The organism is Streptomyces sp. NPDC051211 (assembly GCF_040689505.1).
Lineage (GTDB): Bacteria > Actinomycetota > Actinomycetes > Streptomycetales > Streptomycetaceae > Streptomyces.
Genome location: NZ_JBFBAV010000051.1, coordinates 1 through 48420, shown reverse-complemented (window position 1 = coordinate 48420; position 48420 = coordinate 1). Strand labels below are relative to the sequence as shown.

Here is a 48420-nt window from a genome sequence, read left to right as displayed (position 1 = left end):
GCCGGTGCCCTCCTGGTCGTCGACGACCGATTCGAGCATCCGGGTCCAGCCCCGCCGGCGTTTGAGGCGCGGGGGTCCGGGGGCTGGCCCCCGGCAGCGGTGCCGCACCGCACCACCGGCAGAGGAGCTAACCGCGGGTCAGGGAGAGGAGGTCGCGGGCCGGGCCCGCGGGCCGGGAGCCGGCCGGCCAGACGGCCCGCAGCGCCCGCTCCAGCCGCGCATCCGCCACCCCCACCTCCACCAGCCGCCGCGACGCCAACTCCTCCCCCAGCGCCAGCTCCGACAGCACGCACGCCCCCGCCCCACTCACCGCCGCCGCCTTCACCGCCGTCGTCGACGCCAGTTCCAGCAGCGGCACCGCCAGTCCCCCCACCGGCGCCAGCGCCGCGTCCAGGACCTGCCGGGTGCCGGAGCCGTATTCGCGGAGGATCAGCGGGGTGCCGGCCAGCTCGGCCGCCGGGACCGGCGCGGTCCGCCGGGCCCACGGGTGCGCGGGGGCGACCGCGACGACGAGGCGGTCCCGCGCGATGACCGCCGAGTCCAGCCCCTCCGGCACCGTCAGCCCCTCCACGAAGCCCAGGTCCGCCTCGTGCAGCAGCACCCGTTCCGCCACCGTCGCCGAGTTGCCGGCCTGGAGCGACACCGCCGTGTCCGGCCGCTCCGCCCGCAGGGCGATCAGCCAGCCCGGCAGCAGGTACTCCGCGATGGTCATGCTGGCGGCCACCCGCAGCCGCGAGTCCCGCCGCCCCCGCAGCGCCTGCGCCCCCGCGTCGAACGCCTCCGCCGCCTCCACGATCCGCCGCGCCCAGTCCGTGACGAGTGCACCCTGCGCCGTCAGCGTGGAGCCGCGCGGCGAGCGGTCCACCAGGGCCACGCCCAGCCGGGCTTCCATGGCCCGGATGCGGCTGCTGGCGGCCGGCTGGGTGATGCCCAGCTCGCGGGCCGCCCCGCCCAGGCTGCCCACCCGGGCCACGGCCAGCAGCAGCTCGAGCGCGCCCAGATCCGGCACCCGGTGCGACAAGGGAACCTGCGGCCCCAGACCCTGACCTGCACCCGGACCCCGGCCCGGACCACGCCCCGGCCCCGGACTCCCACTCATCCGTTCAGACATAAATCCAGCTTATGACCTCATAGGAAATGGACCTCTGCCGCCCCACCCCACCGGCCCCGACCCTGGATCCATGGCCACCATCGCGCAGCCGCACCACCCCCAGCGGCACCTCGCATTCCCCGCCCTCCGCCACCTCGGACCCAACTGGTACGCCTCGGTGATGGGCACGGCGATCATCGCCAACGCGGGAGCGACCCTCCCGTACCAGCTGCCGGGCCAGCGCGTCGCCTGCCAGCTCGTGTGGGCGCTGTCCGCCCTCGCGCTCGTCGTGGTGCTGCTGGCCCGGTCCGGGCACTGGCTGCACCACCGCGACCAGGCCCGCGCCCACCTCCTCGACCCGGCCGTCGCCCCGTTCTACGGCTGTCTGGCGATGGCCCTGCTGGCCGTCGGCGCCGGCACCCTGATCGTCGGTAAGGATCTGATCGGGGAGCCCACGGCGATCGCCGTGGACGCCGTGCTGTTCTCCGCCGGCACCGCGATCGGCCTGGTGATGGCCGTGGTGGTGCCCTACCTGATGGTGGTCCGGCACAAGGTGGACGCCTCCCAGGCCACCCCGGTGTGGCTGCTGCCCCTGGTCGCCCCCATGGTGTCCGCCGCCGTCGGGCCGCTGCTGATACCCCACCTCCCGGCCGGGCAGGCCCAGGAGTCGCTGCTGCTCGCCTGCTACGCGATGTTCGGGATCAGCCTGCTGGCGACCCTGCTGATGCTGCCCCTGGTGTTCGGCCGGCTGATCGTCGGCGGCCCGCTGCCGCTGGCCCTGACCCCCACCCTGTTCCTGGTGCTCGGCCCGCTCGGCCAGTCCACCACCGCGGTGAACCAGCTGGCCGATGTGGCTCCCCGTGCCATCGGCGCCCCCTACGCCGGCGCGCTGGGCGCCTTCGCCGTGGTCTACGGGGTCCCGGTGATGGGCTTCGCCCTCCTCTGGCTCGCCCTGGCCACCGCGATGCTGGTGCGGGCCGCCCGGAACGGCATGGGTTTCGCGATGACCTGGTGGGCCCTGACCTTCCCCGTGGGGACCTGCGTCACCGGCGCTGCCGGCCTGGCCCGGCACACCGGCCTGACCGCCTTCGCCTGGCTGGCGGCCGCACTGTTCGCCGTCCTGGTCGCGGCCTGGCTGACCGCCGCCACCCACACCCTGCGCGGCCTGGCCGCCGGCCGGCTCCTCGCGGCCCCGCGGTGACGGTGACCTCCATCTGAGATCACCGCGGCACTGCTCGGGAGCGGACCCGCACCGCGCCCGGGCAACGGGGCCCGTTCCGGGAGCCGGTCAAGATCGGGCCGGCGCGGCCTAGGACCCGTGTACGGCCCTTCGCAGCGCGGCCCCCAGCACCTGCGGGGCTTCCGCCAGCGAGGGCCCGTACCAGGTGAGGTGACGGCCGCTGACCAGGGCGGCCGGCAGGCCGGGGAAGGCCTCCGGCCCGTCCTGGGCGGTGAACCGGTAGGGCTCGTCGGGCAGGACGACGAGATCGCAGCCGGCCGCCGCCAGCTCCTCGGCCGGCACCCGCGGGTAGCGCTCCGCGTGCCCGGCGTACGCATTGCGCACCCCCAGCCGGGTGAGCAGGTCCCCGGCGAAGGTGTCCCTCCCCAGCACCATCCAGGGCCGCCGCCACACCGGCACGAAGGCCCGCCACTCCCCCGCCGGCGCGAGTCCCGCCCAGGCCTCCTCGGCCGCGTCCAGCCAGCCGGGCCGGGGCAGCCCCAGGGCACGTACCAGCAGCCGATCCAGCTCGCGCAGCGCCTGCGGCAGGTCGCGGATCTCGGTGACCAGGACCTCCAGCCCGGCCGCGCGCAGGGCCGCGAGGTCCGGGGCCCGGTTCTCCTCCTCGTTGGCGATGACCAGGTCGGGACGGAGGGCGGTGATCGCGGCCACGTCCGGGTTCTTGGTGCCGCCCACCCGTACGACGTCCAACCCGGCCGGGTGGCTGCACCAGTCGGTGGCCGCGACCAGCAGCCCGGGACGGGTCTCCGCGACCGCCTCGGTCAGCGAGGGCACCAGCGACACCACCCGCAGGCCCGCCCTCGGGCCCGCCCGCCGGCCCGCCCCGACGCCCATCGGCTAGTGCTCCGGCGAGGGCGGTTCGGCGGTGGCGTGGATGTGGTCGCCGACCGCGACCACCAGGATCCGGGTGTCCTCGGTGGTGGCGCGCCAGCGGTGCCGGACCCCGCCCGACAGGAACAGCGCATCGCCGCTCTCCAGCCGGTAGGCCCGCCCCTCCGCCTCCACCTGGCAGGCGCCGTCCACCACGTACATCAGCTCGTCGTTGCGGTGCTGGTACTCCCGGCCGGCGTCCTGGTCGCCCGTGAACTCCAGCGCGTGCAGCTGGTGGTGCCCGCGGACCAGCGGCCGTACCCCGGCGACCGGTTCCAGGCCGCCCGCGTCGGCCGCCCGTACGAGGTCCACCGTGCGCGCGGTGTCGGAGGCCGCCAGCAGTTCCACGGCCGTGGTCTCCAACGCGTCCGCGACCCGCTCCAGGGACCGCATGCTGGGCCGGGCCCGCTCGTTCTCTATCTGGCTGAGGAAGGGCACCGAGAGTCCGCTGCGCCCCGAAACGGCGGCGAGGGTGAGCTTGAGCGCGCGTCGCCGCTTGCGCACGGCCACACCCACCCGAAGCGCTTCCTTGGCGTCCTTTTCCTTTTCCCTGTCGTCCATCGCGGGGCTGCCCTCCCCTTGTCCATCGCACATCGGTGTGCTGTAAGCACCTTACGCAGCAACCGCCTCCGGTTTCTCGCGCTCGTCCGGACCGCACCCCTTCCGCCGACACGTTCCGGTGGAGGCCCGGTGACCGTCCGTCGCGCAACGGCGGCGCCCCGGCCGGACCGCGGGGTACGGCATCATCTGCCCCATGAACCGAGTGACCACGCGCCGCCTGATGCTCCTCGACACCGCTTCCCTGTACTTCCGCGCCTACTTCGGCGTCCCGGACTCCGTGAAGGCACCGGACGGCACCCCGGTGAACGCGGTGCGCGGGCTGCTGGACATGATCGGCCGCCTGGTCCACGACCACCGGCCGGACGACCTGGTGGCCTGTATGGACGCGGACTGGCGGCCGCACTGGCGGGTGGAGCTGATCCCCTCCTACAAGGCGCACCGGGTGGCGGTGGAGACGGAGACCGGGCCGGACGTGGAGGAGACCCCGGACACCCTGGTCCCGCAGGTGCCGATCATCGAGGCGGCGCTGGACGCGTTCGGGATCGCCCGGGTGGGGGTCGCCGGGTACGAGGCGGACGACGTGATCGGCACGCTGACCGCGCGCGCGACCGGGCCGGTGGACATCGTCACCGGCGACCGGGACCTGTACCAGCTGGTGGACGACGCCCGGCAGCGGCGCGTGCTTTACCCGGTCAAGGGCGTGGGTACCCTCCAGGTGACGGACGAGGCCGTGCTGCGCGAGAAGTACGGGGTCGACGGTCGCGGGTACGCCGATCTTGCGCTGCTCCGCGGGGACCCGAGCGACGGCCTGCCGGGCGTTCCGGGCATCGGCGAGAAGACCGCCGCGAAGCTGCTCGCGACGTACGGGAACCTGGCCGGGATCATCGACGCGGTCGACGACCCGAAGTCGAAGCTGACGCCCGTGCAGCGCAAGCGGCTGGACGAGGCGCGGCCGTATCTGGCGGTGGCGCCGAAGGTGGTCAAGGTGGCCACGGACGTGCCGCTGCCCTCCTTCGACCCGGCGCTGCCGGCCGGGCCGGCCCACCCGGACGTGGTGGACGCATTGGTCCACCGGTGGGGTCTTGGGGGTGCAGTTTCCCGCCTGAGCACCTCCCTGCGCGGATGAGGTGCTAACTTAACTTAGGCAATCCTAAGTATCTGGGGAGTCAGGGGAGACAGCCGTGGCATCAGGACCCGGCCGCACAGTCGGCACCGCAGTCGTCGTACGCACCGAGCGGCTGACCCCGCACATGGTGCGGGTCGTCCTGGGTGGCGACGGGCTGGCCGGATTCGGCGCGGGCGAGTTCACCGACCACTACGTCAAGCTCCTCTTCGCCCCCGAGGGCGTCACCTACGCCGAGCCGTGGGACCTGGAGCAGATCCGGGCCGTGCACCCCCGCGCCGAGTGGCCGCGGCAGCGCGCGTACACGGTGCGCGCCTGGGACCCGGTCGTCCGGGAACTGACCATCGACTTCGTGGTGCACGGCGACGAGGGCCTGGCCGGCCCGTGGGCGGCCCGGGCCGTGCCCGGCGAGTCCGTGTACTTCGTCGGCCCGGGCGGCGCGTACGCCCCGGCGCCGGCGGCCGGCTGGCACCTGCTGGCCGGCGACGAGAGCGCCCTGCCGGCCATCGCGGCCTCGCTGGAGCGGCTCCCGCGCGGCGCCCGGGTGCACGCGTTCGTCGAGGTCGACGGCCCGGCCGACGAGCAGCGGATCGCCACCCCGGACGGGGTGACCCCGGTCTGGCTGCACCGCGGCGGCCGCCCGGTCGGCGAGGCCCTGCTGGAAGCGGTGACCTCCCTCGACTTCCCGTCCACCGACGTCCAGGCCTTCGTGCACGGCGAGGCGGGCGTGGTGAAGGAGCTCCGCCGCCACCTGCGCGCGGACCGCGGCATCGCCCGCGAGCGCATGTCGATCTCGGGCTACTGGCGCCTGGGCGAGACGGACGAGAGCTGGCGCGCGATCAAGCGCGACTGGAACGCCCAGGTGGAAGCGGAACAGGAATCCCTGGCCCACGCCTGAGCCCGGCCGGACCGCGCCTGCCCCTGCCTTCTGCCACTCCCGCTCCCCGGGCGGAATGTCCCGCCCGGCGGGACGATGGTGGCATGCGCCGACTGCACACAATCGGAGCCGCCGGGGCCGCGTTCCTCCTGGCCGCGGCCGCGCTGGCGGCAGCTCCCAGCCCGCCTCCCCCGCCCGAGCCGCAGCTGAGCGATGCCCAGGTGAACACCGCCGTCGGCAAGCTGGACGCCACCATCGCCGACCTCATGCGCAGGACCGGGGTGCCCGGCGCGGCAGTGGCCGTGGTCCACCAGGACAAGGTGGTCTACCTCAAGGGCTTCGGCCTCCGGACGGTGGGCCGGGCCGACCGCGTCGATGCGGACACCGTCTTCCAGGTCGCCTCGGTCTCCAAGCCCATCTCCTCCACCGTGGTCGCCGGCGCCCTGAAGAACCCCTCCGACTGGGACCGGCACGTCTCCCTGCCCGGCTTCGCCCTCAAGGACCCGTGGGTCACCGGCCACGTCACCACCGCCGACCTGTTCTCCCACCGCAGCGGCCTCCCCGACCACGCCGGCGACCTCCTCGAAGACCTCGGCTACGACCAGTCGTACATCCTCGGCCACCTCCGCGAGGAGCCCCTCACCCCGTTCCGGGCGAGCTACGCCTACACCAACTTCGGTCTCACGGCCGCCGCCGAGGCCGTCGCCCGCGCCAAGGGCGTCAGCTGGGAGAAGCTCAGCCAGGACACCCTGTTCAAGCCGGCCGGCATGACCCGCACCGGCACCACCTTCGCCGGTCTCGAGGCCGCCACCGACCGGGCCTCCACCCACGTCAGGAACGCCGACGGCACCTGGAGCGCCCGCTATGTCCGCGACCCCGACGCCCAGGCCCCGGCCGGCGGCGTCAGCTCCACCGCCCGCGACATGGCCCGCTGGGTGCGCCTCCAGCTGGGCAACGGCACCCTCGACGGCAAGCGGATCATCAACGGCGACACCCTGGCCCGCACCCACCTCCCGGAGATCGTGTCCCAGCCGCCCACCGCACCCGACGGCCGGACCGGCTTCTACGGGCTGGGCTGGAACGTCTCCTACGACGACGCGGGCCGGCTGCGCCTGAGCCACTCCGGGGGCTTCGAGCTCGGCGCCAACTCCAACGTCACCCTGCTGCCCCTGGAACAGCTGGGCATCGTCGTCCTCACCAACGGCGCGCCCGTCGGCATGGCCGACGCCCTCGCCCTCGACTTCTTCGACACCGCCCAGTACGGCAAGCCAACCACCGACTGGCTGCCCCTGGTCGCCGCCCTGTACGAGCAAGTGCTGAACACCGGCCGCTCCCCCACCGACTACGCCAAACCCCCGGCCGGCGCCCGGCCCGCGCAGGACGACGCCGCGTACACCGGCACGTACGACAACCCCTACTACGGCAAGGCCACCGTCAGCACCGGCCCGCAGGGCAAGGGCCTGGTCCTCGCCCTCGGTCCCGAACCGAAGCGCTTCCCCCTCACCCACTACGACGGGGACACCTTCAGCTTCGAGACGGCCGGCGAGAACGCCATCGGCCGCACGGGCGTCACTTTCACCGACACCACCCTCCGCATCGAGTACCTCGACACCAACGGCCTGGGCACCTTCCGCCGCGGCTAGGGACGTCCGACGAGGGCCGGGCCCGGCCCTGATCCGCCGGCCCCCCTAGGCTGTAGGGCGACATGAGACGCCGTACGCCCATCCCGCCCTCGCCCCTGCCCCAGCGCGCCGGAATCGACCCGGTCCGGCTGCGGATGCCCGCCGACGGCACCTGGAGCGATGTCGGCGGATTCCTCGAAGCCCACTACGCGGGCGGCGCCGGTGCCGACGCGGTCGGCGAGCTGCTGCGGACCGGCCGGGTGGTCGGGCCGGACGGCCGGAGCCTGCGCGCGGAGGACCCGTACACGCCCGGCGGCTACCTCTGGTTCCACCGCGACCTGCCCCCGGAGACCCCGGTGCCGTTCGCGCCGCGCGTCGTGTACCGCGACGGGCACCTGCTGGTCGTCGACAAGCCGCACTTCCTGGCCACCACCCCGCGCGGCAGCCACATCACCCAGACCGCGCTCGCCCGCCTGCGCCACGAGCTGGACCTGCCCGCCCTCAGCCCCGCGCACCGGCTGGACCGGCTCACCGCGGGGCTCGTCATGTTCAGCATCCGCCCCGAGGACCGGGGCGCCTACCAGCTGCTGTTCCAGCGGAAGGCGGTCCGCAAGGAGTACGAGGCCATTGCCGCGCACGATCCGGCGGCCGCCTTCCCGCGCACCGTGCGCAGCCGGATCGAGAAGACCCGCGGGGTCATCGCGGCCGCCGAGGTCCCCGGCGAGCCCAACGCGGAGACCCTCGTGGAGCTGCTCGCGCACCGGGCGGGCCTGGGCCGCTACCGGCTGACCCCGCACACCGGCCGCACCCACCAGCTGCGGGTGCACATGAACAGCCTCGGCCTGCCGATCCTGGGCGACCCGGTCTACCCGCAGGTCACCGACCCGGCGCCGGACGACTACCGCCGGCCGCTGCAACTACTGGCCCGGCGCCTGGAGTTCACCGATCCGGTGACGGGCATCGCGCACCGCTTCGAGAGCGGGCTCACCCTGCAGGCGTGGACGGACTACCAGGCCTGGGCGGAAGGCCCGGAAGAAGGCCCGGAAGAAGGCCCGGAAGAAGGCCGTGGGGTGGAAACGGCCTGAGGGCGGCCCACTCCGGCGATCCGCAGCGCCGCGTCCGCCGTCGCCTCCGCGAACGCCTCCACCGGGCGGTGCGGGGCGGACCGGCGGATCAGGATGACCCCTTCGATCAGCCCGAAGACCAGGTCGCTGCGGAGCGCGAGTCCGGCCGCGTCCCACCGGTGCCGCTCGGCGGCCGCCGCTTCCGCCAGCAACCTGCGGTAGACGGCCTTGAGTTCGGTGCGCATCCGGTGGAACGCGGTGAAGCGTTCGCCGCTCACCTCGGGCAACAGGTAGAGGGCGCCGAGATTGTGCGGACCGCCGCACAGCAGCAGGACGTCGGAACGGCACAGCTCCCAGAGCCGGAGCGCGGCCGGCCGGCCGGTGTCGGCGAGCAGCCGTCCGGCCAGTTCCAGCGAGGGCGAGACGGTGGACTCCAGGAGTTCGGCGAGGAGTTCCTCCTTGCCGCCGAAGTAGTGGTACATCGTGGCCTGGCGCATCCCGGCCTGCCGGGCCACCGCCCGGGTGGTGGTGGCCGCGTACCCGTTGTGGGTGAACAACTCGGCCGCCGCTTCGAGGAGTTCCTCGCGCGGCGGCCGGCCGCTCGCCGGTCTTCGCCGGTCGGCGCGCGGACGCCCGACCCGTCTCTCCGCGTCAATCATGGCCAGATCGTCGCACAGCGCACGCCGAAATGATCATGGCAAGAGATCAGATCAGGCCATCCCCGAATTCGGAGGAAGGCCCAAAAGCGCCTATCCGACCGAGCTGTAGGCCACTACGCCCCGCAACAGGGCGTCCACGGCCTTGCGCGCATTCCGCGCGACCGTACTGCCCCCGTCGGCCCCCGCCGCGGGAGCCGCCGCCGCGATCTGCCCGAGTACGTCGATGACCTGCTTGCACCAGCGGACGAAGTCGCCGGCCGGCATCTCCGCCTCCCGCAGCACCTCGTCCAGGCTCTTGTCCGAGGCCCACTGGTACACCGGCCACGCGAAGCCGAGGTCCGGCTCCCGCTGGCCCACGCCCTCCGCCTGGTTGATCCGGTGCTCCTCCTCCAGGGCGTCCAGCCGGCCCCAGATGCGGACCATCTCACCGAGCGCCGCCTTGGCCGCGCCGCCCGGCACCTTCGGCGCCACCGCGTCGTCGGACTGCCGCGCCTCGAACACCAGCGCCGAGACGCAGGCGGCCAGTTCGGCCGGGGTCAGCCCCTCCCAGATGCCTGCCCGCAGGCACTCCGAGGCCAGCAGGTCCAGCTCCCCGTACAGCCGGGCCAGCCGGCGGCCGTGCTCGGTGACCTCGTCCTCGCGCAGGTAGTCCAGCTCGGTCAGCAGCGCATGGATGCGGTCGAAGGTGCGGGCGATCGTGTTCGTCCGGCCCTCGATCCGCCGCTCCAGCTGCTTGGTGTCCCGCTGCAGCCGGTGGTAGCGCTCCGCCCAGCGGGCGTGGTCCTCCCGCTCGTCACAGCCGTGGCAGGGGTGCGCCCGCAGCGCCGACCGCAGCCGCGCGATCTCGCGGTCGTCGGCCGCCTCGGCCCGGCCGCGCCGGTGCCGGTCGGGCGCGATGTGCCCGGCCTTGGTGCGCAGCGCGGACGCCAGGTCCCGCCGGGACTGCGGCGAACGCGGGTTGAAGGTCTTCGGGATCCGCATCCGCTCGATCGGCTCCACCGGAACCGGGAAGTCGATCCCGGCCAGCCGCTTGACCTGCCGCTCGGCGGTCAGCACCAGCGGCCGCGGACCCTCGTGGTACTCCTGCCCGCGGTACCCGTTGGACCGCCCGGCCGGCACACCCGGGTCCAGCACCAGCGCCAGCCCGGCGAACTTGCCGGTGGGCACGTGGATGACGTCGCCCGGCTTGAGCCGCTCCAGCGAGGCGGCCGCCTGGGCCCGGCGCTGCGTCGCGCCCTGCTTGGCGAGTTCCGTCTCCCGGTCCTTGAGGTCCCGGCGCAGCTGCGCGTACTCCTCGAAGTTCCCGAGGTGGCAGGTCATGCCCTCGCGGTAGCCCTCCAGCCCCTCCTCGTTGCGCTGCACCTGCCGGGAGATCCCGACCACCGAGCGGTCCGCCTGGAACTGCGCGAAGGAGGTCTCCAGCAGCTCGCGCGAGCGGTGCCGGCCGAACTGCTGGACCAGGTTGACGGCCATGTTGTACGAGGGCTTGAAGCTGGACCGCAGCGGATACGTACGGGTGCCCGCGAGGCCGGCCAGGGCGCCCGGGTCCATCCCGCGCTGCCACAGCACCACCGCATGGCCCTCGACGTCGATGCCGCGTCGGCCGGCCCGGCCGGTCAGCTGGGTGTACTCGCCGGGGGTGATGTCGGCGTGCTGCTCGCCGTTCCACTTGACCAGCTTCTCCAGGATGACCGTGCGCGCGGGCATGTTGATGCCCAGCGCCAGCGTCTCGGTGGCGAAGACGGCCTTGACCAGACCGCGGACGAACAGCTCCTCCACGACCTCCTTGAAGGTCGGCAGCATCCCGGCGTGGTGGGCGGCGATGCCCCGCTCCAGGCCCTCCAGCCACTCGTAGTAGCCGAGCACGTGCAGGTCCTCGGCGGGGATGGCTGCGGTCCGCTCCTCGACGATCTCGCGCACCCGCAGCCGTGCCGCGTCGTCGTTGAGCCGCAGGCCCGCGTACAGGCACTGCTGGACGGCCGCCTCGCAGCCGGCCCGGCTGAAGATGAAGGTGATGGCGGGCAGCAGGCCCTCGCGGTCGAGCCGCTCGATGACCTCGGGGCGGCCCGGGGTCCAGATCCGGTTGCGGGAGCGGCGTTCCCGCTCCCGGTCGGCCTCGCGGACCATCTTGCCGCGGCGCCGGTCGCGCGGGTTGTACGTGCGGCTGTTCTCCTCCCGCGCCATGCGCAGCAGGTCGGGGTTGACCTCGCGGCGGGCGGAGCCGCGGCCGCCGTGGTCGGACTCCTCCTCGAAGAGGTCGTAGATCCGTCGGCCGGCCATGACGTGCTGCCACAGCGGGACGGGCCGCTCCTCGGCGACGATCACCTCGGTGTCGCCGCGCACGGTGTCCAGCCAGTCGCCGAACTCCTCGGCGTTGGAGACGGTGGCCGACAGGGACACCAGGGTCACCGACTCGGGGAGGTGGATGATCACCTCTTCCCAGACGGCCCCGCGGAACCGGTCGGAGAGGTAGTGCACCTCGTCCATCACCACGTAGCCGAGGCCGCGCAGCGACTGCGATCCCGCGTACAGCATGTTGCGGAGGACCTCGGTGGTCATGACCACGATCGGTGCCTCGGAATTGACGCTGTTGTCACCGGTGAGCAGGCCGACCTTCTCGGCGCCGTAGCGCTTGACGAGGTCGGCGTACTTCTGGTTGGACAGGGCCTTGATGGGGGTGGTGTAGAAGCACTTGCGGCCCTGGGTCAGGGCGAGGTGGACGGCGAATTCGCCGACGATGGTCTTGCCCGAACCGGTGGGGGCGGCGACGAGCACGCCCTTTCCGGCCTCCAGTGCCTTGCAGGCGTCGATCTGGAAGGGGTCCAGTCCGAATGCGTACATCTCGCGGAAGGGGGCCAGCGCAGTGGCCTCCTCTGCGGCGCGGATCCGGGCAGCGGCGTACCGCTCGGCGGGTGAGAGGTCCTCGGTCATCTTGTGGTCGAGCCTACCCGCCACCTCTGACAACAGTCGCGATCATTTACATGACCAGTCGCACCGCAGCCCGCACGCATTTCGCGGTCACCGGCAGCGGCCCCTGCGGCTCGCCGTCCGCGTAGGCGGTGATCCCCGGCGCCTCCAGGGTGATCTTCGCGGCCCGGTGCACGGTCACCTTGGGGTGGCTCAGGTGCGTGCCCTTGTACACCTTGGGGAACACGGTCAGCAGGGTGCTGCGGGAGCAGTCCCCGACCACGGTGATGTCGAAGAGCCCGTCGTCGGGCACCGCGTCCGCGCAGATCTGCATGCCCCCGCCGTAGGAGGAGCCGTTGCCGACCGCGACGAGGGTGGCCTCGGTCTCGATCACCGGGCCGTCGTCCAGGGTGATGCGGTACGGGAAGGGCCGGAAGGCGGCCAGTTCGGCGAGCATCGCGAGGTCGTACTTGAACCGGCCGGAGGGCCACCGCATCCGGTTGCCCCGGTCGTTGACCCGCGAGTCGAAGCCGGAGCACAGCACGGTCCCGTACCAGCGGTCGCCGATCCGGCCCAGGTCGATCTCCCGGATCCGGCCCTCCTTGAGCCCCTCGGCGGCCAGCCGGCCGGCCCCGGCAGGGTCGCGTACGGGCAGCCCGAGGGCCCGGGCGAAGTCGTTGCCGGTGCCGACGGCGACCACGCCGAGCGGGGTGAGGGTCCCGGCGAGCGCCTGGAGGGCCAGGTGCACCACGCCGTCGCCGCCGACGGCGATCACCGCCCCGGTGCCCTCGCGTACGGCGGCCCGCAGCCGGGCCAGCGCGTCATCGGCATCGGTGCCGACGACCGTCCGTACGCAGTAGCCGGCGGCGCGAAGCGCGGACGCGGCCGGTTGCGCGGCGTGCGCCCCCCGGCCGCGTCCGGCGGTGGGATTGACGAAGAGGGTGATCTCGGCACTCACCCCCGGCAATGTACCGGAGGGTGATCTCGGCGCCCACCACCCTTGGGGGCACCTCCCAGCGGTAGCCGGGGGCGTACCTGTCAGGTGGCGTCGTCGTAACCGTTGATCCGCTGGCGCCCGCCGTCGGCCTGCTCGGGGAGGGCCGCCGGGCTGGCCACCGGTTCGATCTCGCCGAGGGCGGCCGGGGTGAGATCCAGCTCCGCGGCCTCGTCGTCGTCGAGCGCGGCGTCCGGGTCGTTGCGCTGCCGCCGCTTGTCGTTGACCAGGCAGATGCCCAGCGCGATGAAGTAGAGGGCGACGATCGGGGCGGCCAGCGACAGCATGGTGAGCGGGTCACCGGTGGGGGTCGCGAAGGCCGCGAAGACCGTGATGCCGAGGATGAACGCGCGCCACCAGCCGGCCAGCCGCTTTCCTGTCAGGACTCCGGTGAAGTTCAGCAGGACCAGGAGCAGCGGCAGCTCGAAGGCCAGCCCGAAGACGATCACCATGCGGGTGACCAGGTCGAGGTAGTCGTCGACCGGCAGCAGGTTCCGCGCGTGCTCGGGGGTGAAGTCGAGCAGGATCGTGGCGGTCTGCGGAAGGATCGTGTACGCGAGGACCGCGCCGCCCGCGAACAGGGGCGCGCCGATCGCGACGAAGCTCATCGCGTACTTCTTCTCGTGGCTGTGCAGGCCGGGGGCGGCGAACGCCCACAGCTGGTAGAGCCACACCGGCGCGGACAGCACCACACCGGCCATCAAGGAGACCTTGAGGGCGATCGAGAACGGCGCGATGAGACCGTTCACGGTCATATCGGCACAGGACCGGCCGTTGCGCTGGGTCACCACGCCGTCGGTGCAGCCGACGGAGTCCAGCATCGGCCTCAGCAGGAAGTCGATGAGGTCCTTGTAGAAGAAGGCCGCCACGATGGTGATCACGAGGATCGCCAGGACCGACTTCAGCAGCCGGTTTCTCAGCTCACGCAGGTGCTCGACAAGCGGCATCCGCCCTTCGGCGTCCCTCTCCGGCTTGTCCGGTTTCCCCTGCTTGCGGGCAGACTTGAGCAACCCACGTCCCTTGTCTCGTTGCGCTGGCTGACGGTGCGTCCGGAATGTCCGGCGGTGCTCAGCCCTGCGCGGTGCGGTTGGGCTCGTTGACCGGGCGCGAGCTGGTGACGTCACCGGGCGCGGCCTGGATGGTGCGCGGGGCGGCCTGCTGCGGTGCGTCGGCGGTGGGCGCGGCGGGGGCGGCGTCGGCCTGCGGGTCCTCGCCGTCCTTCTTCATGGCCTTGGCCTCGCTCTTGAGGATGCGGGCCGACTTGCCGAGGGAACGGGCCATCTCCGGGAGCTTCTTGGCGCCGAACAGCAGCAGGATGACGGCGATGATCAGAATGATCTCGAGAGGCTTCAGGTTGCCGATCATGTGTGACTTCCTTCTCACCGAAGCGGCTGGAGGTGGTGGCTGCGGCCGGATCGGACGGAAGTCCGAAGGACGCACTGGCAAGGATCGTAACCCGCAGGGGTAAACGCCCGGCAATCCCCCGGGGCACCCCTGATTGCGCCGGGCCGGCTTTGTGAACAGCGCACGAACGGGGTGCTACGGGCGTACCGCGTGGCCGGCACGGGCCAGGTCCTCGGCGGCCCGGCCGAGGTCGCCCGAGGCGTCGGAGATCCTCCGGGCGGACTCCTCGACCTGCCCGGACAGCCGTCTGACCTCGATGCCGACCTTCACGGCCAGCACGGCGAGGACGGCGAGCCCGAGGAAACCCAGGGCGATTGCGAGCATCGGCCACAGCATGCTCCGAGCCTAGGGCACCGGAGGGATCAGACGCTGCGCAGGGTGCTCACCCCGCCACCGGTGAGGAGCTCGACGATCCGCTCCCCGGCGGGTTTGCGGACCGCGGCCCCGCACTCGGGACAGGTGAAGGAGTAGAAGGTGGTCCGGCGGCTGCCGCCGATGGCCAGGCGCAGCGCACCCGCGGCCAGTTCGAGCCGTGCCCGGCAGTCCGGGCAGGCCGCCTTGAAGGTGACCGGCCCCACGGTGAAGGCCGCTCCCGGCGCACCGGAGAACCCGGCTCCGCCGAACCGACCGGAAGTCCCTGACATCCTCGTCCCCCTCGGTCCTGCCGTACGACCGCCGGCTAGGCGGTCTCGCCGTACCCCGCCAGTGCTTCCCGCGCCGCCTGCCGCGCGCTCTCCGCCAGCCCGGCCGGATCCACGATCCGCCCGTCCCGGCCCAGCCGCAGCGCCAGTCGCCGCAGGCTCGCCGGATCAGGGGTCCGCAGGGTGATCCGCAGGCCCCCGTCCGGCAGCTCGCGCGCGCTGTCGTGCGGGTAGTACTCGGCGACCCAGCGGCCGCCCGGCCCCACGTCGACCACGACCTCCGGGTCCTCGGCGGCCGGCTGTACGAGCCCCTCGGACAGGTCGCGCGGCTCGATCGCCGGCGGCTCCGAGCGCTCGTCCAGCAGTCGGATCTCGGCCACCCGGTCCAGTCGGAAGGTCCGCCGGGCCTCCGAGAGGTGGCACCAGCCCTCCAGGTAGGTGTGCCCCACCGCGAACAGCCGGATCGGGTCCACCGTGCGCTCGGTCAGCTCGTCCCGGGCCGGCGAGTAGTAGCGCAGCCACAGCCGCCGGCCCTCGGTGATGGCCCGGTCGACGTCCGCGAAGACCCCGCCCTCCGACTCGAAGGTCACCGACAGCCGGGCACTGGCCCCGGCCGCCTCGCCCGCCGCCGCCTCCAGCTTGGCGGTGGCCCGCAGCAGCGCGTCCCGGTCGCTCTCCCGCAGCCCCGGCAGGGTCGCCACCGCCCGGGCGGCCACCAGCAGCGCGGTCGCCTCGTCGGCGGCCAGCCGCAGCGGCTCCGCCGTGGACTCCCCGGACGCGTCGGGATTGCGCCACCAGATGCGCTCCCCGTCGGTGTCGATGTCCAGCAGGTCCCCGCCCCGGAAACTCGTCCCGCACATGGGCAGCACGTCCAGGTCCGAGATCAGCTCGTCCTCGGTGATCCCGAAGGCCCGCGCCACATCGGCGATGTGCGCCCCGGGGCGCTCGCGCAGGTACGTCACCAGCGACAGCATCCGCCGGGTCTGGTCAATCGCGTTCGCAGCCATAGCTGTTACGAATCCCCCTCAGCCCTTGGCCACGGCACGCAGCCGGTCCACCACGTCGGCCCGCAGATCCGCGGGTTCCACCACCACCACGTCCGGCCCGAACTCCACCAGCCAGGCGTCCAGTCCGTGCCCGTACGGGATTTCCAGCTCGTCCCAGCCGTCGGCGCCCTCGCGCACCACGGTCGCCCGGGCCCGCAGCGGATAGCCGGCTCCGGCCCGCAGCCGGATCAGCGCCGTCCGGTCCGTGATGTCCCCGGCCCACTCGGCCACCGTCTCCCGCACGGTCACCACGTCCGGCACCTCGGCCGTGTACGCGCCCGCCCGGGAGCGGACCTTCCCGGTGATCCGGGACAGCCGGAACACCCGCTCCGCGCCGCGGTCGCGGTCAAAGCCCGCCAGGTACCAGTGGCCGCGCCAGCACTCCAGCGCCCACGGCTCCACCTGGCGCGTCTCGGGCCGCGCCGCATTGGACTTGCGGTAGTCGAAGACCACCGGACGCCGGTCCCGGCAGGCGAGCATCAGCGGCTCGAACGCCGCCTCGTGCACCGGGATCCGCGGCTCGATCGCGCTGTGCCGGCCCTCGTACGGGTCCTCGGCCTCCGGCATCCCCCCGGCCCGCAGCTTCTGCAGGGCGCCGCTGGCCGCACCGGCCAGCCGGGCCTGCTGCCATACCTTGGCTGCCAGGCCCAGCGCCGCGGCCTCCTCGGCGTCCAGCGAGACCGGCGGCAGGGTGTTGCTGTCCCGGCGGGCGAGGTAGCCGATCTCGCCCTCCAGGTTCTCCACCGTCTCGATGACCAGCCCGAGTTCACGCAGATCGTCCTTGTCCCGCTCGAACATGCGGTTGAAGGACTCGTCGTTGCCGGCTTCCATGTACGCCTCGATGGAACCCCGCAGCTCGCGCTTGCTGAGCGGCCGGCGGGTCCCCAGCAGACACAGTGCCAGGTTCATCAACCGCTCGGCCTTGGCAATCGCCATCGACGCCCGCCCCACCCTTCTTCGGACCTACAACGCTCACAAGTCGTGACCGTTGACCGTACCGCCCCGGCGCGTCCCGGCAAAAGCGAGGGCCCCCGCCGGTCAGGCGGGGGCCCACAACTGATCGCGGGTGCGCGGATCAGACGCCGATCAGGTCACAGACGAAGATCAGCGTCTCACCGGGGGCGATCACACCGCCGCCGGCACCGCGGTCGCCGTACGCAAGGTGCGCCGGGATGGTCAGCTTGCGGCGGCCGCCGACCTTCATCCCCTGGATGCCCTGGTCCCAGCCCTTGATGACCTGGCCGGACCCGAGCTGGAACTGCAGCGCCTGGCCGCGGTTCCAGGAAGCGTCGAACTCCTCGCCGGTGGAGAAGGCCACGCCCACGTAGTGGACCTTCACGAAGTTGCCGGCCTTGGCCTCGGCGCCCTCGCCCACCCAGATGTCCTCGATGACGAGGTCCGTCGGGACCGGGCCCTCGGGGAAGTCGATCTCGGGCTTCTCGAGCTGTCCGCTCACTGCACTGCTCCTCAAAATCAAAAACCGGTCAACCGGGACAGTCTTACATCACGGCGAGGATGTCGAGCGTGAACACCAGCGTCGACTTCGGCGGGATGTCACCCTGCTGCTTGTCGCCGAAGCCCTGGTCCTGCGGGATCACCAGCAGGATGCGGCTGCCCGCCTTCTTGCCGACCAGGCCGTCCTTGAGCCCCTTGACGGACAGCTGGTCCATCGGCCAGGTCACCGTCTGGTTCGTGGCGTACGTGCTCTCGAAGAGCTTGTCGTCCTTCCACGTCTTGCCCACGAACTTCACGATCACGCTGTCCTTGTCGGTGACCGGCTTGCCGTCACCCTCCAGGACGTAGTTCGACACCAGCTTGGTGGGCTCGGCCGCGCCCTTCGGCACCGACAGGGAGACTTCCTTGCCGTCCGTGTTCGTGCCGACCTTGGGCAGGTCCTTGTTGTCCTGGGCGATCTCCTTGCCCTTGGCCGAGGCCGGAGACGGCAGCGAGGCGCCCTTGACGATGTCCACGACGAAGACCAGGGTCGCGTTCGGCTTGATCTTCTCGCCGGAGCCCTCCGCGCCGTAGCCGAGCTCCGGCGGGATCACCAGCTCGACCCGGCTGCCGACCTTCTGGCCTTCCAGGCCCTGGTCCCAGCCCTTGATGACCCGGCCCGCGCCGAGCTCGAGGTCGAAGGGGGTGCCCCGGTCGAAGCTCTGGTCGAACGGCTCCTTGCCGTCCCAGACCTGGCCGAGGTAATTGACCTGGGCGACATCGCCCTTCTTCAGCGCCGGGCCCTTGCCCTCGCTGATGACCTTCACCTTCAGTTCCTTGGGCGGTTCCCCCTTGCCCGTGGACAGGGTGGGCTTCTCCCCGAACTTCGCGCCCGCGGTGATCGCGGGCACGTCGTTCGTCATCTGGGTGGAGGCGGAGTCGGAGCCCTTGTCGTCGCCATCACCGCAGGCCGCTGTCGACAGCAGCAGAAGGGGGACGACAAGCAGGCCGGCAAGTCGGCGCACGTGTTCCTCAGATCTCAGACGGCACATCGGTCGCCCGCCACTCTAAGGTGTGGATCAGGCCCCGCACGAGAAACGTACGGGGCCTGGCCGATTCACCGGCGGAACGCACCGGCGGAACGCACCTGCCGCTCACATGCCGGCGATCAGCTTCTCCACCCGGTCGTCCACCGAACGGAACGGGTCCTTGCACAGGACCGTGCGCTGCGCCTGGTCGTTCAGCTTCAGGTGCACCCAGTCCACCGTGAAGTCCCGGCGCTGCTCCTGCGCCCGCCGGATGAAGTCGCCGCGCAGCCGCGCCCGGGTGGTCTGCGGGGGCACCGACTTGCCCTCGAAGATCTTCAGGTCATTGCAGATCCGCGCCGTCTGCCCCTTGCGCTCCAGCAGGTAGTACAGCCCCCGCCGGCGGTGGATGTCGTGGTACGCGAGGTCTATCTGAGCCACCCGCGGGTTCGACATGGTCATGTTGTGCTTGGCCCGGTACCGCTCGATGAGCTTGTACTTGATGACCCAGTCGATCTCGGTCTCGATCCGGCCCAGGTCCTCCTGCTCGACCGCGTCGAGGGTCCGGCCCCACAGCTCCAGCACCTGCTCCACCGTGCCGGTACGGATGCCCCGGCGCTCGGCGAAGTCCACGGCCTTGTCGTAGTACTCGCGCTGGATCTCCAGCGCCGAGGCCTCCCGGCCGCTGGCCAGGCGCACCTTGCGCTGGCCGGTGATGTCGTGGCTGACCTCGCGGATCGCCCGGATCGGGTTCTCCAGGGTGAGGTCCCGCATGACCGTGCCCGCCTCGATCATGCGCAGCACCAGGTCGGTCGCGCCGACCTTGAGCAGCATGGTCGTCTCGGACATGTTCGAGTCGCCGACGATCACGTGCAGCCGGCGGTAGCGCTCGGCGTCCGCGTGCGGCTCGTCGCGGGTGTTGATGATCGGCCTGGACCGGGTCGTCGCGGAGCTGACGCCCTCCCAGATGTGCTCGGCCCGCTGGCTGACGCAGTAGACCGCGCCCCGGGGGGTCTGCAGTACCTTGCCGGCCCCGCAGATGAGCTGCCGGGTGACGAGGAACGGGATGAGGATGTCCGCCAGGCGGGAGAATTCCCCGTGCCGCGCCACCAGGTAGTTCTCGTGGCAGCCGTAGGAGTTGCCCGCCGAGTCGGTGTTGTTCTTGAAAAGATAGACGTCGCCCGCGATTCCCTCCTCGTGCAGGCGGCGTTCGGCGTCGACGAGCAGGCCTTCGAGAATGCGCTCGCCGGCCTTGTCGTGGGTGACCAGTTCGGTCACGTTGTCACATTCGGGAGTTGCATATTCCGGATGTGAACCCACGTCGAGGTAGAGGCGGGCGCCGTTCCGCAGGAAGACATTGCTGCTGCGGCCCCATGACACAACACGGCGGAAGAGGTAGCGCGCCACTTCGTCAGGAGACAGTCGGCGCTGTCCCCTGAACGTGCACGTGACGCCGTACTCGTTCTCCAGCCCGAAAATGCGGCGGTCCATGACTGAACATTACGCCTTCTGCTGTGTTCTGAAACCGGGTTCGAGAGCGCCGTTTCGATCAGTTTCCGATGAGCAGGCCCGATGAGCCCTCGACCGTGCGGCTGCGCGGCGGAGCTGCGAGGACTCGCTGAGTGGCCATCAGGACCAGCAGGGCCAGGGCCCCGCCCACGCTCGCCACGCCGAAGCCCACCGCCGTGCCGCCCAGTTCCACGGCCGGACCCGCCATCGCCGTACCGATCGCCGCGCCCACCCCGAAGGAGGTCACCAGCCAGGAGAACGCCTCCGTGACCGTGCCCGCCGGAGCGTGCCGGTCCACCACGATGAAGGCACAGGCGATGGCCGGCGCCAGGAACACGCCCGCCAGCGCCGCCAGCGCGGTCATCGCCACCGGGCCCGGCACCAGCATCAGCGGCAGGTAGCAGACGGCCAGCAGGGCCACCAGCGCCCGCAGCCGCCGTTCCGGTGTCCCCGCCCACTGGCGCGCCCCGTAGGCCACCCCGCCGACCAGGGCACCCAGCCCGAGGGCGGCCATCAGCCAGCCGTAGACGGCCTGGTTCCCGTGGTCGTCGGCGTACGCCACGCCCGCGACCGTGATGGACCCCAGGGCGCTGCCGACGAAGAAGAAAGCCCCCAGCAGGGCCAGCAGCCCGCCCGAGCGCAGGGCCCCCAGCCAGTGCGCCTCGCGCGGCGCCGAGCGCCAGGTGCGGGAGGGCTCCGACAGCACCACCGAGAGCGCCCCGAGGACGCCCACGGCGTTGAGCACCAGGAGGGCCACCCCCGGGTCCCAGAGCGCCACGCACAGCGTCACCAGCAGCGGGCCGACCGTGAACATGACCTCCTGGGCCACCGCGTCCATGGCGTACGCCTTGTGCACCTGCTCCTCGCGGCCGCCGAGCACGCTGGGCCACAGGGCCCGCAGCCCGCCCTCCAGCGGTGGGGTGAACAGTCCGGCGACGACGACGGCGGCGTACGCGGCGTACGTGCCGCCGGTGCCCGCCAGCACCAGCCAGACCATGCCGAGCGCGGACACCAGGGCGGCCGGCAGCTGGATGCGGGGCTGGCCGAAGAGGTCCACGGCCCGCCCGAGCAACGGCTGCCCCACGGCGTTGGCCACCCCGTACGCGGCGGCGAGGGCCCCCGCGAGGCTGTAGCTGCCGCCCTCGGCCCGGGTGAACAGCACGATCGCGATGGGCGCCGTGCCGTTGGGCAGCCGGCCGACGAGGGTGCCTATCAGCAGCCTCGCCGCGTGCCGGGTTCTGAGCAGCTCCGAGTATCCCGCGGCCATGGAATGCCCCCTTCCGCCTCGGAGTGTACGACCGAGGTAATACGTATAACGTGACAGGTCATACGTACCATGGCCGCAGTCCCCGGGTCCACCCCGAGAACCCCGCCCCCACCTCTGACCTCGCACAACAGGAGTCGCACGTGACGAGACCCACCAGCCGGGACGTCGCCCGCCAGGCCGGCGTCTCCCAGGCCACCGTCTCCCTCGTCCTCGGCGACAAATGGCGCGGCCGGGTCTCCGAGCGAACCGCCGAACTGGTCCGGCACGCCGCGGCCGAGCTCGGCTACCGCCCCAACCTCGCCGCCCGCAGCCTCCGCCTCGGCTCCACCCGCACCGCCCTGCTCGTCGTCCCCGCGCTCACCAACGAGTTCTTCGCCCGCGTCTACACCGGCGCCGCCCAGGTCGCCGCGGAACACGGCTTCAGCGTGGTCCTCTACCTCTCCCCCGACGGCACCGGCCCCGCCCGCAACCCCTTCGCCTCGGCCAGTGCCGCCCTCGACGGAGTCATCGCCTCCTCCATGGCCGCCGACGCCCTCCAGGCCATCAGCGGCGCCGGCACCGAACTCCCCCTCGTCATGCTCGACAGCGACCCCGACACCGGCGGGGCCGCCGCCTTCGTCAACCTCGCCCTCGCCGACGGGATCCGCCAGGCCACGGAACACCTGCTCGGCCTCGGCCACCGCAGCTTCCTGCACCTCGCCTCGGCGGTGCACTCCTGGACCTTCGACGTCCGCGCCACCGCCCTCACCGAGGCCCTCGGCCCCCACGCCCGGCTGCGCACCGTACGCTCCGCGCTCGACGTCCCGGCCGCCACCGCCGCCATGGAAACCGCCCTCTCCGGCCCCGGCCCCCATCCGACCGCCGTCGTCTGCGACGACGACATCCTCGCCGTCGGCGCCTGCAAGGCCGCCCGCCGGCTCGGCCTGCGCATCCCCGAAGACCTCTCCGTCACCGGCTTCGACGACCTCGCCCTCGCCACCGCCGTCGAACCCGAGCTCACCACCGTCTCGCTGCCCGCCGAACACGTCGGCCGACAGGGCATGAGCGCCCTCCTCGCCGTCCTCGACGGCCAGACCTGGACGGCCCCCGACATCCCGGTCCACCTCGTCGTCCGCGGCTCCACCGCCCCACCGCCGACCCCCTAGCGGGTGTCTTGCCGATCAGGCCGGGCTCGCGCCCTGATCGGCAAGACACCCCTAGAACACGACAGTGCCCCGGCCCGCCGAACGGCGGAACCAGGGCGCTGTCGTGCGATCTGCTGCTTGCCCGCTACTCGGAGTCCTCGGGCGCCTCGTCGTTGGAGACGGCGTCCGCCTGCGCGGCCGGCGTCACCTCCGGCTCCAGCAGCCGGGCCAGCTGCCGGCCCCGGATCCGCTTGAACTTCCGCTGCTGGGTCCGCGTACGGTCCAGGACCGCGACCTCCAGCCGGTCCGCCGGGATCTCCCGGTCGGCACCGTTGGCCTGGCTGGACAGCGCCTGAACCGCCAGCTTCAGCGCCTCGGGAAGGGACATCCCGTCCTGGTGGCGCTGGTCCAGGTACGTGCTGATCTGCTCGGCATTGCCGCCGACCGCGACCGAGCCGTGCTCGTCCACGATCGACCCGTCGTGCGGCAGCCGGTAGATCTGGTCCCCGGCGGCCGTGGCCCCGACCTCCGCCACCACCAGCTCCACCTCGTACGGCTTCTCGCCCGCCGAGGAGAAGATGGTGCCCAGCGTCTGCGCGTACACGTTCGCGAGCCCACGGGCCGTCACATCGTCCCGGTCGTAGGTGTATCCGCGCAGATCGGCGTAGCGCACACCGCCGATCCGCAGGTTCTCGTACTCGTTGTACTTGCCGGCCGCGGCGAAGCCGATCCGGTCGTAGATCTCGCTGAACTTGTGCAGCGCACGGGACGGGTTCTCACCGACGAACACGATGCCGTCGGCGTACTGGAGCACAACCAGGCTGCGACCGCGGGCGATGCCCTTGCGGGCGTACTCGGCCCGGTCGGCCATGGCCTGCTGAGGTGAGACGTAGAACGGAGTCGACACCGGCTATCCGCCCCTTTCTTCTTCTGGGCTGACGAGTACTTACAGGAGCGCGGCGCGCGGGCCGTCGGGCTCCTCCATGCGCCGTTCGGTGACCGAACGGGCCAGCGCCGAGGACTCCTCCTCGCTGAGCCGGCGGAAGCCCTCGTCGGTGATGACGGTGATGATGGGGAAGATCCGGCGGTACAGGTCCGGCCCACCGGTCGCCGAGTCGTCGTCGGCGGCGTCGTAGAGGGCCTGCACGACCAGCGTGGTGGCCTGCTCCTCCGTCAGATCGGGCCGGTACAGCTTCTTCATGGAACCCCGGGCGAAGATCGACCCGGAGCCGGTGGCGGCGAACCCGTGCTCCTCGGAGCGGCCGCCGGTGACGTCGTAGGAGAAGATCCGGCCCTTCTCCTTGCCCTCGTCCCAGCCGGCGAACAGCGGGACGACGGCGAGGCCCTGCATGGCCATGCCGAGGTTGCTGCGGATCATGGTGGACAGGCGGTTCGCCTTGCCCTCCAGGGAGAGGGTCGCCCCCTCCACCTTCTCGAAGTGCTCCAGCTCCAGCTGGAACAGCTTGACCATCTCCACGGCCAGGCCCGCCGTGCCGGCGATGCCCACCGCGGAGTACTCATCGGCGGGGAACACCTTCTCGATGTCCCGCTGCGCGATCATGTTCCCCATGGTCGCCCGCCGGTCACCGGCGAGGACCACGCCATCGGGGAACGTGGCGGCCACGATGGTCGTCCCGTGCGGGGCCTCGATGATCCCCTCGGGCAGCTTCCGGTTCCCCGGGAGCAGCTCGGGCGAGTGCGCGCCCAGGAAGTCCATGAAGGACGAGGACCCCGGCGTCAGGAAGGCTGCCGGTAGACGCCCCGTGCCACGAGTGTTGGCTTCCACGCGATTCCTTCCGGATAGGCGGCGACCCCGCCACCGGGGCCGGGCCGAACGATCATTTCGAACTGTGGCACGGACCCTACCCGGGACCGGGCCGGTCATCCGCCCCGGCACCGGCGGCTTGAGCCGCCGGTCTGCCGGGACGGAGACCCCAGGGACACCCTCGGGCATCTCACCTTGGATTCCAAGGCGAAACAGCCTTACTGGCCACCCTTTTGCACGAAGGAGCGCACGAAGTCCTCGGCATTCTCCTCGAGCACGTCGTCGATTTCGTCGAGGACGGAGTCGACGTCGTCGGAGAGCTTCTCCTGCCGCTCCTTGAGGTCGGAGCTCGCCTCGGCCGTCGTCTCCTCGACCTCCTCGGTCGAGCGCGTCGCCTTCTGCTGTCCGCCGCCGGTGTCCTTGGTCGCCATGTCTACCTCACCCCGCTCGGTTCGCACGCTCACATCGAGACCCCGGGATCGGAATCTCAAGATCGATCAGACCCTATGTCGGACCCTACAAGGAGGGTCCGACGTTCGTCCCCGCACTTTCATAACGTCCGGGTTCCTTCATGATTCCCGGCCGCGCGGCCTTTCAGCCGCGATCAGCCGCCGGAAAGGACGCGGACCAGGTCCTCGGCCGTCCGGCAGCGGTCCAGGAGCTCCTTGACGTGGTTCCGCGTACCCCGCAGGGGTTCCAGGGTCGGAACCCGCTGGAGCGAGTCGCGCCCCGGGAGGTCGAAGATCACCGAGTCCCAGGAGGCCGCGGCCACGTCGTCCGCGTACTGCTCCAGGCAGCGGCCGCGGAAGTAGGCCCGGGTGTCCTCCGGGGGCTTGCTCCGGGCCCGTTCCACCGCCGGCTCCTCCAGCAGCCGCTGCATCTTGCCGCGGGCCGCCAGGCGGTTGTACAGGCCCTTGTCCTGGCGTACGTCCGAGTACTGGAGGTCGACCAGGTGCAGTCGCGCCGCGTCCCAGCCCAGCCCGTCCCGGCGCCGGTAGCCCTCCAGGATCTCCCGCTTGGCGATCCAGTCCAGCTCGCCCGACAGGCTCATCGGGTCGCGCTCCAGCCGGCCCAGCACGTCCTCCCAGCGGACCAGGACATCGGTCGTCTGCTCGTCCGCATCGGAGCCGAACCGCTCCTCCACGTACTTCCGCGCCAGCTCGAAGTACTCCATCTGGAGTTGTACGGCGGTCAGCGTGCGGCCGCTGCGCAGCGTGATCAGCTTGCGGAGGTCGGGGTCGTGGGAGACCTGGTGCAGGGTGCGCACCGGCTGGTCCACAGCCAGGTCCACGTTGATGAAGCCGTCCTCGATCATGGAGAGGACCAGGGCCGTCGTACCCAGCTTCAGGTAGGTCGAGATCTCGGAGAGGTTCGCGTCGCCGATGATCACGTGCAGCCTGCGGTACTTCTCCGCGTCCGAGTGGGGCTCGTCGCGCGTGTTGATGATGGGCCGCTTGAGGGTGGTCTCCAGGCCGACCTCGACCTCGAAGTAGTCCGCACGCTGGCTGATCTGGAAGCCGTGCTCGCGGCCGTCCTGGCCGATGCCGACGCGGCCGGCGCCGGTGACCACCTGGCGGCTGACGAAGAAGGGGGTGAGGTGGCGCACGATGTCCGAGAAGGGGGTCTCCCGCTTCATCAGGTAGTTCTCGTGCGTGCCGTAGGAGGCGCCCTTGTTGTCGGTGTTGTTCTTGTAGAGGTGGATCGGCTGGGCGCCGGGCAGCTGGGCGGCCCGTTCGGCGGCCTCGGCCATGATCCGCTCGCCGGCCTTGTCCCACAGGACCGCGTCCAGCGGGTTGGTGATCTCGGGCGAGCTGTACTCGGGGTGGGCGTGGTCGACGTAGAGCCGTGCTCCGTTGGTGAGGATGACATTGGCCAGGCCGATGTCCTCGTCGGTGAGCTGGCTGCTGTCGGCGGCCTCGCGGGCGAGGTCGAAGCCGCGGGCGTCCCGCAGCGGGTTCTCCTCCTCGAAGTCCCAGCGGGCGCGTCGCGCCCGGTGCATCGCCGCCGCGTACGCATTGACGATCTGGGACGAGGTGAGCATGGCATTGGCGTTCGGGTGACCGGGGACGGAGATCCCGTACTCCGTCTCGATCCCCATTACGCGCCGTACGGTCATGCGGCCCTCCTTGCCCGGCGGCGCTCCCGACCGGGAGCGGTACGGAAGAGCCTAGAGCGGCTCCGCGCTGGTGGGGAGATCATTTCTGTCATTGAATTGTGGCCCGAGCGGCTGAAAAGCAGGCGGCTGCGGGTGCCCCTTTTCAGGGCATCCGCAGCCGCCCCGTTCGATCAGAGGTACTGACCGGTGTTGGCCACCGTGTCGATGGAGCGACCGGTGTCCGCACCCTGCTTTCCGGTGACGAGGGTGCGGATGAAGACAATCCGCTCGCCCTTCTTTCCGGAGATCCGGGCCCAGTCGTCCGGGTTGGTGGTGTTCGGCAGGTCCTCGTTCTCCTTGAACTCGTCCACGCAAGCCTGGAGGAGGTGGGAGACCCTGAGGCCCTTCTGGTTGTGCTCGAGGAAGGCCTTGATCGCCATCTTCTTCGCACGGTCGACGATGTTCTGGATCATTGCGCCGGAGTTGAAGTCCTTGAAGTAGAGGACTTCCTTGTCGCCGTTGGCGTACGTGACCTCGAGGAAGCGGTTCTCCTCGGTTTCGGCGTACATCTGCTCGACGACCGTCTGGATCATGCTGTGCACCGCGACCTCGGCGGACCCCTGGTGCTCGGAGAGGTCTTCCGTGTGCAGCGGCAGGGAGGCCTTGAGGTACTTGGCGAAGATGTCCTTCGCCGCCTCGGCGTCCGGGCGCTCGATCTTGATCTTCACGTCGAGCCGGCCGGGGCGCAGGATGGCCGGGTCGATCATGTCCTCGCGGTTGGAGGCGCCGATGACGATGACGTTCTCCAGGCCCTCCACGCCGTCGATCTCGGCGAGCAGCTGCGGGACGATGGTGTTCTCCACGTCCGAGCTGACTCCGGATCCGCGGGTGCGGAAGAGGGATTCCATCTCGTCGAAGAAGACGATGACGGGGGTGCCCTCGCTCGCCTTCTCACGGGCACGCTGGAAGACGAGGCGGATGTGCCGCTCGGTCTCGCCGACGTACTTGTTGAGGAGCTCGGGGCCCTTGATGTTCAGGAAGTAGGACTTCCCGGCGGCCTGTCCGGTCACCTCGGCGACCTTCTTGGCAAGGGAGTTGGCCACTGCCTTGGCGATGAGCGTCTTGCCGCAGCCGGGCGGGCCGTAGAGCAGGATGCCCTTCGGCGGCCGCAGTTCGTGCTCCTTGAAGAGGTCGGGGTAGAGGTACGGGAGCTCGACGGCGTCGCGGATCAGCTCGATCTGGTCGCCCAGGCCGCCGATCTTCTCGTAGTCGATGTCGGGGACCTCTTCGAGGACGAGGTCCTCGACTTCGCTCTTGGGGACGACCTCGTAGACGTAGCCGGAGCGGGGTTCGAGCAGGAGGGCGTCACCGGGGCGGATGGTGATGTCCAGGAGCGGCTCGGCGAGCCTCACCACCCTTTCCTCGTCGGTGTGCCCGACGACCAGGGCGCGCTCGCCGTCCTCGAGGATCTCCTTGAGGGTGACGATGTCCCCGGCCCGCTCGTACTCCATGGCCTCGACCACGTTGAGGGCCTCGTTGAGCATGACCTCCTGGCCGCGCCGGAGGTCTTCCGGTTCGACGCTGGGGCTGACGTTCACGCGGAGCTTTCGGCCTCCGGTGAAGATGTCGACGGTGCCGTCCTCGTTCGCCTGCAGGAAGACACCGAAGCCGGCCGGCGGCTGCGCGAGCCGGTCGACTTCCTCCTTGAGTGCCACGATCTGGTCGCGGGCTTCACGGAGGGTATTGGCCAGTCGCTCGTTTTGTGCGGAGACGCCGGCCAGGTTTGTCTGGAGCTCGACGATCCGCTCTTCGAGAATCCTCGTGTGTCGCGGAGAGTCGGCGAGCTTACGTCGCAGGACGGCGATTTCCTGCTCGAGATAGGCAACCTGGCCGGCGGGGTCTTCGGACCCCCGACCGGGCCGGATGCCGCGGTTGATGTCGTCGTCGTGGGCTGCCACGGTCCTCACCTCCTCCAAGGGGAGCTGGACGCTTCCTGACCCTACCTGGGCTGGTGGTGATTGAAACCCCTAGATCACAAAGACGGTAGGGGCGTGTCCGATCTTCACCCTTGCGTATCCCCTCACGCCAGGTGAATACCCACCCATCAACATCGGAAAGCGGCCAGTTGTAAGGTCGAACTGTTCAACACCCGCGCACAGCACAAGGGGACGGCAGAGGATATGACCGTGCAGCAGGAGGCTCCCGCCAACGGAACCGCAGGATCCGGAGGCGACGGAGAGCCGCTGGAGGTCTGGATCGACCAGGACCTCTGCACCGGCGACGGCATCTGCGCCCAGTACGCGCCGGAGGTGTTCGAGCTGGACATCGACGGTCTGGCGTATGTGAAGAGCGCGGAGGACGAGCTGCTGCAGGAGCCGGGGGCGACTGCTCCGGTTCCGCTGGTGCTGCTCCAGGACGTGGTGGACTCGGCCAAGGAGTGCCCGGGGGACTGCATCCACGTAAGGCGCGTTTCGGACAGGGTCGAGGTGTACGGGCCGGACGCCGGGTAGCGGGTCAGGCACTCCGCGCTTCGGCGTCTGTCAGCTCCTGGCTGAATTTTCCGGCGGCCCAAACCCACTTGGCGAGCTGCTTGGTGTCGGGGCAGCAGCGGGGCACGTCGGGGGTCGAGTAGCCGAGCAGGGTGGCGGTGACGGCTCCGTCACGTACGGCGAGCTCGGTGACGTTCTTGCGCTGCGCGGCGGGGAGCAGGGTGGCGACGACGCGGGGCGTGCTCCCGGCGGCGGGGTCCGCGACGAGGACGTAGACGGCGTTGGGCGGGGTGCCCAGGCCTGCTTCGCAGCGGACGGCGGCCACGGTGTCGGGGCGGTGGTCGCCGTCGAGGTCGCCCTGGGCGCTGGCGGTGACCTGGTGGGGTCCGCCGCGGCAGTCGAGGGGGTAGGCGGCGGCGCCCGGATCGGGGGCGGTGGCCACGGCCTGGGGGCCGCCGGGCGCGGCGGTGCTGCGGGCGCCGGCGGCGGGGGTGGGCTGGAGGAGTCCGGCTCCTGCGATCACGGCGGCCATGGCGACTGCGGTGGCGAGCCAGTGGGCGGGGCGGGCGTCGGTGTGCGCGAGGGCGGTTTCGGCGGGGTTGTGCACGGGGGCGTCTCCTGCGCGGGGGATGACGGGGAGCCAGCATCGTGCCATACGGGCCGGTGGGGCGGAACGCGGGGGTCCGCGGCAGCTCGTGCGAGGTTGGGCAACGCAAAGGCGCCGTGCCGCAGTTCCGTTGGGTTTCGCGGGAACTGCGGCACGGCGCCGTGGTGTTGTGGGTGGGTCGTCCGGGGTGTCCGGTCAGCCGCGGCCGGAGCCGCCGGAGCCGCTGCCGGGACCCTCGTAGTCCTCGCCGTAGGCGCCCTTGGCGGGGCGGCGGCGGCGCAGCGGGGGCTCGACGCCGTCCGCGAGGCGGCGGGCGGTGACGAGGAAGCCGGTGTGCCCGATCATGCGGTGGTCGGGGCGGACGGCGAGGCCTTCCACGTGCCAGTTGCGGATCATCGATTCCCAGGGCTGCGGCTCGGCGAAGCAGCCGATCTCGCGGATGGACTCGACGGTCTTGGACAGCTGGGTGGTGGTGGCCACGTAGCAGCAGAGGATGCCGCCGGGGACCAGGGCCTTCTTGACCGCCTCCAGGCATTCCCAGGGGGCGAGCATGTCGAGGATCACGCGGTCGACGTCGGTGTCGGACAGGTTGTCCTGGAGGTCGCCGACGGTCAGCTGCCACGCGGGGTGCGGGCCGCCGAAGTAGCGCTCGACGTTGTCCTTGGCGATCTCGGCGAAGTCGGCTCGGCGCTCGTAGCTGTGGAGCATGCCCTGGTCGCCGATGGCGCGGAGCAGGAAGCTGCTGAGGGAGCCGGAACCCACGCCCGCCTCCACGACGCGGGCGCCGGGGAAGATGTCGGCGAAGGCCAGGATCTGGCCTGCGTCCTTGGGGTAGACCACGGCGGCGCCGCGGGGCATGGACAGGACGTAGTCGGGGAGCAGGGGGCGCAGCGCAAGGTACGCGACGTTCCCCGTGGTACGGACAACACTGCCCTCGGGAGCGCCGATCAGCTCGTCGTGCGGGAAGGAACCCTTGTGGGTGTGGAAATTCTTCCCGGCTTCGAGCGTGAACGTGTAGTGGCGTCCCTTGGGGTCGGTGAGCTGGACCTGGTCCCCGACCTTGAAGGGCCCGCGTCGGCGGGCGGCACCGGTCGGTTCGGACATGTGACCAGTGTATTGGCTTCAGGAGTGGGGCCGCGCCATGGCCTTGAAGAAGGCCTTCTCGACGTCGAGGGTGGAGAGCACGCCGTAGATGGCTCCGTCGGACTGCACGACGAGGTATTCGGTGGCGGGGGTGGTGCGGAGGTGGTCGAGGAGTTCTTCGCCCGCGAGGTCCGCGGAAACCTTCATGCCGTCGGTGAGGTCCTGGGCGAGGGTGCTGACGGCGACCCAGGGGCGGCGGTGTTCGGGGACGGAGGCGATGGCCGTTTCGCGGACGATCGCGGTGGGGTCGCCGAGGCCGTCGGTGATGACGAGGGCGCGGGCGCCGGACTCGTTGGCGCGGCGGAGGGCCTCGGAGAGCGGGGTGGCGGCCTGGACGGGGATGGCGCGGCGGGTGAGGGTGCGGGCGCGGAGTTCGGGGAGGTGCTCGCGAAGGCGGGCCATGCGGAGGCTGTTGCCGGCGCCGGTCCACATGATCGCGGCGAGGATGGCGGCGAGCAGGGCGTTCATGACGGTGTCCATGCCGCCGGTCTGGTCGTCGCCGGAGCCGATGACGCCGGTTTCGGTGAGGAGGGGCAGGCCGAGGAGGACGGCGACGGCGATGGCGCGGCCGACCCAGGCGGCGGCGACGGTGCCGGACATGGCGCGGCCGGTGATGCCCCAGATGACGGCGCGGAGCATGCGGCCGCCGTCGAGGGGGAGGCCGGGGAGCAGGTTGAACACGGCGACGATCAGGTTGGCGATCATCAGGCCGGCGAGGAGGACGCCGGGGACGGTGCCGGGTTCGACGGCGTTCATGCCGAGGTAGAAGGCGCCGGCGAGGAGGAGGGAGAGCAGCGGGCCGACCCCGGCGAGGACGAATTCGCGGCCGGGGCTCTGGGCCTCGTCGACGTGGGTGGCGCCGCCGACGAACTGGAGCTGGATGCGGCGGACGGTGAGTTTGAAGCGGAGTCCGGCGACGGCGTGCGCGAGTTCGTGGACGAGGACCGAGGCGTAGAAGGCGACGGCGAAGAAGAGGGCGACGAGGTAGCGGGCGGCGCCGAGGCCGGGCAGTACCTGGTCGAGGCGGTCGCCGAAGATCCAGGTGATGAGGGCCGCGACCACGAACCAGCTGGGCGAGACGTAGACGGGTACGCCGAAGGGGCGGCCCATGAGGAGTCCGCCGCCCGGTTCGGAGCGCCGGCCCGGGCGCTCGCCGGTCTCGTCGGTGTCTGCCACGGCTGTCCTTCGTTCGGTGCGTGTCGGCCGGGGGGTGGTGGCCGATGTGTCCGGTGGGCCCCGTTGCGCGGGGTGATGCTCCGATCATGCAGTGCGAGGGGGGCCGGCGTCGATGGTATGCGCGTGCTGTCGGTGGCGGGTCGTAGGGTCTGTGTCATGACGATGTCTTCCGGGTCTTCCGGTGCTGTGCCCGGCGCAGCCGATGCCGATGCCGCGCCGGTTGCGGCCCGGCCCACTTCGCTGTCCCCGTCGCGGGCGAGCGATTTCATGCAGTGCCCGCTGCTGTACCGGTTCCGGGTGATCGACAAGCTGCCGGAGAAGCCCAGTGCGGCTGCTACCCGCGGGACGCTGGTGCATGCGGTGCTGGAGCGGCTTTTCGATCACCCGGCGGAGGAGCGGACGGCTCCGCGGGCGAAGGCGCTGGTTCCTGGGCAGTGGGACCGGCTGCTGGAGTCGCGGCCGGAGCTGTCGGAGCTGTTCCCGGCGGATGACGGCGGTGAGGGGCTGGCGCGTTGGCTGACGGAGGCCGAGGCGCTGGTGGAGCGGTGGTTCACGCTGGAGGACCCGACGCGGCTGGAGCCGGTGGAGCGGGAGTTCTTCGTGGAGACGGAGCTGGAGTCGGGGCTGCGGCTGCGCGGGATCATCGACCGGGTGGACGTGGCGCCGACGGGCGAGGTGCGGATCGTCGACTACAAGACGGGGAAGGCGCCGCGGCCGGAGTATGCCGAGGGCGCGCTGTTCCAGATGAAGTTCTATGCGCTGGTGGTGTGGCGCTTGAAGCGGGTGGTGCCGCGGCGGCTGCAGCTGGTGTACCTGGGCAGCGGTGAGGTGCTGACGTACGACCCGGTGGTGGCCGATCTGGAGCGGGTGGAGCGGAAGCTGCACGCGCTGTGGGAGGCGATCAAGGAGGCGACGGCGTCGGGTGAGTGGCGTCCGCGGCCGACGAAGCTGTGCGGATGGTGTGATCATCAGGCGGTCTGTCCGGAATTCGGGGGCACTCCCCCGGCCTATCCCCTGATGATCATCCCGAGGGGCGATGCCGAAGGGTCCGTCCCCGCGGAATCCTGATCGTCCGATCAGGGCAGAATGGGCGGCGTATGTCGATGCCGCCGTACGAATACGAGGTGGACCCCGTGGCGATCCGCGTCCTTCTGGTCGATGACCAGCCCCTGCTGCGCACCGGCTTCCGGATGATCCTGGAGGCGGAGCAGGACCTTGCGGTCGTCGGCGAGGCCGGGGACGGCCTGCAGGCCCTGGACCAGGTGCGGGCGCTTCAGCCGGATGTGGTGCTGATGGACATCCGGATGCCGCGGATGGACGGGGTGGAGGCGACCCGGCAGATCACCGGTCCGGGCCGGGACGGTCCGGCGAAGGTGCTGGTGCTGACCACGTTCGATCTGGACGAGTACGTGGTGGAGGCGCTGCGGGCGGGTGCCAGCGGGTTCCTGCTGAAGGATGCGCCGGCCAATGAACTGGTCCAGGCGATCCGGGTGGTGGCGGCCGGCGAGGCGATGCTGGCGCCGTCGATCACGCGGCGGCTGCTCGACAAGTACGCGGGCCATCTGCCGTCGGGCGAGGAGTCCGTTCCGGACACGCTGGGGACGCTGACCGAGCGTGAGGTCGAGGTGTTGAAGCTGGTGTCCCGCGGTCTGTCCAACGCGGAGATCGCGGCGGACCTGTTCGTGAGCGAGACCACCGTCAAGACGCATGTGGGGCACGTGCTGACGAAGCTGGGCCTGCGCGACCGAGTGCAGGCGGCGGTGTACGCGTACGAGAGCGGCCTGGTGCGGCCGGGCGCGCAGTAGTCGAGAACGCCGGAGGGGCCGGCCCGCGGTGCGGGCCGGCCCCTCCGGCGTGTGCGGGCTCAGCCCTTGCTGATCTCCCAGAAGCGGAAGACGGTGGAGGCGTCCAGCGACCACTGCAGGCCGGTGACGTTGGGGCGGACCACCGCGTACTGCTTGCTCTGCCAGAGCGGGAGGAGCGGGAGTTCCTCGGCGACGATGTCCTGGAGGCGGGCGTAGTCGGTGGAGCTGGCGGTGCGGTCGGAGACCGCGGAGGTCGCCGGGATGATCCGCTCGCTGATCTCCTTGTTGAGGTAGTTGTTCTTCAGGACGTTGTCTTTGCCGAAGAACGGCTGGGTGAAGTTGTCCGCGTCCGGGTAGTCCGGCACCCAGCCCTTGAGGTAGACGCCGTACTTGCCGGCCTCGATGTCCTTCTCGTACTGGTCGAACTCGACCGACTTGACGTCGGCCTCGAACAGCCCGCTGTCGTTGAGCTGCTTGGCGATGACCGCGAACTGCTGGTCGGCGGCCGGGCCGTAGCGGGTCGGGGTGGACCAGAGGGTCAGCTTGACCTTGCCCTTGATGCCGGCCTTCTGGAGGATTTCCTTGGCCTTGTCGGGCTGCGGGGAGGAGCCGTACTTGTCGAAGAAGGCCGTGGTGTGGCCGCCGATGCCGGCCGGGACGATCGAGTACAGCGGGGTCGCGGTGCCCTGGAAGACGCTCTTGACGAGGGCCTCGCGGTCGAGCAGGTAGGCCATGGCCTTGCGGACGGGGAGCTTCCCGACGACCGGGTCGTTCATGTTGAAGACGAGGTGCTCGACCTCGGCGCCGGTGCCCTGGACCGCGGACGGCTTGCCGTCGGTGCCGCCGGAGGAGGCGGGGTTCGGGATGTCCTGCGGAGCCAGGCCGCGGAAGGCGAAGTCGACCTGGCCGGCGTCGATGGCCTTCTTCAGGGCCGCTTGGTCCCCGTCGAAGAACTTGATGGTCACACCGGTGTTCTTGACCTTGGCCTGGCCGGTGTAGGACCCGTTGACGGAGAACTCGGCGGTCTTCTCGCCGAAGGAGTCCAGCTTGTACACGCCGGAGCCGGTGGCCTTGCCGTCGGCGCGGAGCTTGTCGGCGGGGTATTCGCGGTGGTCGACGATGGAGCCCGCACCCGAGGCGATCTTGCTGGGGAAGGTCGCGTCGGAGTTCTTGAGGCGGAAGACGACGGTCTTCTCGTCGGGGGTGTCGATGCGGGCTATGGACGAGAGCATCACGGCGGGGCCGTTCTCGTCGTTGATCTTCAGCGTGCGCTCGAAGGAGTACTTGACGTCCTTCGAGGTGAGGCTGTTGCCGTTGCTGAACTTCAGCCCGGGGCGCAGGGTGCAGGAGAACACCTTGCTGTCGCCGCCGTTGAAGCCGCAGGCCTGGGCGGCGTCCGGGGCGGGCGTGGTGGAGCCCTTGGGGAAGTGCAGCAGGGACTGGAAGACGTTGTTGAACAGCAGCCAGGAGCCCGGGTCGTAGCCCGACGCGGGGTCGGTGGCCTTGACCTGGTCGGACATTCCCATGACCACCGTGCTGCTGCCGCCGCCGGCGGTGCTCTCCTGCGCGCCGCAACCGCTGAGCAGCGCCGCCGCGGTGGCCGCGCCGAGCGGGGCCGCCAACCACTGGTTACGAATCTTCACGCGAATGTCCTTCACAGTCTTGTACGCCTTGATCCCCGGCCGCGACGCCCGCCGCCGGTTGCCGCAGTGGTCAGCCGCTGACGCCGCGGCCGAGTTCCCACAGCTGGAGGTCGGAGATGGAGTTGACGGACCACTCCACTCCGGTGATGCCGTCGCGCGCGGCGACGTACTGCTTGCCCTGCCACAGCGGCAGGACGGGTACGTCCTCGGCAACGATGTCCTGCATGTCCCCGATGGCGGATGCGGCCAGGTTGCGGTCGGCCGCGCGCCGGGATTCGGGGATGAGCTTGGTGCGCACCGTGCTGTTCGCGTACGGCGTGCCCAGGAAGTTGTCCTGCTCCAGGAAGGGAGCGAGGAAGTTGTCGGCGTCCGCGTAGTCGGGGAACCAGCCGAGCCCGTAGGCGGCGTAGTCGCCCTTCTTCTGGGCCGGCCGGAAGTCGGCCCAGTCGGTGCCCTGGACGGTCACGTCGAACAGCTTGGTGGCGTTGAGCTGGGCCTTGAGGGCCTCGAACTCGGCTGCCGTGCCGTCGCCGTAGTGGTCCTTGGTGTAGTTGAGCGTGAGCTTGACGGGGGTCTTGACGTTGGCTGCGCGCAGCAGGTTCGCGGCGACCTGGGGGTCGCCGTCCCCGTACTTGTTGAAGAAGGAGTTGACGTGGCCGGGGACGCTGCTGGGGACGAGGGAGTACAGCGGCTGGGCGCTCTTGCCGTAGACCTGGGAGATGAGCTTGCCGCGGTCGACGGAGGCGGCGATGGCCTGGCGTACGGCCTTGTCCTTGACCACCGGGGCTTCGGTGTTGAAGCCGATGTAGCGGATTTCCAGGCCGGGCAGCGGGACCAGCTTGACGCCCTTGGGCGGGGTGGCCGAGAACTGCTTGATCTGGGCGGGCGACAGGGTGCGGGAGACCACGTGGATGTCTCCGCCGGTGAGGGCCTTGCCCATGGCCTCGGAGTCCTCGAACATGCGCAGTTCGACCTTGTCGTTCTGCGGCTTGAGGTCGCCCTTGTACTTCCCGTTCCGGGTGAAGACGGCCCGGACCAGCTTGTTGTCCTTGACTTCGGCCTTCATCGTGTACGGGCCGGAGCCGTCGACTTCGAAGCCTTCGCGGAGCTTCTCGGCCTGGTACGTCTCGCTGTTGACGATGCCGGTGGCCGGGGTGGAGAGCTTGTGCGGGAAGGTCGCGTCGGGGGTCTTCAGCCGGAAGACCACCGTGTCCTCGCCCTTGGTCTCGACCCTGTCGAGGGTGGAGAGGAGGGAGGCGGGGCCGTTCTCGTCCTTGATGGCGAGGACCCGGTCGATGGAGAACTTGACGTCCTCGGCGGTGAGCGGGTCGCCGTTCGCGAAGGTGAGGCCGGGCCGCAGGGTGCAGCGGTAGGTCTGGTTGCCGGCTTCGGTGAACCGGCAGTCGGATGCGGCCTCGGGGACGGGCTGGCCGCCGCCGCGGGGGGTGTGCATCAGGGTCTGGACGGTCTGGCGGAGCACGTTCCAGGCGCCGGCGTCGTAGGCGTAGGCCGGGTCGAACGGTGCGGGGGCGAACTCGGCGGCCTCGAACCGGTCGGTGGTACCGACGACGATCGCTCCTGAGCCTGCTCCTCCGCCACTCGCGCTGCCGCATGCGGTCAGCACGGGGGTGAGCAGACCGGCCGCGGCCGTCAGCACCATGGTCTTGCGGTTCATCCTGGAAGTTCTCCCTCAACCGGCACTTGCTCACAGCGGTACAGAGGGCACTTCGCGGCGGTCGCCCGTTCTGGGCGGAACGATCGGGCCGGTGTAAGAACGATCGGTCCACGCGGTCCCGGCACGTGGGTGTGTGTCCGGGGCGGCTGAGGTGCGGCGAGGTGCCTGCGACGACATTAGTGGCCCTGGACGGGATGGCTGGAACTGGCCGGACTTGGGGTGTAATCGCACCGTGATGGGAACGAACTGGCTGGTCACCCAGGGGCACCGGCCGATTCGGTCAGGAGCTGATCAATCAGGACACAACGTAAGGGCACGGGACGCAGAAAGCCGCCCGGGGGGCCCGTCACGGGTGACCAAGGTCACGCTGAGCAACTGCCCCGGAGAGGATGGAATTTCGGCCTCCGCTAGCCCCGACGAGAGATCCTTCCGCGGGACCCCGGTTCCGGCACCGTTCCGTTCGGCGCCGGGCCCGTACGCAGCGTGCGCGGTCAGTTCATCCGGGTGATGAGCGAGCGCAGGAACGGAAGGTCCACGTCCTCCAGGGAGCCGACCACGGTGCGGCCCGGGGCGGGGGCGATCAGGCCGATCGAGGGGACGGCGACGACCCGGCAGCCGGCCGCCTCTGCGGCGGCGACCCCGGTGGCGGTGTCCTCCACGACGGCGCAGCGCGAGGGGTGGGCGCCGAGGGCGTTGGCGGCGAACAGGTAGGGGTCGGGGTGCGGCTTGGTGCGCGGGACCTCGTCGCCGGCGACGGTCAGGGCGAACCGGTCCGGTCCCAGGGACTGGAGGATCCGGTCGATGACCCGGCGGTGGGAGGCGGAGACCAGGGCGGTGGGCACGTTGTTCCGGGCCAGCTCGGACAGCAGCCGCTCGGCGCCGGGCATCAGCGGCACCTGCTCGGCGATCCGTGCCTCGAAGCGCTCGTTGAGGAGCACGCTGAGCTCGCCGACGGAGATGTCCGCGCCGGTGGAGTCGATGAGGAAGCGGGCGCTGCGGGTCATCGGACCGCCGACCACGATGGACCGCCAGGATTCCTCGAGCCGGTGTCCGAGCTCGCCGAAGACCGCCACCTCCGCGTCCCACCAGAAGTCCTCGGTGTCGACCAACGTGCCGTCCATGTCCAGCAGCACCGCCTGGAGGGCCGACCCGTCGGCGGTACGGGCGACGGGAGCGGAAACAGTGCTGGTCATGCGCACGACCTCTCGGAAGGGACGAGAAGGCCGGTCACCTCTCCCCCTGGGCGTGCCCGGGAAAGACAGGCGACCGGCCTGTATGGGACCGACAAGTGTACGTCGGTCCGCCTCAGCGTGCGTTGAAATACTTCGCTTCGGGGTGGTGGATCACGATCGCGTCGGTGGACTGCTCCGGGTGGAGCTGGAACTCCTCCGAGAGGTGGACCCCGATGCGCTCCGGCTGGAGCATGTCGGCGATCTTCGCGCGGTCCTCCAGGTCGGGGCAGGCCCCGTAGCCGAGGGAGAAGCGGGCACCCCGGTACTTGAGGTCGAACATGTCCTCGACCGCCTCCGGGTCCTCGCCGGCGAAGCCGAGTTCGGCCCGGACCCGGGCGTGCCAGTACTCGGCGAGGGCCTCGGCGAGCTGGACGGACAGGCCGTGCAGCTCCAGGTACTCGCGGTAGGAGTCGGACTCGAAGAGCTTGGCGGTGGCCTCGCCGATCCGGGAGCCGACGGTGACCACCTGGAGGCCGACCACGTCGGTCTCGCCGGACTCCTCGGGGCGGAAGAAGTCCGCGAGGCAGAGGCGGCGGCCGCGGCGCTGGCGCGGGAAGGTGAACCGGGTCCGCTCGTTGCCCTGCTCGTCGAGGATGATCAGGTCCTCGCCCTTGGAGACGCAGGGGAAGTAGCCGTAGACCACGGCGGCTTCCAGCAGGTTCTCGGTGTGCAGCTTCTCCAGCAGGCCGCGCAGCCGCGGCCGGCCCTCGGTCTCGACGAGCTCTTCGTACGTCGGACCGCCGGCGCGGGCCTGCTTGAGGCCCCACTGGCCCTTGAACAGGGCGCCCTCGTCCAGCCAGGACGCGTAGTCCTTGAGCGGGATGCCCTTGACCACGCGGGTGCCCCAGAACGGCGGGGTGGGGACGGGGTTGTCGACGGCGACGTCGGAGCGGCCGCCGGGCTCCTCCGGCTCCTCCACCTGGAGGAGCGGGGTGTCCCGCTTGGCGACCCGGCGCTGCTTGAGCTCGGGCAGGGCGGCTCCGGGGACGCCGCGCTTGACGGCGATCAGCGCGTCCATCAGGCGCAGGCCCTCGAAGGCGTCGCGGGCGTAGCGGACTTCGCCCTCGTAGATCTCGTGGAGGTCCTGTTCGACGTAGGCGCGGGTGAGGGCGGCACCGCCGAGGATGACCGGGTAGTCGGCCGCCAGCTTGCGCTGGTTCAGCTCCTCCAGGTTCTCCTTCATGATCACGGTGGACTTCACGAGCAGGCCGGACATGCCGATGACGTCGGCGCGGTGTTCCTCGGCGGCTTCCAGGATCGCGGAGACGGGCTGCTTGATGCCCAGGTTGACCACGTTGTAGCCGTTGTTGGACAGGATGATGTCGACGAGGTTCTTGCCGATGTCGTGGACGTCGCCGCGGACGGTGGCGAGGACGATGGTGCCCTTGCCTTCCGCGTCGGACTTCTCCATGTGGGGCTCCAGGTAGGCCACGGCGGTCTTCATGACCTCCGCGGACTGGAGCACGAACGGCAGCTGCATCTGGCCGGAGCCGAAGAGCTCGCCGACCACCTTCATGCCTTCGAGCAGGGTGTCGTTGACGATGTCCAGGGCGGGGCGCCCGGCCAGCGCCTCGTCCAGGTCGGCCTCCAGGCCGTTCTTCTCGCCGTCGATGATGCGGCGCTGGAGGCGCTCCTCCAGCGGGAGGGCGAGGAGTTCCTCGGCGCGGCCGGCCTTCAGCGACTTGGTGTTGACGCCCTCGAACAGCGCCATCAGCTTCTGCAGCGGGTCGTAGCCCTCCGCGCGCCGGTCGTAGATCAGGTCGAGGGCGGTGGTGACCTGCTCCTCGTCGAAGCGGGCGATCGGCAGGATCTTGCTGGCGTGCACGATCGCCGAGTCGAGGCCGGCCTTGACGCACTCGTCGAGGAAGACGGAGTTCAGCAGGACGCGGGCGGCCGGGTTGAGGCCGAAGGAGATGTTCGACAGGCCGAGGGTGGTCTGCACCTCGGGGTGGCGGCGCTTGAGCTCGCGGATCGCCTCGATCGTGGCGATGCCGTCCTTGCGGGACTCCTCCTGGCCGGTGCAGATGGTGAAGGTGAGGGTGTCGATGAGGATGTCCGACTCGTGGATGCCCCAGTTGCCCGTCAGGTCGTCGATGAGGCGTTCGGCGATGGCGACCTTGTTCTCGACGGTGCGGGCCTGGCCCTCCTCGTCGATGGTCAGGGCGATCAGCGCGGCGCCGTGCTCCTGGGCCAGTCGGGTGACCTGGGCGAACCGGGACTCGGGTCCGTCGCCGTCCTCGTAGTTGACCGAGTTGATGACGGCGCGGCCGCCGAGCTTCTCCAGGCCGGCCCGGATGACGCCGACCTCGGTGGAGTCCAGCACGATCGGCAGGGTGGAGGCGGTGGCGAAGCGGCCGGCCAGCTCCTCCATGTCGGCGACGCCGTCGCGGCCGACGTAGTCCACGCACAGGTCCAGCATGTGCGCGCCCTCGCGGATCTGGTCCCGGGCCATCTCCACGCAGTCGTCCCAGCGGCCGTCCAGCATGGCCTCGCGGAACTTCTTCGACCCGTTGGCGTTCGTCCGCTCGCCGATCGCCATGTACGCGGTGTCCTGGCGGAACGGGACGGTCTGGTAGAGCGAGGAGGCCCCGGGCTCGGGGCGCGGGTCGCGGGCCTGGGGGGCGAGGCCGTGGACGCGCTCGGCGACCTGGCGCAGGTGCTCGGGGGTGGTGCCGCAGCAGCCGCCGACCAGGGACAGGCCGTACTCGCGGACGAAGGTCTCCTGGGCGTCGGCGAGCTCGCTCGCCGACAGCGGGTAGTGCGCGCCGTTCTTGCCGAGGACGGGCAGGCCGGCGTTGGGCATGCAGGAGATCGGGATGCGGGCGTGCCGGGCGAGGTAGCGCAGGTGCTCGCTCATCTCGGCGGGGCCGGTGGCGCAGTTCAGGCCGATCATGTCGATGCCGAGCGGTTCCAGCGCGGTGAGGGCCGCGCCGATCTCGGAGCCGAGCAGCATGGTGCCGGTGGTCTCGACGGTGACGGAGCAGATCAGCGGGACGTTCACGCCGAGGGCCTCCATGGCGCGGCGGGCGCCGATGATGGAGGACTTGGTCTGCAGGAGGTCCTGGGTGGTCTCCACCAGGAGGGCGTCGGCGCCGCCGGTGAGGAGGCCCTCTGCGTTGATCTGGTAGGCGTCGCGGATGGTCGCGTACGAGACGTGGCCGAGGGTGGGCAGCTTGGTGCCGGGGCCCATGGAGCCCAGCACCCAGCGCTGGCGGCCGGTGGAGGCGGTGAACTCGTCGGCGACCTCGCGGGCGATGCGCGCACCGGCCTCGGACAGCTCGAAGTTCCGGTCCGCGATGTCGTACTCGGCCAGGGCGGCGAAGTTGGTGCCGAAGGTGTTGGTCTCGACGCAGTCCACGCCCACGGAGAAGTACGCCTCGTGCACCGAGCGGACGATGTCCGGGCGGGTCGCGTTGAGGACCTCGTTGCAGCCTTCGAGCTGCTGGAAGTCCTCCATCGTGGGGTCCTGCGCCTGGAGCATGGTTCCCATGGCCCCGTCGGCGACGACCACGCGGGTGGCGAGCGCCTCTCGGAGGGCATCGGCCCGGGTCTGGGTGTCTGCGGGCGGGTTCGGCAGCGAGGCCATGGTGTTGCTCCCTGGGATGCGACGGCTGTCGGCTTTGCACCTTCCTCGAAGGTGCACGCGGTCAGGGTAACCGCGCCGGGCACGGCCCGGTTAGGGCGTCCCACGGGCCGGACTGCATTCTGTGCGCTGGGGTGTCACCCGGCGACGCGGTCTTGACAGACTTTGTCAACAGTGCGCGAGGTCGACATCGACCGATAGTGTTCAGCATTGTCGAACTACGTGAGCAGGACGTGAGCAGGAGGAGGCTGCGCGATGGCACGGAACATCCAGTCGCTCGAACGAGCCGCTGCGATGCTGCGGCTGCTGGCCGGCGGGGAGCGCCGGCTGGGGCTGTCGGACGTGGCGTCCTCGCTCGGCCTGGCCAAGGGCACCGCGCACGGCATCCTGCGCACCCTGCAGGCCGAGGGCTTCGTCGAGCAGGACCCGGCGTCGGGCCGCTACCAGCTGGGCGCCGAGCTGCTGCGGCTGGGCAACAGCTATCTGGACGTGCACGAGCTTCGGGCGCGGGCGCTGGTCTGGACTGACGACCTGGCGCGGGCCAGCGGCGAGAGCGTGTACGTGGGCGTGCTGCACAAGAGCGGGGTGCTGATCATGCACCACGTGTTCCGGCCCGACGACAGCCGGCAGGTGCTGGAGGTGGGGGCTATGCAGCCGCTGCACTCCACGGCCCTGGGCAAGGTGCTGTCGGCCTATGACCCGGTGGCGCACAGCGAGGCCGTGGAGGTGGCGCGGGAGGCGTTCACCCCCCGCACCGTGACCGGCCTGGAGGGGTTCGAGTCGGTGCTGGCGCTGACCCGGGCGCGCGGCTGGGCCTCGGACGTCGAGGAGACCTGGGAGGGCATCGCCTCGGTGGCGGCCCCCATTCACGACCGGCGCCGGATGCCGGTGGGCGCGGTGGCCGTGTCGGGTGCGGTGGAGCGGGTCTGCGGCGAGAACGGGGAGCCGCTGCCCACGCTGATCGCATCCGTCCGGGACTGCGCACGGTCGGTTTCGCGCGATCTCGGAGCCGGCCGGTTCTGACCTTCCCTTCATCGACCGCACCCCCGCCTGGAGGCCACCATGTGGCCTCTTTTGGCGTTTTTTGACCTTGCTTCGGCCAGGTCATGGGTATGAGATGGCCTGATTTGGTCGATCGTACCGAGTGGTAACGATCCGGCAATCTGACCTGGCCGCCCCTTGACGCATTCTTCACCTGGCCGGAAAACTGCCGTTCATCGGTCGGCATTGTCGAACACCTACCGGCAATACGCGTTAGGGTGTGGCAAGGCCAAGGACCGGTGCAGCACTCACCGAGTGCGCGGACGAACCGGTGGGACCCGGTGTCCGCCCACCCTCTGGACGTAGGACAAAGGAGTCGCGGGTGTCCAGCTCCGACATCTTCATCGGCGAGACCATCGGTACCGCCGTACTCATCCTGCTCGGCGCCGGCGTGGTTGCCGCCGTCGTGCTCAAGCGCTCGAAGGCGCAGAACGCGGGCTGGCTGGCGATCACCTTCGGGTGGGGCTTCGCGGTCATGACCGCCGTCTACATGACCGGCACCCTGTCCGGCGCCCACCTCAACCCGGCCGTCACCGTCGGTATCGCGATCAAGGACGGCGACTGGGGCAACGTTCCGGTCTACTTCGCCGGCCAGCTGCTCGGCGCCATGATCGGTGCCACGCTCGCCTGGGTCGCGTACTACGGCCAGTTCCAGGCTCACCTCACCGATCCGGAGATCGTCGCCACCAAGTCCGAGCACGCGGGACTGGTCGACCAGAAGACGGAGCCGACCGCCGGCCCGGTGCTCGGCGTCTTCTCCACCGGCCCCGAGGTCCGGAACGTGTGGCAGAACCTCGCCACCGAGATCATCGGCACCATGGTGCTCGTGCTCGCGGTACTCGCCTTCGGCCTCAACGACGACGGCAAGGGCCTCGGCACCCTCGGCGGTCTGATCGTCGCCCTGACCGTGGTCAGCATCGGCCTCTCGCTCGGCGGCCCGACCGGCTACGCCATCAACCCGGCGCGCGACCTGGGTCCGCGCATCGTGCACGCGCTGCTTCCGCTGCCGAACAAGGGCGGCTCCGACTGGGGATACGCCTGGATCCCCGTCGTCGGCCCGCTGATCGGCGGAGCCCTCGCGGCGGGTATCTACAACCTCGCGTTCGTCTAAGTCGTTCGTCCAAGCCGTTCGCCTACCGGACCTCCCAGGAGCAGCCACCATGACCAGCAGCACCGGCCCGTTCATCGCGGCCATCGACCAGGGCACCACCTCCTCCCGCTGCATCGTCTTCGACCGCGACGGCCGCATCGTCGCCGTCGACCAGAAGGAGCACGAGCAGATCTTCCCGAAGCCGGGCTGGGTCGAGCACGACGCCAAGGAGATCTGGGCGAACGTCCAGGAGGTCGTCGCCGGGGCCATCGCCAAGGCCGAGATCACCGCTGCCGACGTCAAGGCCGTCGGCATCACCAACCAGCGCGAGACCACCGTCCTGTGGGACAAGAACACCGGCGAGCCGGTGCACAACGCGCTGGTCTGGCAGGACACCCGCACCGACTCCCTGTGCAAGGAGCTCGGCCGCAACGTCGGCCAGGACCGCTTCCGCCGCGAGACCGGCCTGCCGCTGGCGAGCTACTTCGCCGGCCCGAAGGTCCGCTGGCTGCTCGACAACGTCGAGGGCCTGCGCGAGCGCGCCGAGGCCGGGGACATCCTCTTCGGCACCATGGACTCCTGGGTCATCTGGAACCTGACCGGCGGCGTCGAGGGCGGCGTGCACGTCACGGACGTCACCAACGCCTCCCGCACCATGCTGATGAACCTCCACACCCTGGAGTGGGACGAGCGCATCGCCGAGTCGATGGGCGTCCCGACCACGGTCCTGCCGGAGATCCGGTCCTCCGCCGAGGTCTACGGCGAGGTCAAGGAAGGCGTCCTCGCGGGCGTACCCGTCGCCTCCGCGCTCGGCGACCAGCAGGCCGCCCTGTTCGGCCAGACCTGCTTCGCCGAGGGCGAGGCCAAGTCCACGTACGGCACCGGCACGTTCATGCTGATGAACACCGGCGACAAGATCATCAACTCCTACAGCGGCCTGCTGACCACGGTCGGCTACCAGATCGGCCAGGACAAGCCGGTCTACGCGCTGGAGGGCTCCATCGCCGTCACCGGCTCGCTCGTCCAGTGGATGCGCGACCAGATGGGCCTGATCAAGTCCGCGGCCGAGATCGAGACCCTTGCCTCCTCCGTCGAGGACAACGGCGGCGCCTACTTCGTGCCCGCCTTCTCCGGCCTGTTCGCCCCGTACTGGCGCTCCGACGCCCGCGGTGTGATCGCCGGCCTCACCCGGTACGTCACCAAGGCGCACATCGCCCGTGCCGTGCTGGAGGCCACCGCCTGGCAGACCCGTGAGATCACCGACGCCATGACCAAGGACTCGGGCGTCGAGCTCGCCGCCCTCAAGGTCGACGGCGGCATGACCTCCAACAACCTGCTGATGCAGACCCTCTCGGACTTCCTGGACGCCCCCGTGGTCCGTCCCATGGTCGCCGAGACCACCTGCCTCGGTGCCGCCTACGCCGCCGGCCTGGCCGTCGGCTTCTGGCCCGACACCGACGCGCTGCGCGCCAACTGGCGCCGGGCCGCGGAGTGGACCCCGCGGATGCCCGCCGACCAGCGGGAGCGCGAGTACAAGAGCTGGCTCAAGGCCGTTGAGCGGACCATGGGCTGGGTCGACGACGAAGACGCCAGCTGACCGCCGCACTGGTTGAGCTGACGCAAGCGACGACGAGGAGCTAAGAAAATGAGCAGCCTGCAGAGCGTGCCCGCCCCGGGCACGCACCCGACCACCGGTTCGCTGGGTTCGTCCCGTATGGCGAGCCGCGCCGAGACCCGCGAGCAGCTGGCGAACGCCACGTACGACCTGCTGGTGATCGGCGGCGGCATCCTGGGCACCTCGGTGGCCTGGCACGCCGCGCAGTCGGGTCTGCGGGTCGCCATGGTGGACGCCGGCGACTTCGCCGGCGCCACCTCCTCGGCCTCCTCCAAGCTCGTCCACGGCGGTCTGCGCTACCTGCAGACCGGCGCGGTCAAGCTGGTCGCCGAGAACCACCACGAGCGCCGGGTGCTGGCCAAGGACGTGGCCCCGCACCTGGTCAACCCGCTCACCTTCTACCTGCCCGTCTACAAGGGCGGACCGGTCGGTGCGGCCAAGCTGGGCGCGGGCGTGTTCGCGTACTCCGCCCTCTCGGCCTTCGGCGACGGCATGGGCAAGGTCATATCCCCGGCCCGCGCCGCCGCCGACAACCCGGGCCTGCGGACCGACAACCTGAAGGCCGTCGCGGTCTACTACGACCACCAGATGAACGACTCCCGGGTCGCCGTCATGACGGTCCGCGCGGCCGTCGAGTCCGGCGCGGTCGTCCTCAACCACGCCGAGGTCACCGGTCTGCGGACGACCCGGGGCCGGGTCTCCGGCGCCGAGCTCAAGGACCGCCTGGACGGCACCGAGTTCGGGGTCAACGCGCGTGTCGTGCTCAACGCCACCGGCCCGTGGGTGGACCACCTGCGGCGCATGGAAGACAAGCACTCCATGCCCTCGATCCGCCTCTCCAAGGGCGCGCACATCGTGATGAAGCGCAAGTCGCCGTGGAAGGCCGCCATGGCCACCCCGATCGACAAGTACCGCATCACCTTCGCCCTCCCCTGGGAGGACCAGCTGCTGCTCGGCACCACCGACGAGGTGTACGAGGGCGACCCGGCGGACGTGCGCGCCACCGAGTCCGACATCCAGCAGATCCTGGACGAGGCCGCGTTCTCGGTGAAGGACGCCGACCTCGACCGGTCCCTGATGACCTACGCGTTCGCCGGCCTGCGGGTACTGCCCGGCGGCCCCGGCGGCGTCGAGAAGGCCAAGCGCGAGACCGTGGTCTCCGAGGGCAAGGGCGGCATGCTGTCGGTCGCCGGCGGCAAGTGGACGACGTACCGCCACATCGGCCGCGTCGTGATGGACAAGCTGGCCAAGCTCCCCGGCAGCCCGCTGACCGAGGACATGGAGCCGGTGAAGTCCCTGGTCCGCCGGGTCCCGCTGCCCGGTGTCGCCAACCCGAACGCGGTCGCGCACCGGCTGCTGGTGGACCGCGAGCCGGGCATGCGGATGGACCCGCTCACCGCCCGCCACCTGGCCTCCCACTACGGCTCGCTGGCCTTCGACATCGCCCGCCTGGCCAACGAGGACCCGGCGCTCGGCGAGCGGATCCACGAGGACGGCCCGGAGATCTGGGCGCAGGTCGCCTACGCCCGCGACTTCGAGTGGGCGCAGACCGTGGACGACGTGCTGCGCCGCCGCACCACGGTGACCGTCCGCGGCCTGGACGACGCCTCCGTGCGGGCCCGGGTCGAGGAGATGCTGGCCCGCAAGGCGTAGCCCGTACCTTTCGCAGAGGGGGCGGTTCCGGCCGGAACCGCCCCTTTGCCGTGGGCTGTAACAGGTGTCGTATCAAGGCATAGGCTGGCCCTCGTACACGAGGGAACTTCGGAAGGAGACCTGGGTGATCGAGCTGGAGGGCGTGCCCGAGCTGATCGACCCGGTCATGGTGGCCGCGTTCGAAGGATGGAACGACGCGGGCGACGCGGCCTCCGGTGCAGTCGCGCACCTGGACCGGGAATGGAAGGGCGAGGTCTTCGCGGCGCTCGACGCCGAGGACTACTACGACTTCCAGGTCAACCGGCCGACGGTGTGGCTGGACAACGGAGTACGGAAGATCACCTGGCCGACGACCCGGCTGTCGGTGGTCCGGATCGGCGGCGCCAAGCCGCGCGACCTCGTGCTGGTCCGCGGAATCGAACCGTCCATGCGGTGGCGGTCCTTCTGCAACGAGATCCTCGGCTTCGCGCACGAGCTGGGCGTCGAGATGGTGGTCATCCTGGGCGCCCTGCTGGGCGACACCCCGCACACCCGGCCGGTGCCGGTCAGCGGGGTCACCTCCGACGCGGACCTGGCGCGGACGATGGACCTGGAGGAAACCCGGTACGAGGGCCCGACGGGCATCGTCGGCGTCCTCCAGGAGGCCTGTACGCACGCGGGCGTTCCGGCGGTGTCGCTGTGGGCGGCGGTCCCCCACTACGTCTCCCAGCCGCCCAACCCCAAGGCGACGCTGGCTCTGCTGAACCGGCTGGAGGATCTGATCGACATCCGGATCCCGCTCGGCGAACTCCCGGAGGACGCAAGGGCGTGGCAGCTGGGCGTGGACCAACTCGCCGCCGAGGACAGCGAGGTGGCGGAGTACGTCCAGACGCTGGAGGAGGCCCGGGACACGGCGGACCTCCCGGAGGCCTCCGGGGACGCGATCGCCCGCGAGTTCGAGCGCTACCTGCGGCGGCGGGATCCGTCGCCGGAGCCGGGCACGGCCGACGGCTCGTACCTGCGGGACACGTCCAGCGGCCGGACGAAGCCGCCGCGCCTGAAGCCGGACTCTTCCGCCGCTGGGGAGGATCCCGTCCCCCCGGAGGACCCGGACACACCGGAGGCGTAACCCGGCCCCGCCGGGCCCCTTGCGGCTGGGTTGCCGCGCAGCGGCAATTCCAGCCCGCCGGGGGTGGAGCCCCCTCCAGCCCCGTCGGCGTTTGAGGCGCGGGGGTCAGGGGGCAGAGCCCCCGGCAACGGCGCCGCACCAGGCAGGGCAGCCGCTGCGCGGAGCTGTTCCCCTACCCGCCCCTTCCCGAAACCGGGCTCTGCCCGGACCCGGGGCGCCAACGCCCGCGGGGCGGGGAATGGC

At 70.8% G+C, this 48420-nt stretch carries 41 protein-coding genes and 1 pseudogene; 14 read left to right on the top strand and 28 right to left on the bottom strand.

What is annotated here, in order from left to right; all coding sequences use genetic code 11:
• Window positions 1-127: 127 nt before the first annotated feature.
• Window positions 128-1039, bottom strand: coding sequence for a LysR family transcriptional regulator (locus AB0447_RS31975; RefSeq protein ID WP_366480367.1), 912 nt, complete (start codon window positions 1037-1039; stop codon window positions 128-130).
• 142 nt (window positions 1040-1181) lie between these two features.
• Here AB0447_RS31975 and AB0447_RS31970 point away from each other — a divergent pair, with 142 nt between their 5' ends.
• Window positions 1182-2291: a TDT family transporter gene (locus AB0447_RS31970; protein ID WP_366480363.1), complete on the top strand. Its 1110-nt coding sequence runs from the start codon at window positions 1182-1184 to the stop codon at window positions 2289-2291.
• A gap of 108 nt (window positions 2292-2399) precedes the next feature.
• On the opposite strand, the gene AB0447_RS31965 is transcribed toward AB0447_RS31970, so the two are convergent.
• Complete coding sequence (locus AB0447_RS31965; RefSeq protein WP_366480362.1) at window positions 2400-3164, bottom strand: helical backbone metal receptor; 765 nt, start codon at window positions 3162-3164, stop codon at window positions 2400-2402.
• 3 nt (window positions 3165-3167) lie between these two features.
• Window positions 3168-3761: an XRE family transcriptional regulator gene (locus AB0447_RS31960; RefSeq protein WP_366480361.1), complete on the bottom strand. Its 594-nt coding sequence runs from the start codon at window positions 3759-3761 to the stop codon at window positions 3168-3170.
• A gap of 220 nt (window positions 3762-3981) precedes the next feature.
• On the opposite strand from AB0447_RS31960, the gene AB0447_RS31955 reads away from it, so the two are divergent.
• The 4 genes from AB0447_RS31955 (at window position 3982) to AB0447_RS31940 (ending at window position 8468) form a co-directional block, all read left to right on the top strand.
• Window positions 3982-4887, top strand: a complete 906-nt coding sequence (locus AB0447_RS31955) for a 5'-3' exonuclease (protein WP_366480366.1) — start codon at window positions 3982-3984, stop codon at window positions 4885-4887.
• A 55-nt stretch (window positions 4888-4942) separates the two neighbouring features.
• Window positions 4943-5782, top strand: coding sequence for a siderophore-interacting protein (locus tag AB0447_RS31950; protein ID WP_366480360.1), 840 nt, complete (start codon window positions 4943-4945; stop codon window positions 5780-5782).
• 83 nt (window positions 5783-5865) lie between these two features.
• Entirely contained in the window at window positions 5866-7404 is a 1539-nt protein-coding gene (locus tag AB0447_RS31945) for a serine hydrolase (protein WP_366480359.1), read from the top strand.
• 62 nt (window positions 7405-7466) lie between these two features.
• A complete protein-coding gene (locus AB0447_RS31940; RefSeq protein WP_366480358.1) occupies window positions 7467-8468 on the top strand; it encodes a pseudouridine synthase in 1002 nt (333 codons plus the stop codon).
• On the opposite strand, the gene AB0447_RS31935 is transcribed toward AB0447_RS31940, so the two are convergent.
• The 13 genes and pseudogenes from AB0447_RS31935 to AB0447_RS31875 form a co-directional block, all read right to left on the bottom strand.
• On the bottom strand, window positions 8390-9106 hold the full coding sequence (locus AB0447_RS31935) for a helix-turn-helix domain-containing protein (RefSeq protein ID WP_366480357.1): 717 nt from the start codon (window positions 9104-9106) through the stop codon (window positions 8390-8392). The genes AB0447_RS31940 and AB0447_RS31935 overlap by 79 nt on opposite strands.
• A 90-nt stretch (window positions 9107-9196) precedes the next feature.
• Complete coding sequence (locus AB0447_RS31930; protein WP_366480356.1) at window positions 9197-12037, bottom strand: DEAD/DEAH box helicase; 2841 nt, start codon at window positions 12035-12037, stop codon at window positions 9197-9199.
• A gap of 46 nt (window positions 12038-12083) precedes the next feature.
• A complete protein-coding gene (locus tag AB0447_RS31925) occupies window positions 12084-12971 on the bottom strand; it encodes a diacylglycerol kinase (protein WP_366480355.1) in 888 nt (295 codons plus the stop codon).
• An 80-nt stretch (window positions 12972-13051) separates the two neighbouring features.
• Window positions 13052-14017 (bottom strand): twin-arginine translocase subunit TatC, encoded by a 966-nt coding sequence (gene tatC, locus AB0447_RS31920; protein WP_366480354.1) that lies wholly within the window; start codon window positions 14015-14017, stop codon window positions 13052-13054.
• Between the two features lie 58 nt (window positions 14018-14075).
• Window positions 14076-14372, bottom strand: coding sequence for a Sec-independent protein translocase subunit TatA (tatA, locus tag AB0447_RS31915; RefSeq protein WP_366480353.1), 297 nt, complete (start codon window positions 14370-14372; stop codon window positions 14076-14078).
• A gap of 174 nt (window positions 14373-14546) precedes the next feature.
• A complete protein-coding gene (locus tag AB0447_RS31910; RefSeq protein WP_366480352.1) occupies window positions 14547-14747 on the bottom strand; it encodes a hypothetical protein in 201 nt (66 codons plus the stop codon).
• 26 nt (window positions 14748-14773) lie between these two features.
• Window positions 14774-15055: a hypothetical protein gene (locus AB0447_RS31905; RefSeq protein ID WP_366480351.1), complete on the bottom strand. Its 282-nt coding sequence runs from the start codon at window positions 15053-15055 to the stop codon at window positions 14774-14776.
• Window positions 15056-15090: 35 nt separating this feature from the next.
• Window positions 15091-16059 (bottom strand): WYL domain-containing protein, encoded by a 969-nt coding sequence (locus AB0447_RS31900; protein ID WP_366480350.1) that lies wholly within the window; start codon window positions 16057-16059, stop codon window positions 15091-15093.
• 18 nt (window positions 16060-16077) lie between these two features.
• Complete coding sequence (locus tag AB0447_RS31895; RefSeq protein ID WP_366480349.1) at window positions 16078-17034, bottom strand: WYL domain-containing protein; 957 nt, start codon at window positions 17032-17034, stop codon at window positions 16078-16080.
• A 139-nt stretch (window positions 17035-17173) separates the two neighbouring features.
• On the bottom strand, window positions 17174-17554 hold the full coding sequence (locus AB0447_RS31890) for an FKBP-type peptidyl-prolyl cis-trans isomerase (protein WP_366480348.1): 381 nt from the start codon (window positions 17552-17554) through the stop codon (window positions 17174-17176).
• Window positions 17555-17597: 43 nt separating this feature from the next.
• Window positions 17598-18557, bottom strand: a complete 960-nt coding sequence (locus AB0447_RS31885; RefSeq protein ID WP_366480347.1) for an FKBP-type peptidyl-prolyl cis-trans isomerase — start codon at window positions 18555-18557, stop codon at window positions 17598-17600.
• A gap of 129 nt (window positions 18558-18686) precedes the next feature.
• Entirely contained in the window at window positions 18687-20048 is a 1362-nt protein-coding gene (gene pafA / locus AB0447_RS31880) for a Pup--protein ligase (protein ID WP_366480346.1), read from the bottom strand.
• A 9-nt stretch (window positions 20049-20057) separates the two neighbouring features.
• Window positions 20058-21333: pseudogene (locus AB0447_RS31875) on the bottom strand (MFS transporter).
• 140 nt (window positions 21334-21473) lie between these two features.
• On the opposite strand from AB0447_RS31875, the gene AB0447_RS31870 reads away from it, so the two are divergent.
• The gene (locus tag AB0447_RS31870; RefSeq protein ID WP_366480345.1) at window positions 21474-22478 is read left to right on the top strand and encodes a LacI family DNA-binding transcriptional regulator; all 1005 of its coding nucleotides are present in this window, start codon (window positions 21474-21476) and stop codon (window positions 22476-22478) included.
• Between the two features lie 124 nt (window positions 22479-22602).
• Here AB0447_RS31870 and prcA read toward each other — a convergent pair whose 3' ends face one another.
• From prcA to arc, 5 genes are all read right to left on the bottom strand, one after another.
• Window positions 22603-23364, bottom strand: a complete 762-nt coding sequence (gene prcA / locus AB0447_RS31865; RefSeq protein ID WP_366480344.1) for a proteasome subunit alpha — start codon at window positions 23362-23364, stop codon at window positions 22603-22605.
• 39 nt (window positions 23365-23403) lie between these two features.
• Window positions 23404-24243, bottom strand: a complete 840-nt coding sequence (prcB, locus tag AB0447_RS31860) for a proteasome subunit beta (protein ID WP_366480343.1) — start codon at window positions 24241-24243, stop codon at window positions 23404-23406.
• Between the two features lie 197 nt (window positions 24244-24440).
• Window positions 24441-24653, bottom strand: a complete 213-nt coding sequence (locus tag AB0447_RS31855; protein WP_175439096.1) for a ubiquitin-like protein Pup — start codon at window positions 24651-24653, stop codon at window positions 24441-24443.
• Between the two features lie 173 nt (window positions 24654-24826).
• Entirely contained in the window at window positions 24827-26338 is a 1512-nt protein-coding gene (dop, locus tag AB0447_RS31850) for a depupylase/deamidase Dop (RefSeq protein ID WP_366480342.1), read from the bottom strand.
• A 170-nt stretch (window positions 26339-26508) separates the two neighbouring features.
• On the bottom strand, window positions 26509-28275 hold the full coding sequence (arc, locus tag AB0447_RS31845; protein WP_366480341.1) for a proteasome ATPase: 1767 nt from the start codon (window positions 28273-28275) through the stop codon (window positions 26509-26511).
• 222 nt (window positions 28276-28497) lie between these two features.
• Here arc and AB0447_RS31840 point away from each other — a divergent pair, with 222 nt between their 5' ends.
• Entirely contained in the window at window positions 28498-28827 is a 330-nt protein-coding gene (locus AB0447_RS31840; protein ID WP_366480340.1) for a ferredoxin, read from the top strand.
• Window positions 28828-28831: 4 nt separating this feature from the next.
• On the opposite strand, the gene AB0447_RS31835 is transcribed toward AB0447_RS31840, so the two are convergent.
• The 3 genes from AB0447_RS31835 to AB0447_RS31825 form a co-directional block, all read right to left on the bottom strand.
• Window positions 28832-29413, bottom strand: a complete 582-nt coding sequence (locus AB0447_RS31835; protein WP_366480339.1) for a hypothetical protein — start codon at window positions 29411-29413, stop codon at window positions 28832-28834.
• 195 nt (window positions 29414-29608) lie between these two features.
• On the bottom strand, window positions 29609-30517 hold the full coding sequence (locus tag AB0447_RS31830; RefSeq protein WP_366480338.1) for a tRNA (adenine-N1)-methyltransferase: 909 nt from the start codon (window positions 30515-30517) through the stop codon (window positions 29609-29611).
• Between the two features lie 18 nt (window positions 30518-30535).
• Window positions 30536-31732, bottom strand: coding sequence for a site-2 protease family protein (locus AB0447_RS31825; protein WP_366480337.1), 1197 nt, complete (start codon window positions 31730-31732; stop codon window positions 30536-30538).
• A 162-nt stretch (window positions 31733-31894) separates the two neighbouring features.
• Between AB0447_RS31825 and AB0447_RS31820 the strand changes: the two genes are divergently transcribed.
• Window positions 31895-32800, top strand: coding sequence for a RecB family exonuclease (locus AB0447_RS31820; RefSeq protein ID WP_366480365.1), 906 nt, complete (start codon window positions 31895-31897; stop codon window positions 32798-32800).
• 65 nt (window positions 32801-32865) lie between these two features.
• Complete coding sequence (locus tag AB0447_RS31815) at window positions 32866-33537, top strand: response regulator transcription factor (RefSeq protein WP_366480364.1); 672 nt, start codon at window positions 32866-32868, stop codon at window positions 33535-33537.
• A gap of 59 nt (window positions 33538-33596) precedes the next feature.
• Here the strand turns inward: AB0447_RS31815 and AB0447_RS31810 are convergent, their stop codons facing one another.
• The 4 genes from AB0447_RS31810 to metH form a co-directional block, all read right to left on the bottom strand.
• Window positions 33597-35180: an ABC transporter substrate-binding protein gene (locus tag AB0447_RS31810; RefSeq protein ID WP_366480336.1), complete on the bottom strand. Its 1584-nt coding sequence runs from the start codon at window positions 35178-35180 to the stop codon at window positions 33597-33599.
• A gap of 70 nt (window positions 35181-35250) precedes the next feature.
• Window positions 35251-36855: an ABC transporter substrate-binding protein gene (locus AB0447_RS31805; RefSeq protein WP_366480335.1), complete on the bottom strand. Its 1605-nt coding sequence runs from the start codon at window positions 36853-36855 to the stop codon at window positions 35251-35253.
• A 491-nt stretch (window positions 36856-37346) separates the two neighbouring features.
• Window positions 37347-38048, bottom strand: a complete 702-nt coding sequence (locus AB0447_RS31800; RefSeq protein WP_366480334.1) for an HAD family phosphatase — start codon at window positions 38046-38048, stop codon at window positions 37347-37349.
• 112 nt (window positions 38049-38160) lie between these two features.
• On the bottom strand, window positions 38161-41673 hold the full coding sequence (gene metH / locus AB0447_RS31795; RefSeq protein WP_366480333.1) for a methionine synthase: 3513 nt from the start codon (window positions 41671-41673) through the stop codon (window positions 38161-38163).
• Window positions 41674-41925: 252 nt separating this feature from the next.
• Between metH and AB0447_RS31790 the strand changes: the two genes are divergently transcribed.
• From AB0447_RS31790 to AB0447_RS31770, 5 genes are all read left to right on the top strand, one after another.
• A complete protein-coding gene (locus AB0447_RS31790; RefSeq protein WP_366480331.1) occupies window positions 41926-42693 on the top strand; it encodes an IclR family transcriptional regulator in 768 nt (255 codons plus the stop codon).
• Window positions 42694-43033: 340 nt separating this feature from the next.
• Window positions 43034-43822 carry an MIP/aquaporin family protein gene (locus tag AB0447_RS31785; RefSeq protein ID WP_366480330.1) on the top strand — a complete coding sequence of 263 codons (789 nt, stop codon included), beginning with the start codon at window positions 43034-43036 and terminating at the stop codon, window positions 43820-43822.
• 49 nt (window positions 43823-43871) lie between these two features.
• On the top strand, window positions 43872-45398 hold the full coding sequence (gene glpK, locus AB0447_RS31780) for a glycerol kinase GlpK (RefSeq protein WP_366480329.1): 1527 nt from the start codon (window positions 43872-43874) through the stop codon (window positions 45396-45398).
• 48 nt (window positions 45399-45446) lie between these two features.
• Window positions 45447-47069, top strand: coding sequence for a glycerol-3-phosphate dehydrogenase/oxidase (locus AB0447_RS31775; protein ID WP_366480328.1), 1623 nt, complete (start codon window positions 45447-45449; stop codon window positions 47067-47069).
• 124 nt (window positions 47070-47193) lie between these two features.
• On the top strand, window positions 47194-48177 hold the full coding sequence (locus AB0447_RS31770; RefSeq protein WP_366480327.1) for a PAC2 family protein: 984 nt from the start codon (window positions 47194-47196) through the stop codon (window positions 48175-48177).
• The last annotated feature ends 243 nt before the right edge of the window (window positions 48178-48420 follow it).

What these genes read in the sequence shown, in the direction of transcription:
- AB0447_RS31970 (WP_366480363.1), top strand. Translation starts at nt 1,182, where the DNA reads ATGGCCACCATCGCGCAGCCGCACCACCCCCAGCGGCACCTCGCATTC.
- AB0447_RS31965 (WP_366480362.1), bottom strand. Translation starts at nt 3,164, where the DNA reads ATGGGCGTCGGGGCGGGCCGGCGGGCGGGCCCGAGGGCGGGCCTGCGG.
- AB0447_RS31960 (WP_366480361.1), bottom strand. Translation starts at nt 3,761, where the DNA reads ATGGACGACAGGGAAAAGGAAAAGGACGCCAAGGAAGCGCTTCGGGTG.
- AB0447_RS31955 (WP_366480366.1), top strand. Translation starts at nt 3,982, where the DNA reads ATGCTCCTCGACACCGCTTCCCTGTACTTCCGCGCCTACTTCGGCGTC.
- AB0447_RS31945 (WP_366480359.1), top strand. Translation starts at nt 5,866, where the DNA reads ATGCGCCGACTGCACACAATCGGAGCCGCCGGGGCCGCGTTCCTCCTG.
- AB0447_RS31940 (WP_366480358.1), top strand. Translation starts at nt 7,467, where the DNA reads ATGAGACGCCGTACGCCCATCCCGCCCTCGCCCCTGCCCCAGCGCGCC.
- AB0447_RS31935 (WP_366480357.1), bottom strand. Translation starts at nt 9,106, where the DNA reads ATGATTGACGCGGAGAGACGGGTCGGGCGTCCGCGCGCCGACCGGCGA.
- AB0447_RS31930 (WP_366480356.1), bottom strand. Translation starts at nt 12,037, where the DNA reads ATGACCGAGGACCTCTCACCCGCCGAGCGGTACGCCGCTGCCCGGATC.
- tatA (WP_366480353.1), bottom strand. Translation starts at nt 14,372, where the DNA reads ATGATCGGCAACCTGAAGCCTCTCGAGATCATTCTGATCATCGCCGTC.
- AB0447_RS31910 (WP_366480352.1), bottom strand. Translation starts at nt 14,747, where the DNA reads ATGCTGTGGCCGATGCTCGCAATCGCCCTGGGTTTCCTCGGGCTCGCC.
- AB0447_RS31905 (WP_366480351.1), bottom strand. Translation starts at nt 15,055, where the DNA reads ATGTCAGGGACTTCCGGTCGGTTCGGCGGAGCCGGGTTCTCCGGTGCG.
- AB0447_RS31900 (WP_366480350.1), bottom strand. Translation starts at nt 16,059, where the DNA reads ATGGCTGCGAACGCGATTGACCAGACCCGGCGGATGCTGTCGCTGGTG.
- AB0447_RS31895 (WP_366480349.1), bottom strand. Translation starts at nt 17,034, where the DNA reads ATGGCGATTGCCAAGGCCGAGCGGTTGATGAACCTGGCACTGTGTCTG.
- pafA (WP_366480346.1), bottom strand. Translation starts at nt 20,048, where the DNA reads ATGGACCGCCGCATTTTCGGGCTGGAGAACGAGTACGGCGTCACGTGC.
- AB0447_RS31855 (WP_175439096.1), bottom strand. Translation starts at nt 24,653, where the DNA reads ATGGCGACCAAGGACACCGGCGGCGGACAGCAGAAGGCGACGCGCTCG.
- dop (WP_366480342.1), bottom strand. Translation starts at nt 26,338, where the DNA reads ATGACCGTACGGCGCGTAATGGGGATCGAGACGGAGTACGGGATCTCC.
- AB0447_RS31840 (WP_366480340.1), top strand. Translation starts at nt 28,498, where the DNA reads ATGACCGTGCAGCAGGAGGCTCCCGCCAACGGAACCGCAGGATCCGGA.
- AB0447_RS31830 (WP_366480338.1), bottom strand. Translation starts at nt 30,517, where the DNA reads ATGTCCGAACCGACCGGTGCCGCCCGCCGACGCGGGCCCTTCAAGGTC.
- AB0447_RS31820 (WP_366480365.1), top strand. Translation starts at nt 31,895, where the DNA reads ATGTCTTCCGGGTCTTCCGGTGCTGTGCCCGGCGCAGCCGATGCCGAT.
- AB0447_RS31805 (WP_366480335.1), bottom strand. Translation starts at nt 36,855, where the DNA reads ATGAACCGCAAGACCATGGTGCTGACGGCCGCGGCCGGTCTGCTCACC.
- AB0447_RS31800 (WP_366480334.1), bottom strand. Translation starts at nt 38,048, where the DNA reads ATGACCAGCACTGTTTCCGCTCCCGTCGCCCGTACCGCCGACGGGTCG.
- metH (WP_366480333.1), bottom strand. Translation starts at nt 41,673, where the DNA reads ATGGCCTCGCTGCCGAACCCGCCCGCAGACACCCAGACCCGGGCCGAT.
- AB0447_RS31790 (WP_366480331.1), top strand. Translation starts at nt 41,926, where the DNA reads ATGGCACGGAACATCCAGTCGCTCGAACGAGCCGCTGCGATGCTGCGG.
- glpK (WP_366480329.1), top strand. Translation starts at nt 43,872, where the DNA reads ATGACCAGCAGCACCGGCCCGTTCATCGCGGCCATCGACCAGGGCACC.
- AB0447_RS31775 (WP_366480328.1), top strand. Translation starts at nt 45,447, where the DNA reads ATGAGCAGCCTGCAGAGCGTGCCCGCCCCGGGCACGCACCCGACCACC.